This window comes from Chitinimonas sp. BJYL2 (assembly GCF_027257935.1).
GTDB lineage: Bacteria > Pseudomonadota > Gammaproteobacteria > Burkholderiales > Chitinimonadaceae > Chitinimonas.
The window spans coordinates 165519-212545 of record NZ_JANZKW010000005.1 but is presented as its reverse complement, the minus strand read 5'-3'; the positions used below and the strand labels follow the sequence as shown (position 1 = coordinate 212545).

At 58.9% G+C, this 47027-nt stretch carries 43 protein-coding genes, 1 tRNA gene, 1 rRNA gene and 1 pseudogene; 22 read left to right on the top strand and 24 right to left on the bottom strand.

Features of this window, described 5'->3' with window-relative positions:
• Positions 1 to 4 precede the first annotated feature (4 nt).
• A 5S ribosomal RNA gene (rrf, locus tag O9X62_RS15030) occupies positions 5 to 117 on the top strand.
• Positions 118 to 303: 186 nt separating this feature from the next.
• Here rrf and O9X62_RS15025 read toward each other — a convergent pair.
• Complete coding sequence (locus O9X62_RS15025) at positions 304 to 1047, bottom strand: flagellar brake protein (protein ID WP_269533744.1); 744 nt, start codon at positions 1045 to 1047, stop codon at positions 304 to 306.
• A gap of 34 nt (positions 1048 to 1081) precedes the next feature.
• Positions 1082 to 3391, bottom strand: a complete 2310-nt coding sequence (locus O9X62_RS15020; protein WP_269533743.1) for a penicillin-binding protein 1A — start codon at positions 3389 to 3391, stop codon at positions 1082 to 1084.
• 162 nt (positions 3392 to 3553) lie between these two features.
• Here O9X62_RS15020 and O9X62_RS15015 point away from each other — a divergent pair, with 162 nt between their 5' ends.
• From O9X62_RS15015 to O9X62_RS14980, 8 genes are read left to right on the top strand one after another with little or no spacing between them, the layout of a single operon-like run.
• Positions 3554 to 4624: a pilus assembly protein PilM gene (locus tag O9X62_RS15015; protein WP_269533742.1), complete on the top strand. Its 1071-nt coding sequence runs from the start codon at positions 3554 to 3556 to the stop codon at positions 4622 to 4624.
• The gene (locus O9X62_RS15010; protein WP_269533741.1) at positions 4621 to 5247 is read left to right on the top strand and encodes a PilN domain-containing protein; all 627 of its coding nucleotides are present in this window, start codon (positions 4621 to 4623) and stop codon (positions 5245 to 5247) included. Before O9X62_RS15015 ends, O9X62_RS15010 begins: the two co-directional genes overlap by 4 nt.
• Positions 5244 to 5903 carry a type 4a pilus biogenesis protein PilO gene (locus tag O9X62_RS15005; RefSeq protein ID WP_269533740.1) on the top strand — a complete coding sequence of 220 codons (660 nt, stop codon included), beginning with the start codon at positions 5244 to 5246 and terminating at the stop codon, positions 5901 to 5903. Before O9X62_RS15010 ends, O9X62_RS15005 begins: the two co-directional genes overlap by 4 nt.
• 13 nt (positions 5904 to 5916) lie before the next feature.
• Entirely contained in the window at positions 5917 to 6459 is a 543-nt protein-coding gene (locus O9X62_RS15000; protein WP_269533739.1) for a pilus assembly protein PilP, read from the top strand.
• Positions 6456 to 8531: a type IV pilus secretin PilQ gene (locus O9X62_RS14995; protein ID WP_269533738.1), complete on the top strand. Its 2076-nt coding sequence runs from the start codon at positions 6456 to 6458 to the stop codon at positions 8529 to 8531. Before O9X62_RS15000 ends, O9X62_RS14995 begins: the two co-directional genes overlap by 4 nt.
• 19 nt (positions 8532 to 8550) lie before the next feature.
• The gene (aroK, locus tag O9X62_RS14990; RefSeq protein WP_308446494.1) at positions 8551 to 9096 is read left to right on the top strand and encodes a shikimate kinase AroK; all 546 of its coding nucleotides are present in this window, start codon (positions 8551 to 8553) and stop codon (positions 9094 to 9096) included.
• The gene (aroB, locus tag O9X62_RS14985; RefSeq protein ID WP_269533736.1) at positions 9077 to 10144 is read left to right on the top strand and encodes a 3-dehydroquinate synthase; all 1068 of its coding nucleotides are present in this window, start codon (positions 9077 to 9079) and stop codon (positions 10142 to 10144) included. Before aroK ends, aroB begins: the two co-directional genes overlap by 20 nt.
• Before the next feature lie 16 nt (positions 10145 to 10160).
• The gene (locus O9X62_RS14980) at positions 10161 to 10769 is read left to right on the top strand and encodes a sugar transferase (RefSeq protein ID WP_269533735.1); all 609 of its coding nucleotides are present in this window, start codon (positions 10161 to 10163) and stop codon (positions 10767 to 10769) included.
• Here O9X62_RS14980 and O9X62_RS14975 read toward each other — a convergent pair.
• The 8 genes from O9X62_RS14975 to O9X62_RS14940 all read right to left on the bottom strand — a co-directional run bounded on the left by O9X62_RS14975 (position 10763) and on the right by O9X62_RS14940 (position 18111).
• Positions 10763 to 11686 (bottom strand): glycosyltransferase family 2 protein, encoded by a 924-nt coding sequence (locus O9X62_RS14975; RefSeq protein WP_269533734.1) that lies wholly within the window; start codon positions 11684 to 11686, stop codon positions 10763 to 10765. The two genes, O9X62_RS14980 and O9X62_RS14975, sit on opposite strands and share 7 nt — an antisense overlap.
• Before the next feature lie 10 nt (positions 11687 to 11696).
• Complete coding sequence (gene rfbA, locus O9X62_RS14970) at positions 11697 to 12581, bottom strand: glucose-1-phosphate thymidylyltransferase RfbA (protein ID WP_269533733.1); 885 nt, start codon at positions 12579 to 12581, stop codon at positions 11697 to 11699.
• Positions 12578 to 13651: a dTDP-glucose 4,6-dehydratase gene (gene rfbB, locus O9X62_RS14965; protein ID WP_374708406.1), complete on the bottom strand. Its 1074-nt coding sequence runs from the start codon at positions 13649 to 13651 to the stop codon at positions 12578 to 12580. Before rfbB ends, rfbA begins: the two co-directional genes overlap by 4 nt.
• Before the next feature lie 26 nt (positions 13652 to 13677).
• A complete protein-coding gene (galE, locus tag O9X62_RS14960; RefSeq protein ID WP_269533731.1) occupies positions 13678 to 14694 on the bottom strand; it encodes a UDP-glucose 4-epimerase GalE in 1017 nt (338 codons plus the stop codon).
• A gap of 93 nt (positions 14695 to 14787) precedes the next feature.
• Positions 14788 to 15306: an RNA pyrophosphohydrolase gene (locus tag O9X62_RS14955; RefSeq protein WP_269533730.1), complete on the bottom strand. Its 519-nt coding sequence runs from the start codon at positions 15304 to 15306 to the stop codon at positions 14788 to 14790.
• Positions 15307 to 15413: 107 nt separating this feature from the next.
• Positions 15414 to 16199: a polyamine aminopropyltransferase gene (locus tag O9X62_RS14950; RefSeq protein ID WP_269533729.1), complete on the bottom strand. Its 786-nt coding sequence runs from the start codon at positions 16197 to 16199 to the stop codon at positions 15414 to 15416.
• Positions 16199 to 17155, bottom strand: a complete 957-nt coding sequence (gene ttcA, locus O9X62_RS14945) for a tRNA 2-thiocytidine(32) synthetase TtcA (protein ID WP_269533728.1) — start codon at positions 17153 to 17155, stop codon at positions 16199 to 16201. Before ttcA ends, O9X62_RS14950 begins: the two co-directional genes overlap by 1 nt.
• A 215-nt stretch (positions 17156 to 17370) precedes the next feature.
• Positions 17371 to 18111: a pteridine reductase gene (locus O9X62_RS14940; protein WP_269533727.1), complete on the bottom strand. Its 741-nt coding sequence runs from the start codon at positions 18109 to 18111 to the stop codon at positions 17371 to 17373.
• A 43-nt stretch (positions 18112 to 18154) separates the two neighbouring features.
• Between O9X62_RS14940 and O9X62_RS14935 the strand changes: the two genes are divergently transcribed.
• From O9X62_RS14935 to lnt, 8 genes are all read left to right on the top strand, one after another.
• The gene (locus O9X62_RS14935; protein ID WP_269533726.1) at positions 18155 to 19306 is read left to right on the top strand and encodes a class I SAM-dependent methyltransferase; all 1152 of its coding nucleotides are present in this window, start codon (positions 18155 to 18157) and stop codon (positions 19304 to 19306) included.
• A 49-nt stretch (positions 19307 to 19355) separates the two neighbouring features.
• Positions 19356 to 19432, top strand: a tRNA-Met gene (locus O9X62_RS14930).
• A gap of 102 nt (positions 19433 to 19534) precedes the next feature.
• Complete coding sequence (gene miaB, locus O9X62_RS14925) at positions 19535 to 20878, top strand: tRNA (N6-isopentenyl adenosine(37)-C2)-methylthiotransferase MiaB (protein WP_269533725.1); 1344 nt, start codon at positions 19535 to 19537, stop codon at positions 20876 to 20878.
• Positions 20878 to 21360, top strand: coding sequence for a GNAT family N-acetyltransferase (locus tag O9X62_RS14920; RefSeq protein WP_269533724.1), 483 nt, complete (start codon positions 20878 to 20880; stop codon positions 21358 to 21360). The genes miaB and O9X62_RS14920 overlap by 1 nt, the downstream gene beginning before the upstream one ends.
• The gene (locus O9X62_RS14915; protein ID WP_374708404.1) at positions 21357 to 22346 is read left to right on the top strand and encodes a PhoH family protein; all 990 of its coding nucleotides are present in this window, start codon (positions 21357 to 21359) and stop codon (positions 22344 to 22346) included. The genes O9X62_RS14920 and O9X62_RS14915 overlap by 4 nt, the downstream gene beginning before the upstream one ends.
• Before the next feature lie 214 nt (positions 22347 to 22560).
• Complete coding sequence (gene ybeY, locus O9X62_RS14910) at positions 22561 to 23079, top strand: rRNA maturation RNase YbeY (RefSeq protein ID WP_374708405.1); 519 nt, start codon at positions 22561 to 22563, stop codon at positions 23077 to 23079.
• Between the two features lie 136 nt (positions 23080 to 23215).
• A complete protein-coding gene (locus O9X62_RS14905) occupies positions 23216 to 24085 on the top strand; it encodes an HlyC/CorC family transporter (protein WP_269533722.1) in 870 nt (289 codons plus the stop codon).
• Positions 24082 to 25605 carry an apolipoprotein N-acyltransferase gene (gene lnt / locus O9X62_RS14900; RefSeq protein ID WP_269533721.1) on the top strand — a complete coding sequence of 508 codons (1524 nt, stop codon included), beginning with the start codon at positions 24082 to 24084 and terminating at the stop codon, positions 25603 to 25605. Before O9X62_RS14905 ends, lnt begins: the two co-directional genes overlap by 4 nt.
• Here the strand turns inward: lnt and O9X62_RS14895 are convergent.
• Genes O9X62_RS14895 through O9X62_RS14880 form a run of 4 tightly spaced genes read right to left on the bottom strand, consistent with a single transcriptional unit; the run spans position 25602 to position 27443 of the window.
• The gene (locus O9X62_RS14895; protein WP_269533720.1) at positions 25602 to 26099 is read right to left on the bottom strand and encodes an RDD family protein; all 498 of its coding nucleotides are present in this window, start codon (positions 26097 to 26099) and stop codon (positions 25602 to 25604) included. The two genes, lnt and O9X62_RS14895, sit on opposite strands and share 4 nt — an antisense overlap.
• 35 nt (positions 26100 to 26134) lie before the next feature.
• Positions 26135 to 26512: a DUF3106 domain-containing protein gene (locus tag O9X62_RS14890; RefSeq protein ID WP_269533719.1), complete on the bottom strand. Its 378-nt coding sequence runs from the start codon at positions 26510 to 26512 to the stop codon at positions 26135 to 26137.
• On the bottom strand, positions 26512 to 26883 hold the full coding sequence (locus tag O9X62_RS14885; protein ID WP_269533718.1) for a DUF3619 family protein: 372 nt from the start codon (positions 26881 to 26883) through the stop codon (positions 26512 to 26514). Before O9X62_RS14885 ends, O9X62_RS14890 begins: the two co-directional genes overlap by 1 nt.
• Positions 26880 to 27443 carry an RNA polymerase sigma factor gene (locus tag O9X62_RS14880; protein WP_269533717.1) on the bottom strand — a complete coding sequence of 188 codons (564 nt, stop codon included), beginning with the start codon at positions 27441 to 27443 and terminating at the stop codon, positions 26880 to 26882. The genes O9X62_RS14885 and O9X62_RS14880 overlap by 4 nt, the downstream gene beginning before the upstream one ends.
• Before the next feature lie 470 nt (positions 27444 to 27913).
• Here O9X62_RS14880 and O9X62_RS14875 point away from each other — a divergent pair, with 470 nt between their 5' ends.
• The 3 genes and pseudogenes from O9X62_RS14875 to ilvC all read left to right on the top strand — a co-directional run.
• Entirely contained in the window at positions 27914 to 29674 is a 1761-nt protein-coding gene (locus O9X62_RS14875) for an acetolactate synthase 3 catalytic subunit (protein WP_269533716.1), read from the top strand.
• A 13-nt stretch (positions 29675 to 29687) separates the two neighbouring features.
• The gene (gene ilvN, locus O9X62_RS14870) at positions 29688 to 30179 is read left to right on the top strand and encodes an acetolactate synthase small subunit (protein WP_269533715.1); all 492 of its coding nucleotides are present in this window, start codon (positions 29688 to 29690) and stop codon (positions 30177 to 30179) included.
• Between the two features lie 48 nt (positions 30180 to 30227).
• Positions 30228 to 31247: pseudogene (gene ilvC, locus O9X62_RS14865) on the top strand (ketol-acid reductoisomerase); the annotation flags it as partial.
• A 218-nt stretch (positions 31248 to 31465) separates the two neighbouring features.
• Here ilvC and asd read toward each other — a convergent pair.
• Complete coding sequence (gene asd / locus O9X62_RS14860; RefSeq protein ID WP_269533714.1) at positions 31466 to 32314, bottom strand: archaetidylserine decarboxylase; 849 nt, start codon at positions 32312 to 32314, stop codon at positions 31466 to 31468.
• A 160-nt stretch (positions 32315 to 32474) separates the two neighbouring features.
• Here asd and pssA point away from each other — a divergent pair, with 160 nt between their 5' ends.
• A complete protein-coding gene (gene pssA / locus O9X62_RS14855) occupies positions 32475 to 33245 on the top strand; it encodes a CDP-diacylglycerol--serine O-phosphatidyltransferase (protein ID WP_269533713.1) in 771 nt (256 codons plus the stop codon).
• 132 nt (positions 33246 to 33377) lie between these two features.
• Entirely contained in the window at positions 33378 to 35162 is a 1785-nt protein-coding gene (locus O9X62_RS14850; protein ID WP_308446491.1) for a 2-isopropylmalate synthase, read from the top strand.
• Between the two features lie 66 nt (positions 35163 to 35228).
• Here the strand turns inward: O9X62_RS14850 and O9X62_RS14845 are convergent, their stop codons facing one another.
• The 9 genes from O9X62_RS14845 to groES form a co-directional block, all read right to left on the bottom strand.
• Entirely contained in the window at positions 35229 to 39101 is a 3873-nt protein-coding gene (locus O9X62_RS14845; RefSeq protein WP_269533712.1) for a pilus assembly protein, read from the bottom strand.
• A gap of 68 nt (positions 39102 to 39169) precedes the next feature.
• Entirely contained in the window at positions 39170 to 39784 is a 615-nt protein-coding gene (locus O9X62_RS14840; protein ID WP_269533711.1) for a hypothetical protein, read from the bottom strand.
• Positions 39781 to 40851 carry a PilW family protein gene (locus tag O9X62_RS14835; RefSeq protein WP_269533710.1) on the bottom strand — a complete coding sequence of 357 codons (1071 nt, stop codon included), beginning with the start codon at positions 40849 to 40851 and terminating at the stop codon, positions 39781 to 39783. Before O9X62_RS14835 ends, O9X62_RS14840 begins: the two co-directional genes overlap by 4 nt.
• 9 nt (positions 40852 to 40860) lie before the next feature.
• The gene (locus O9X62_RS14830; RefSeq protein WP_269533709.1) at positions 40861 to 41289 is read right to left on the bottom strand and encodes a hypothetical protein; all 429 of its coding nucleotides are present in this window, start codon (positions 41287 to 41289) and stop codon (positions 40861 to 40863) included.
• Complete coding sequence (locus O9X62_RS14825) at positions 41286 to 41813, bottom strand: GspH/FimT family pseudopilin (protein ID WP_269533708.1); 528 nt, start codon at positions 41811 to 41813, stop codon at positions 41286 to 41288. The genes O9X62_RS14830 and O9X62_RS14825 overlap by 4 nt, the downstream gene beginning before the upstream one ends.
• Position 41814: 1 nt before the next feature.
• Positions 41815 to 42219: a type IV pilin protein gene (locus tag O9X62_RS14820; RefSeq protein WP_269533707.1), complete on the bottom strand. Its 405-nt coding sequence runs from the start codon at positions 42217 to 42219 to the stop codon at positions 41815 to 41817.
• 183 nt (positions 42220 to 42402) lie between these two features.
• Positions 42403 to 44697 carry a hypothetical protein gene (locus O9X62_RS14815; RefSeq protein ID WP_269533706.1) on the bottom strand — a complete coding sequence of 765 codons (2295 nt, stop codon included), beginning with the start codon at positions 44695 to 44697 and terminating at the stop codon, positions 42403 to 42405.
• A gap of 176 nt (positions 44698 to 44873) precedes the next feature.
• Entirely contained in the window at positions 44874 to 46514 is a 1641-nt protein-coding gene (gene groL / locus O9X62_RS14810) for a chaperonin GroEL (RefSeq protein WP_269533705.1), read from the bottom strand.
• Positions 46515 to 46645: 131 nt separating this feature from the next.
• Positions 46646 to 46936 (bottom strand): co-chaperone GroES, encoded by a 291-nt coding sequence (gene groES, locus O9X62_RS14805; RefSeq protein WP_269533704.1) that lies wholly within the window; start codon positions 46934 to 46936, stop codon positions 46646 to 46648.
• Between the last annotated feature and the right edge of the window lie 91 nt (positions 46937 to 47027).

Sequence of the window (47027 nt, the reverse complement as noted above, 5' to 3'; positions counted from 1 at the left end):
TTTGCTTGGCGGCCATAGCGCCTTGGACCCACGCCTTCCCATCTCGAACAGGACCGTGAAACGAGGCCGCGCCGATGATAGTGCGGATTCCCGTGTGAAAGTAGGTCACCGCCAGGCTACCCTTAAAACCCCCAGTCAGTATTCTGACTGGGGGTTTTGCTTTTGGGGACGTGGGATGTGAGATTGCGAGCGTTCGCGACTCTGCCGCCGCCCGTTGGCTTCTGGATATCACGTTAGGCACGGTGTATTGCCACAACTGCCAAGCATGCTGATGCCGGCGGTAGAGCCACAGTTGCCAAGTAGTTACGACTGCTGAGTGGCGACGCGGTTGATATAGCGCATCAGAGTCTGGGCATCTCTTGGCGAGAGTGCTTTGAATTGTGTACCTGTTCGAATGGTCTTGATGCCATTCTTGAGAAAGTAATCGGCTTGCGAGCGGACCTCCAGATCCACAATCAAGCAGTTGCCAGAGGATAGTTCGACCCGCGCCCCTTTGAGTATCAAGCCGGGCACTAGGGCCACACCCGGTATAACACCCAACAGGCCAACGCCACCCAGACTGACATCGGCAACCGAGATCTCGATCTCATCCCCTTTGACGGATAAAAAGCATGAAACAGGCCGGCGTGGTATCAGGTCAAGCCGGAATGCACCTCGGCGCTGCAGATATGAGAAACTGCACGGCATCTCAAGGCGAATGCATAACGATCCAGGTGCACTCTCGTCATATCCGATGAATCGTGTATCGAAACGGAGTTGTTGGCCCGAGAGCCTTGTCAGGCAATGTAGCGCTTGCTGATCAACCACATTGGGCAGTGCCATCTGGTCCAGTATTTCCAGGCTGAGAGATGCATCTCGAATGGTCTGGATCTGACCATAAATGGGCGCCATGCCCTCTGCGTAAAACAGGGCCAAGGTGGCGTCCATTGCTTTCAGTTGCTCAAGCACTGATAGAACATCTTGCTGATCCGCTGCTGATTCCGCGGCGGATATCGGAAAAACATCGGGCAATTCATCCGTAAGCATCGGCGGCATTGGCTGAGCCATGCATGACCCCATGAAATTGATGGCAAGCTACAGATTAGAACAGTAAGTCCTTTACGCCATCCTCAATGGACTGCAGAGGAGCAGACGCAGTGCTCTCCAGGGCCAACTCTGGATTGGTGTCTGGAAACTCGGCATAGAAGAACTCGTCGCGAGGCCCTTTGCTGCCCTCAATGGTCCGGACAATGACCCCCTCCGGGATCGCAACCCGATGTTCGGGAGCGTCCTTCAAGGCACTGGCCATATAGTTGATCCAGATGGGAAGCGCTGCCTGGCCACCGGTCTCCGCCCCGCCGAGCGAGCGCGGCTGATCAAAGCCAAGCCATGCCACGGAGACCAGCGTCCCCTGATAACCAGCAAACCATGCGTCGTGAGAGTCGTTGGTGGTGCCTGTCTTCCCGGCGATATCGTTGCGGTTCAAGACATTTGCTTTTGCCGCCGTACCAAAACGCGTTACATCCCGCATCATGCTGGTCATGATAAATGCGTTTCTGGCATCCAGTGTCCGGGGTGCATCCTTGCCTGCCACTTCTGGCTCGGTTCGGGCGAGGACGCGACCCTTGGTGTCTTCAATGCGATCAATGAAGTAGGAACGTATCCGATAGCCACCGTTGGCGAATACCGCATAACCCTCGGCCATTTGTAGGGGCGTCACGCTACCGGCACCTAATGCCATTGTTAGATAAGCGGGGTGGTGACGCGCTTCAAAACCGAACTTGCTGATATAGGCTTGCGCGTATTCAGGGCTGATGGCTTGCAAGATCCGGATCGATACCAGATTCTTCGATTTGGTCAGGGCGTTCCGGATTGTCATCGGGCCATCGAACTTGCCATCAAAGTTCTTGGGCTCCCACTGTTGCCCGCCTACCGAGGCGGGATCAATGACCAATGGTGCGTCGTTGATTACCGTCGCCGGCGTCAGACCCCGCTCAATCCCGGCGGAATAGACAAAGGGTTTGAAACTGGAACCAGGCTGCCGCCAAGCCTGGGTTACGCGATTGAAATTATTGCGGCTGAAGTCGAAACCTCCCACCAGTGCCTGTATGGCACCGCTGCTGGGGTCGAGGGACACCAGGGCAACCTCGACTTGCGGCAGTTGACCGATATGCCACTCGCCGTTAACGGGATAGGCGCGGATGACTGCACCAGCTCGCAACTGCTGGTTTGGCGAAAGCTTTTTACTGAGTGCGCGCGAGGCGAACTGCAAGGCTTTGCCTTTGATCTCGCTGCGGATACCGCCCTTGATATACACCTTGAGTGCGCCGTTGCCCGTGCTCAGGACGACCGCAGGACGAAGGTCACCTGCGTCGCGAATCTCGCTGAGCTGTTCATCCAGCCAATCCGTGTCGCGCTCCCTGCCATCCTTCAGGTCCAGAAATCCTTCAGGCCCCCGGTAGCCATGACGACGATCATAATCAAGCACCCCCTTACGCGCAGCAGCATATGCAGCGTGCTGACGCGAGGCGACGAGCGTTGTGTAAACGTTGAAGCCCTGTGTATACGCCGCATCCCGATACTTTTCTACGACAACCTGCCGCGCCATTTCCGCGACATAATCGGCAGCAACGCTAAAGGCCTCGCTGGCCTTCCGAATGCTGAGTACTTCCTTTGTGGCGGCTTGGTACTGCGCGGGATCCAGGAATTTCAATTCCCGCATTCGACGTAAAACATATTGCTGGCGGAGTTTGGCTCTGGCCGGATTGACGACCGGGTTGTAGCTGGATGGGGCTTTGGGCAGACCGGCGAGCATGGCCATTTCAGCCGGGCTAAGTTGCTCCAGCGTTTTGCCAAAGTAAACTTGTGCCGCAGAAGAGAAGCCGTAGGCGCGCTGTCCTAGATATATCTGATTGAAATACAACTCCAGGATCTGATCCTTGGAGAGATTGTGTTCGATTTTGAATGAAAGCAATGCTTCATTGAATTTTCTGGAGAAAGTCTTTTCGCTACTCAGAAAGAAATTCCGCGCCACCTGCATGGTGATTGTGCTGGCGCCGGATTGCGCATGTCCTTGAATCAGGTTGGAAAGTGCGGCTCTGGCCACGCCGATATAGTCCACGCCACCATGCTGATAAAAACGTTCGTCCTCCGCAGCGAGAATGGCCTGCTTCATTAGCAGCGGCACTTTGGAAATGGCAACAAAATCGCGCTTTTCCTCGCCAAACTCCCCAATCTGCACACCGTCTTGCGTGTAGACCCGAAGCGGAATTTTGGGTCTATAGTCTGTAAGTGTTTCCAGAGAAGGAAGGCGGGGATAGACCGTGGCCACCGCCAAGGCGATCGCACCGCCTGCGCCAACGACAAGAGTAGAAGCAATGCCTGCAGCTAAGAGTATCCAGCGATGTTTCATCAGGGATGCGGTGTCCAAATGGAAGTGTGGGAATTTCAGGCGCAGTAAGCAGAATACGATAAATGCATAATTCGCCTTTACACCCAATGGGGGCGCTGCTAGGATTTAAAGTGAATTCGTATATAACTCGCGTACGCGACTAATTTGTAAAGGAAATTCAAGTTGAATCTCGATTTCCTGAAGCCTAAGACGCCACCGTTGATCGGTGTGGACATCAGCACGTCTGCGGTAAAGATGGTAGAGCTCACGGATACCGGTAAACATCTTACCGTAGAGCGCTACGTCATTGAGCCGCTGCCCAAGGACGCCGTGGTAGACGGCAACATCGCCAATCTAGAGGCGGTGGGTGAGGCCGTCAAGCGAGCGTGGCGAGTCATGGGGACGCGCGTGCGAAATGCGGCGCTGGCGCTTCCCGCCGCAGCGGTGATAACGAAGAAAATCACCGTCCCTGCCGGCCAGACTGAGGCCGAGCTTGAAATGCAGGTTGAGACAGAGGCCAACCAGTACATCCCCTTTGCACTGGATGAAGTGAATCTTGATTTCCAGGTGCTGGGCCCCTCTGCGGCAACGCCGGATGAGGTCGAGGTGCTGATCGCGGCATCTCGCAAGGAGAAGGTTGAAGACCGAGTGGCTGCCATTGAGTCCGCCGGGCTGAAAGCTTTGGTGATGGACGTGGAGTCTTTCGCCACCCAGGCGGCCTTTGAGCTGATTGCACGCCAGCTACCCGATAGCGGGCAGGGGCAGACGGTTGCGGTGGTGGACATCGGTGCCGCCATGATGCACATCAATGTGTTGCGCGACGGACAGCAGGTCTATTCGCGTGAGCAGGCCTTCGGTGGTAACCAGCTCACCCAGGATATCCAGCGGAAATTCAACCTGTCTGCGGATGAGGCGGAGGCTGCAAAGCGGAATGGCGGTTTGCCTGACAATTACGAGCCGGAGGTGTTGCAGCCTTTCATGGACTCGCTTGCCATGGAAGTATCGCGTGCCCTGCAGTTTTTCTTTACGTCGACACAGTTCAATAGTGTCGATCACGTTCTGCTGGCTGGCGGTTGCAGTGTCATTCCGGGGTTGGACGAAGTGGTTGCCAGTCGCACCCAGATCAGTACGATGATAGCCAATCCGTTCCTCAATATGACCCAGTCAAGCCGCATCAAGACTCGGCAGCTACTCTTGGATGCGCCCTCCCTGCTCATTGCGTGCGGCTTGGCCTTGCGGAGGTTTGACGCATGATCCGGATCAACCTTCTCCCGCATCGGGAACAAAAGCGCAAGGCGCGTGCAACTCGGTTTGCCATTCTGTCGGTAGTGGCCGTAGCAGTCGGGCTGGGGCTGGTCGGTGTTGCTTACGCAATGGTTAGTGCGCAAATCGCCAATCAGGAAGAGCGCAATGCATTCCTTGAGGAAGAGAATGCGAAGCTGGAGAAACAAATTGCCGAGATTGAAACGCTCAAGAAAGAGCGGCAACTACTGCTTGATCGCAAAAAGGTAGTTGAAAGGCTTCAATCCAACCGGGCTGAATCTGTACAGATTTTCGATCAGATCGTACGTCAGATGCCGGAGGGTATGTACCTTAGAGAGTTTAAGCAGTCTACGGATTCCGTAACCCTGATTGGATACACGCAGTCGAGTGCGAGGGTATCAACGCTGATGCGGAGTCTGAATGACTCTCCCATATTTGAGCAGCCCAATCTTGTTCAGATTGAAGTGGTTCAAAATAAGGAGCGGGATGCCAAGCAGTCGGCCATTTCGCAGCGGCTCAGTGAGTTCACCCTCACCGTGCGCATTACGCGTGAAGAACCGGAGCCGGATCCATCCACGCGCAAGGGCGGCAAGGCAAAGGAGGCGGGTAAGTGAACATTAGCCTGGAAGAACTCAAGCGTCTTGATCCGAAAGACATCGCCAACTGGCCGGCACCAGTCCAACTGGCGGTGTTGTGCCTTACTACGTTGCTCGTGGTCGTTCTTGGATACTTTTTGCTGGTTTCAGGCCAGCAGGACGTACTTGCCCAAGGTCGCGCCAGAGAGGCTGATTTGAAGCAGGCTTATCTGGACAAGAAGAGTAAGGCTATCAATCTGGAGGCTTATCGACAGCAACTTGCTGAGATTCAGGAATCATTTGGTGCCCTGCTCAAGCAATTGCCCAGCAAGGCGGAGATGGAAACGCTGATTACCGAGATCAATCAGTCCGGTGTTGGGCGTGGTTTGCAGTTTGATCTGTTCAAGCCAACGCCGAGCGAGGTTAAAACGACCGAATTTGCAGAGCGGCCGATTGATCTGAAAATCAACGGGAACTATCACGATCTTGCCGCCTTTGCGAGCGACATTGCGCAGCTTTCCCGGATTGTTACCTTGACCAACATTCAGGTATCGATGCCGCCACCAAACTCTGCTGACAATGGGGGGCTGCTAACCATGCAAGCAGTTGCCCGCACATACAGAGCTCTGGATGGTGAGGAGGCAGTAGAGGTACGCAAGGCGGAAGCTGATGCCAAGGCAAAGAACAAAAAGTAAGGAAGGGACTGCCATGAAGCCTGTCGTATTCCTGGCGATGAGCGCCTTGACCGTGACCATGTTATCCGGTTGCATCGAAGAGGAGTTCAGTGACCTTAAGTCGTGGATGGCAGAGAGCGAGAGCGAACTGAAACTGAAGAGCCGCATCGATCCGTTGCCGGAAGTGAAGCCCTACCAGCCGCTCGTCTACAATGCCTTTGATCTTGTTGAGCCCTTCAATCGCAGCAAGATGGAGGTAGCAAAGAAGGGCGGGGGCGGAGGCGGATTGGCACCGAACCTGAATCGTCCCCGCGAGACGCTGGAATCATACGATCTCGAAAAGCTGCGTATGGTAGGCACCCTGCAGAAAGATAAGGACATCAACGCCCTTATTCGCACGCCGGATGGAAATCTCTATCGGGTGAAAGTTGGTAGCTATATGGGCCAAAACTTTGGCATGGCCACGTCCATTACCGAGACAGAAGTCACGCTGAAAGAAATTGTCGAAGATAGCAGCGGCGACTGGATTGAAAGAACAAGTGTCCTGACGCTTGATGAGACGGAGCAGAGAAAATGATAAAGCGCCAAGTATGGGTATGGGCGGCCTACGTTGCCATGGCAATGGCTGCTTGCGTTGGCCGGGCGAGCGAGGGTAATGCAATCAAGGCCATCGAGGTAAGGGCAGAGTCTGCTGATCGCCAAGAGGTGTTGATTACATTGCAACGGGCGCCCCAGGTTCCTCCGAGCTTTGTTGTTAACACGCCGCCGCGCATCGCATTTGATTTCGTGAACACGATCAATGACAGCGGGAAGTCCAGCATTCCCGTAAGCGGTGGAAATCTGCGCTTGGTTAATATTGCTGAGGCAGGCGGCAGAACTCGTCTGGTTTTGGGCTTGTCGAGGGCGGCCAGTTACGAAACCAAGGTGGAGGGCAATGTATTGCGCATTGCAGTCGCTGCAAACTCGCAGGCTCAGCAAGCCAGTAATGCGACGACTTTGTTTGCCGCCTCCGAAGGGGTCAAAAAGGAGTCGCTCCGCAATGTGGATTTCAGGCGCGGTCAGAATGGGGAGGGCCGCGTTTCCGTGGAGCTATCCAGCGCCTCGATGGGTATTGACATTCGACAGCAAGGCAAAAGCCTGATCTTGGAGTTTGCGAAAGCAGGGTTGCCGCGTCAGTTTGAACGGCGAATGGATGTAACCGATTTTGGTACCCCGGTGCAGACCATTGATACCTACGCCCAAGGCGATACCGTGAAGATGGTTATTGAGCCGAAAGGAAACTGGGAGTACTCGGCCTACCAGACGGAAAACCGCTTTTTTGTCGAAGTGAAGAGTATTGATGAGCAGGCAAAGCGGATTGCGCAGCTGGATAAGCCCACCTACAAAGGCGACAAGCTATCGCTGAATTTTCAGAACGTCGAGGTACGCACGGTTCTTCAGGTGATTGCGGAATTTACCGGCAAGAACATTATTACAAGCGATACGGTAATCGGTAGCCTCACCTTGCGCCTCAAGGATGTTCCTTGGGATCAGGCTCTGGACCTGATTTTGCAAAGCAAGGGCCTGGACAAGCGAGACAACGGTAATGTCATGTGGGTTGCACCGCGTGAAGAAATTGCACTGCGGGAAACACAAATCGCCGAAAGTAAAAAGAAGCTCGCAGAAGTCGAGCCTACTCGATCGGAATCCTTCCAACTGAATTATCAGAAGGCAGAGGATGTTCGGTCGATGCTGATGAGTGACAAGCAGCCGTTTTTGAGTAAGCAAGGGACGGCCATTGTTGAGTCCCGTACCAATACGCTCATTGTCAGCGACATTCCATCCAAGCTGGATGAGGTTCGCGCCCTGCTGTTACGTACTGATGTGGCTGCGAGGCAAGTCATGATTGAGGCTCGAATTGTTGTCGCTGATGACACTTTCAGTCGAAACTTGGGGGTGCGTCTGGGCTTGCGCGGCGATCGCACAGCGGGAAGCAACACTCGCGTTGGCATCAGCAACGACATCAATTCATCAATTGATGTGCTCAACAACGGTGTGGGTGGCAGCGCAAGCACGCAAGGCACCGTGGTCAATCTGCCTGCCGGCGTGTCGTCTGGCGCGAGTCTCGGCGTGACCTTGGTCAATGCAGCCCAGGGCGCCTTGGTGTCTCTTGAGTTGCAGGCACTGGAGGCCGAGGGCCGTGGGCGTACCGTGTCCAGCCCAAGGGTGATCACGGCAGATCAGCAGAAGGCAACCATTTCTCAAGGCCGTCGTTACTACATCATTGTGCCTGGAGGTTCCGGTGCCAGTGCCGCACCGCAGGAAAAAGAGGCCGCACTTAAACTTGAGGTTACGCCGCGCATTACGCCCGACCGACGTGTCTTCATGGAGCTGAAGGTCAGCAATGATGTCCTGACGCAAACAGGACAGTTCCCGGTGGTGGAGACCAAGGTTGTCGAAACCAACGTGCTGGTCGGTAGTGGCGACACGGCTGTCTTGGGTGGTGTCTATGAGATGCAAGAGAGCGATGGCGAGAGCAAGGTGCCATGGCTGGGGGATATCCCTGTTGTTGGCAATCTCTTCAAGGCAAAAACCAAGGCCGCTGCCAAGAAAGAACTCTTGATATTCATTACCCCACGTATTCTGGATGACGCACTCAACCTACGTTGACCCGTCGCCATCCGTTACAATGCCCGGCATGAATTTGCCGGGCAATTTTTTTCTGGTGGGCTTGATGGGTGCGGGCAAGACGACCATTGGTCGTGCTTTGGCCCGTATTACCAACAAGACTTTTTATGACGCCGATCATGAGATCGAAGCGCGTACGGGCGTGCGTGTGTCGCTGATCTTCGAGATTGAAGGTGAGCCGGGATTCCGGGCGCGAGAAACTGAAGTCATTGATGTACTCAGCGCCATGAACGGGATTGTGCTGGCTACAGGCGGTGGGGCAGTGCTGGACCCTGTTAACCGCACCAATCTTGCAAGTCGCGGGTTCGTGATTTACCTGCGTGCCTCGGTGGATGAACTCTACCAGCGGACACGGCATGATAAGAACCGGCCGTTATTGCAAACAGAGGACCCCAGAGCAAAACTGCAGGCCCTGTTTGAGCAGCGAGATCCCTATTACCGCGAGATTGCCGACATGGTGGTAGACACCAGCAGGCAGAGCGTGAACCAGCTCGCGCTCAAGATCGTTGAAGAGTTGCAAAGTATTCATGCGCACAGTAAAGCTTGATCTACCCCAATCCCCCTACCAGATACTGATCGGCCAAGGCCTGCTTGATGCGATAGCGCCCATTCTGGCCGTGCTGCCTCAGAAGCGTGTCGTGATCGTGTCAAATACCACGGTGGCCCCGCTCTACATGAATCGCCTTTGCGCCACCCTGGGGGCAGCGGGGGTGCGCTATGCCACGGTCTTGTTGCCGGATGGTGAGCAATACAAGACATTTGATAGCCTCCAATTGATCCTCGAATCCCTCTTGAGAGAACGTTGCGAGCGCAAGACCACGCTGATCGCACTGGGCGGTGGTGTGGTTGGCGACATTACCGGACTCGCGGCCTCTCTGTATCAACGAGGTATGCCGTTCATCCAGATCCCGACAACCTTGCTGGCACAGGTCGATTCCTCCGTTGGCGGCAAGACGGCTATCAATCACCCCTTGGGCAAGAACATGATTGGTGCCTTCCATCAGCCCAGCTTGGTACTGGCTGATCTGGATGTGCTCAAGACCCTGCCCGACCGGGAGTATTCGGCGGGACTGGCCGAAGTAATCAAGTATGGGTTGATTGATGATCTGCCCTTTCTTGAGTGGCTTGAGGCGAACATGCCGGCGCTGGTGCGGCGCGATCCGAGTGCGCTGGAGTACGCTGTCGAGCGCTCCTGCCAGAACAAGGCCCGGATTGTCGCGATGGATGAGCGGGAGGAGGGAGTGCGTGCACTGCTGAATCTGGGTCATACCTTCGGCCACGCCATTGAGGCAGGGCTGGGGTACGGCGTATGGCTCCATGGCGAGGCCGTGGGCGCGGGTATGTGGCTCGCTGCCCACGCATCTGCCGCGCTGGGCAATCTAAGTGAGTCGGATGTTGACCGTATAGCGCGACTACTCCGCGCGGCCGGGTTGCCTGCCGAGGCTCCCGCTTTGGGTTTTGAGCGCTGGATGTCCTTGATGGCCCAGGACAAGAAGGTTGTTGAAGGGCGAATCCGCTTCGTGCTGCTGAAACAGCTGGGCTTGTCGTATATCGACTATCTCAGCGAGGCGCAACTGCGTCCCTTGCTACCCTGAAGGCCGGGTGGAATCGATGGCGCGCATGCTCAAGCGCAGTCTGGATATCTTTGCCAGTCTGATACTGATGATGTTACTGGCCTTGCCGCTGCTGATGATAGCCGTGGTGCTTCGCATGCAGGGCGGCCCTGTTTTGTTTGCCCACTGGCGAATTGGTCGGGGCGGGCGGCGTTTCCCCTGCTACAAGCTCAGGACGATGCTGCCCGATGCGGAGCAGCGGCTTGCGGCGCTCTTGGCAGAAAGTGCTGACGCCAGACAGGAGTGGGCGCGTGATTTCAAGTTGCGCAAGGACCCACGTGTTACGCCTTTGGGCGAGTTCTTGCGCAAAACCAGTATCGACGAACTGCCGCAACTCTGGAACGTACTGATCGGTGATATGAGTCTGGTGGGGCCTCGCCCCATTGTGGCCGAGGAGCTGGCGAGATATGGGCCGCATGCGCCGTCCTATCTGTCCGTCAGGCCGGGGATTACAGGGCTTTGGCAGGTAAGCGGGCGCAATGACACCAGTTATGAACACCGGGTTTCACTGGATGTGCACTATGTGCAGAACTGGAGCCTAGGGATGGATTGCCGCATCCTTGTACGCACCATCGGCGTGGTGCTGGGCCGTACGGGAGCTTATTGATGTCCCGGCTTATTCCACCAACCTGGATGCAGGCTGAAACGTGGACGAATCGCCCGCGGTAGCCATCTGTAGTGCCGGCCGAGCTGGTAGCCAAACCATTTGGCAGCGTTGCTTGCGCAGGCCCTGACCTTCCAGCGACATCCATAGCTGCTGAGCCAGCGCCACTCGGATGCGACATACCTGCGCCCTTCGCCTCCGGGCGTCCCGAAAGCCTGGATCAGCCACGGCGTCATCGTGTGCATGGCGCCGGTATCAAAATAGCGCCGGAACTCCTCAATCACACGATAGTTGTGTGAATGCCGTACTTGAGCGTGTGCGGCGTAAATGACGGTGTGGCCGGCCATCAAGAGCCGGGCACAGGTCTGCATGTCTTCGCCGAACAAGGTGCCCTGCGCGAATCCGCCGATCTCCAGCAAAGCGCTGCGCCGCCACGCGGCAAAGGAATTCGAGCAGAAGGCGGTCCGGATACCTGATTGCACCCGATCTTCAAACCGGTTGGCTTTGGGTATTGCGGGATAGTTGAAATGGCGTGCGTGCGCTGCAATCGGCGTGGCCTCATCATGGGGCAGTTGACGACCATACGCGACGGCAACACGGGGGGCGGTGAAGGCAGTGATCAGCGCCGCTAGCGCATGCTCATTGTCGAGCAGCGCATCCTGCGTGAGGCATACGATGATGTCGCAGTCCTGCAGTAGGCGGACACCAAGCTGGCGCGTGCCGCCGTGATCGAAATCTGTCCGGCTGATGAGGTGTGTCTCGTAGCCTGCCGCACGTGCCAGCGTGAGGGTGTTGTCAGTGGAGGCCGAGTCAATGACAAGTACGCGATCGGGTTGTCGCGTCTGAATGGAGAGCGCATGAATCCACGCGGGCCAGCGGCTCCCCGCGTTCAGCGTCGGGACCAGCAGACCAACGCGCATGGGCTTGGTGCTATCGGAAAGGACGCTGTTCACTCAGCAGGCTGAACAGATATTGGCCATAGCTGTTCTTGGCCATGGGCGTGGCCAGTCGCTCAAGCTGGGCAGCGTCGATATAGCCTTGGCGGAAGGCTACCTCTTCCGGACTGGCGATCTTTTGCCCTTGGCGCTTTTCCAGCGTCTGGATAAAGAGTGAGGCTTCCAGCATGGACTCATGGGTGCCCGTGTCGAGCCATGCATAGCCGCGCCCCATGATCTCTACACGTAGCTTGGCGGCATCGAGATAGTGGGCGTTGACATCGGTGATTTCCAGCTCGCCTCTGGGTGATGGGCGAATGGATTTGGCAATATCGACGACATCATTGTCATAGAAATACAGGCCTGTGACGGCATAGCGCGACTTGGGCTGCGCCGGCTTTTCCTGCAGGCTGATGGCCTTGCCCTGCGCATCAAATTCAACAACGCCGTAACGCTCAGGATCTTGCACGGCATACGCAAAGACGGTTGCGCCTGCTTCAGCCCCCGATGCTCGCTGCAGCAGAGTCTGGAAGTCATGGCCGTAGAAGATATTGTCGCCGAGAACCAGCGACACGCTGTCGCGGCCGATGAATTCTTCGCCCAGGATGAAGGCTTGCGCCAGGCCGTCCGGGCTGGGTTGAACCTTGTATTCGAGGCAAATCCCCCACTGGCTGCCATCACCAAGCAACTGCTGGAAGCGCGGCGTGTCTTGTGGGGTAGAGATCACCAGGATGTCGCGTATCCCTGCCAGCATCAGCGTGGTCAGGGGGTAGTAAATCATGGGTTTGTCATACAGCGGCAGGAGCTGCTTGCTCACGGCCAGTGTCGCTGGATAGAGGCGGGTACCGGAGCCACCGGCGAGAATGATGCCCTTTCTCATGCCTGACTCCGTTCGGCGTAATTGGTTTGCGGCCACTCGCGGTAAGCCCCGCTGGTAATGCGCGCCACCCAGTCCGGGTTATCCAGATACCATTGAATAGTCTTCTGAATGCCGGTTTCGAAGGTCTCGGCAGGTCGCCAGCCCAGCTCCTGCTCCATCTTGCTCGCATCGATGGCGTAGCGGCGGTCGTGGCCCGGGCGGTCGGTGACGTAGCGGATCTGGGTTCGGTAAGACAGGCCGTCCTCACGGGGGCGGGCCTTGTCGAGCATATCGCAGATGAGATGGACGATTTCCAGATTGGGCTTCTCGTTCCAGCCGCCAATATTGTAGGTTTCCCCGCATCGACCCGATTCAAGGACGCGCCGGATGGCAGTGCAATGATCCCCGACATACAACCAGTCGCGCACGTTCAAGCCATCACCGTAAATGGGCAGGTCCTTGCCGGACAAGGCATTGCTGATCATCAGGGGGATCAGCTTTTCCGGGAACTGATAGGGGCCGTAGTTGTTGGAACAATTGGTCGTGAGTACGGGTAGACCATAGGTATGGTGCCAAGCGCGGACCAGATGATCCGAGGCCGCCTTGGATGCCGAATACGGGCTGTTGGGCTGGTAGCTGTGGCTTTCAGTGAAAGCGGCGTCTTGCGGGGCCAGTGAACCATAGACCTCATCGGTCGAGATGTGCAGAAAGCGGAATGCGCTGCGCGCAGGCTCAGGCAGGTCTGACCAGTATTGACGAGCGCACTCCAGCAGACTGAAGGTGCCGAGAATATTGGTGTCGATAAATGCCCGTGGACCGTGAATGGATCGATCGACGTGCGACTCGGCAGCAAAATGAACGATGGCTCGAGGTTGGTGCTGATCGAGCAGGCGAGTCACCAATTCGGCGTCGCCGATATTGCCAACGATGAGCTGGTGCCGCTCATCGCGCTCCAGGCTCGCGAGATTGTCCCGGTTGCCGGCATAGGTGAGTTGATCCAGCGTGATGACCGGCTCATCGCTTGATGCCAGCCAATCGAGAACGAAGTTGCTGCCGATGAAACCGGCGCCGCCAGTAACGAGGATCAAGATGTACTCCGGTAAGCGGGGTGCGCGACTTAGATGTAGCCGTCGGGATTGTTGGATTGCCAGCGCCAGGCGTCTGCACACATCTCGGACAGATCGCGTTTGGCATGCCAGCCCAGCACCGACGAGGCGCGCGTTGCATCGGCATAGTAGCTGGCGAGGTCGCCTTGGCGGCGAGGCACATAGCGGGACGGGACGCGTTTGCCCGAGGCACGCTCGAAGGCACGCACGACTTCCAGTACGCTGTAACCGCGGCCGGTGCCAAGGTTAAGGGTAAGCAAACCACTCTCGGTAGCAAGATACTGCAGGGTCTTGACGTGACCTTCGGCTACATCCATGACATGCAGGTAGTCACGAACACCAGTACCATCGGGTGTCGGGTAGTCGTGCCCGAAGATGGGTAGTTCGGCGCGCTTGCCGATGGCGACCTGGCAGAGATGGGGCATCAGATTGTTGACTGACCCGCGTGCGTCTTCCCCGATCAGTCCGGAGGGATGTGCGCCCACCGGGTTGAAGTAACGCAAGATGCCGATATGCCAACTGGGGTCGGACTGCACCAGATCATGCAGTACATCTTCCACCATCATTTTGCTGCGCCCGTAAACCGTATTGGGTGCTAGCGGGGCTTCCTCGCGATAGGGTACGCGAGCGCCTTCGCCGTAGACGGTAGCCGATGAGCTGAACACCATCCGCCGCACATCATGGGCGGCCATGGCATCCAGCAGCGTGAGGCTGGCTTCAAGATTGTGCTGGTAATAGCGCAAGGGTTCACGTTGCGCCTCGGCAATCGCCTTGAGTCCGGCGCAATGCAGAACGCCGGCAAAGGCATACTGCGAAAACACGCGCTGCAGCAGCGCGCGGTCACGCAGATCACCCTCGTGCCACAGCACCGAACGGCCCGAAATCTGGGCAATGCGGTCCAGGGCGGCTGGTTTGCTGTTGGAGAAATTGTCGACTACGACAACGTCATAGTCCGCGGCTAGCAGTTCCACACAGGTGTGGCTGCCGATATAGCCGGCTCCTCCTGTTACGAGTATTTTTTGTCGCATGCTCTCATGCTAGCGTTATTGTGCAGTGCAACCAAGTAACTAGTTGCGCCAAGTCAGCAATGTAAGCCAGCCAGATGAATCGTGGCTGAACGGCTACTGCGGTGACGCAGACTGCATCTGGCGGTGTCTGGGGCGCGGTTGTGGCGTCAGGAAACGGGACAATTCAGACAGCGCCTGTTCATACACGCCGCGCTTGAATTCGATCACCGCGTCCAGTGGCGACCAGTATTCGTTCCAGCGCCATGCATCAAACTCCGGGTGATGTGATGCGCGAAGACACACGTCACACTCCCGGCCGACCAGCCGAAGCAGGAACCAGATCTGTTTCTGGCCCTTGTAAGTACCACGCCACTCGCGACGCACCCATTGAACGGGCACGTCGTAACGCAGCCAGTCCCGCGTGCGACCCAGTATCCGTACGTGCTCGGGCTTGAGCCCGGTCTCTTCCATCAGTTCGCGAAACATGGCCTGCTCCGGCGTCTCGCCGGATTTGATGCCCCCTTGGGGGAACTGCCATGAGTGCTCGCGAACCCGCTTGCCCCAGAAAACCTGATTCTTGTCGTTGCAAATAATGATGCCGACGTTGGGGCGATAGCCGTCTCGATCGAGCATGGTTATCACCGTGGAAATCGTTAAATTAACGAGATTTTTTCACATCGGGGCGGGGTTGGAAAGCAATCATGCGCCCAGACGACCAGAGGGTTGCGCTGTCGGCCCACTCACACCAGCAGGCGGCGGTCATTGTGGGGGTTCATGCGCCGCAAATCGGTGACGAATTCAGCAAACTCCAGCGGGTAGCGCGCCTCCAGTACCTTGGCCCGATCTTTCAGTGCGTCCCAGGTCGGGCTGTTGCAGCCGCGCTTGAAGCACAGTGCCGTGATATTGCCGCGCTGACGTGCGGGCAGGCAGAGCACAAGCCCGTCAAAGGCACGCGAAAGGCGGTCAATATAGATCTGGAAGCGTGGATCGGAGCCCCACAGGTTGACCAGCAAGACGCCATCGTCATTCAGTTGTGCGCGGCACTGGGCAAAGAATGACTCTGTCGAGAGTGCCTCTGCAATGCCGGTGGGGCCGAAAGCATCAAGCAGGATTACATCCGTGGGCTTCTTCATGCCCGCGATGTACTCCGCCCCATCGCCGACGCGCACTTCGAGTCGCTCGTCATCGGGCGGCAGATGGAACATGGAGCGCGCCACGCCAACAATCTGCGGCAGCAGCTCGATCACCACACTGCGGGTTTGTGGCATGTGGTGGTGGACAAACTTGCTGATCGAGCCGCCGCCCAGCCCCACCATCACCATATGCTGGGGCTCATCGCGAAACAGCAGGAACGCAAACATGCAGCGACTGTAGGCCAGTACCAGTTCAACCGGGTCGCGAACACGCATCGAGCTCTGGATGGCTTCCGAGCCCAGGTGCAGGGAGCGTATGCCGTCTTTCTCGCTGACATCCACGGCGGCTTCTGCAAACGAATTGCCACCACTCTTGCGGCTGAAGCGGCGCATCAGTGGCAGCCCTCGCCATCGCGGCGGCTGTCGAGAATGCTGAAAGTGCCAAGTGGGCTGGCGGGCTTGGGCAGCTCGACGGCGTCGAAGGCCGTGTCACCATCCGCGTAGGGGGTGTTTTGCGTCTGCAAGCCCTTGAAATCAAAGCGTGTCGTGTCGGCAAGGTGCGATGGGACGACATTCTGGAGCGAGCGAAACATGCTCTCGATACGCCCCGGGAACTGCTTGTCCCACTCCTTGAGCATCTTGCCGATCACGTCTCGCTGCAGATTGGGCTGCGAGCCGCAAAGATTGCACGGGATGATCGGGAACTCGCGGATCGTGGCGTAACGCTCGATATCCTTCTCGCGGCAGTAGGCGAGCGGGCGGATCACCATGTGCTTGCCGTCGTCGCTGACCAGCTTGGGCGGCATGGCCTTGAGCTTGCCGCCGTAGAACATGTTCAGGAACAGCGTCTCCAGAATGTCTTCGCGATGATGACCCAGGGCGATCTTGGTACAGCCCAGCTCATCGGCCACGCGATACAGAATGCCCCGGCGCAGGCGCGAACACAGACCACAGGTCGTCTTACCCTCTTCCACCACGCGTTTGACGATGGAGTAGGTGTCTTCCTCGACAATCTTGAACGGCACGCCCAGTGCGCTCAAGTATTCAGGCAGCACATGCTCAGGGAAGCCCGGCTGCTTCTGATCCAGGTTCACGGCAATCAGCTCGAAATCGATGGGTGCGCTGCGCTGCAGGCTCATCAGTATATCGAGCATGGTGTAGCTGTCTTTGCCGCCCGACAGGCAGACCATGATGCGATCGCCCTGCTCGATCATGTTGAAGTCGTTGATGGCGTCACCCACGGCATGGCGCAGGCGCTTGGTCAGCTTGTCGGCGTTGTACTTGGCCTTTTGCTCGACGGCCTTGTGATCGGGGTGGGTGCTGCTGGCAGGCACTGCTGCGGTCTCCATGGAGACGCTCCGGAATGCGAAAAGGGCGTGATTTTACAGGGTTTTTTTGTGTGGCGCTCGCTGTCGGGGTTGGTCACGAGCGACGGCGAGGCTCCCTCGCGGCGGCGAGGGCGGGGGGAGTGGATTCAATCAGCGGGCACGCAGAGTGATCCCTATTGGTTTCGCGCCCGGGTTTCCCGGGCGTGGGGATGCGCGCAACACCTCCGATGGCGTGTTTACAGGAACACGCTGCGGCCACCATCTACATTGATGATCTGGCCGGTGATGTACGGCGCGTCATCGATCAGGAACTGGATGGTCCGCGCCAAGTCGTCCGGCTCGCCCACGCGTTGCAGCGGAATGGTGCGGGTGATGCGCTGGCGAGTGAGGTCATCAAATACCGAGTCGGTATCGGGCCAGACATTGGCACCGGGGGCGACGGCGTTCACGCGCACGTCGGGGGCCAGGTCGCGGGCCAGTGCGCGCGTCATTGCCACCAGCCCGGCCTTGCCTATGGTGTAGACGACGTGGTCGCGCATGGGGCGATCTACATGGATATCCGCAATACTGACGATGCAGCCGCGGGTTTTGCGCAGCTCGGCCGCGGCGGCCTGGGCGAGAAAGAGCGGGCCTTTGACGTTGCTGCCGATCAGGTCATCCCAGTTGGCGTCGTTGATCTCGCCGACCGGCGTCGGGAAGAAGCTCGATGCATTGTTGACCAGTGCATCCAGCTGGCCGAATTGCTGCACGGTTTGCTGGATCAGCGCCGGCAGTGCGGCGGTATTGAGCAGATCGGCCTGCACCAGGGCGACCGACCCTGCTCGTTGCAGATTGAGTTCGGCGGCCAGTGCGCGTGCTTCGGTCTGTGAGCTGCGGTAGTGCAGCATGATGCGCCAACCGGCGCCGTGCAGCCGCCGCACAATGGCCGCGCCCACGCGCTTTGCCCCGCCGGTGACCAGTACGACTTTGCCTTGCATGATTTGCCCTCGTTAAACTGGCGTTTTATTCAAGGCCAAGTATATGCCCACGCTCCCCGTGCCGGATGCTGACCAACTCGCGGCGAGCCAGACGCTGTTGGCGGCGATCCATGCCGATATCGCGCTGGCCGGCGGCTGGATCGGCTTCGATCGCTACATGCGCATGGCCCTGTATGCGCCTGGCTTGGGTTACTACAGTGGCGGTAGCCGCAAGTTCGGCGCGGCGGGCGATTTTGTGACGGCGCCGGAGCTATCGCCCCTGTTTGGCCGAACACTGGCGCGACCGGTGGCGCAGGTGCTGGCGGCCTGTGGTGGCGATCTGCTGGAGGTGGGTGCGGGTACCGGCAGGCTGGCGGCAGACCTGCTTGGCGAGCTGGATCGGCTTGGGCAGTTGCCGATGCGCTACCGGATACTGGAGCTATCGGGCGAGCTGGCGGCAAGGCAGCGCGAAACACTGGCCGCTGCTTTGCCTGAATTACTTGGCCGGGTGGAGTGGTTGGATCAGTTACCCGAGGAATTTGTCGGCTGCATTGTCGGCAATGAAGTACTCGATGCCATGCCCTGCAAGCTGTTGCATTACAAGAGTGGCGCCTGGCACGAGCGCGGCGTGGGTTGGGACGATGGTCTGATCTGGGTTGATAAGCCTTTGGCCGATGCGGAGGTGCCGGATTGTCTGCGCGACGCCGATCTGCCCGACGGCTACCTGACCGAAATCCAGCCCGAGGCGCAGGCCTTTGTGGCGAGTCTGGCGGGCTGTGTGCGGGCCGGGGCGTTGATCCTGCCGGATTATGGTTTTGCACAGGCCGAGTACTACCACCCACAGCGGCATCGCGGCACGTTGATGTGCCACTACCGCCACCATGCGCACGACGATCCGTTCTATCTGCCGGGCTTGCAGGACATCACCACGCATGTGGATTTTTCGGCGATTTACCGCGCTGCCGAGGCGGCGGGTTGGCAGCTGGAGGGCTATACCTCGCAGGCCTCATGCCTGATCGATGCGGGCATATTGGAGCTGGTCAGCGCGCTGGATACAGGCGATGCGCGCCATTTCCAGGCGGTGGCGGCTGTTCAGAAATTGCTGCAACCCGCCGAGATGGGCGAACTTTTTAAAGTAATCGCATTCTCCAAGAGCCTGCCGCTGACAGGTTTGCTGGCCGGCTTTGGCCGGGACGATCGTTCGGGTTTGCTCTAACAGGGGCTTGACGAACCCCGAGCGATTCCAAGATAATCGCCGGCTCTTTGGCTATGTAGCTCAGCTGGTTAGAGCACAGCACTCATAATGCTGGGGTCACTGGTTCAAGTCCAGTCATAGCCACCAGGACAATAAAAGCCCGTCGCCGCAAGGTGGCGGGCTTTTGCGTTATGCTCCGCCATCCCGGTGGATGTACCATAACGGCTTGATTTGACGGTGGTTTGTATCGTGAGCAAGAAAGTCTTCATCAAAACCTTCGGTTGCCAGATGAACGAGTACGACTCGGACAAGATGGCCGACGTGCTCAACGAATCCGAGGGCGTTACCAAGACCGATGATCCGGCCGAGGCCGATATCATTCTGTTCAACACCTGCTCGGTGCGCGAAAAGGCGCAAGAAAAGGTGTTCTCCGATCTGGGCCGCATCAAGGAACTCAAGCTGCTCAAGCCCGATCTGGTGATCGGCGTGGGCGGCTGTGTGGCTTCGCAAGAGGGCGAGGCCATCGTCAAGCGCGCGCCCTATGTGGATGTGGTCTTCGGCCCGCAAACCCTGCACCGCCTCCCCGAGCTGCTGGCCAAGCGCCGGGAGAGTGGCGCGTCGCAGGTGGATATCTCCTTCCCCGAAATCGAAAAGTTCGACCACCTGCCGCCTGCGCGCGTCGAGGGTGGTTCGGCCTTCGTCTCGATCATGGAAGGCTGTTCCAAGTTCTGTTCCTTCTGCGTGGTGCCGTACACGCGCGGTCAGGAAGTCAGCCGGCCATTTGAAGATGTGCTGATCGAAGTTGCCGGCTTGGCGCAACAGGGCGTCAAGGAAGTGACGCTGCTAGGCCAGAACGTGAATGCCTATCTGGGCAAGATGGAAGACGGCGAGATTGCCGACTTTGCGCTGCTGCTCGAATACATCCACGAAATCCCCGGCATCGAGCGCATCCGTTACACGACCAGTCACCCCAAGGAAATGACCCAGCGGCTGATCGATTGCTACCGCAATCTGCCCAAGCTGGTCTCGCACCTGCATCTGCCCGTGCAGGCGGGTTCCGACCGTGTGCTGATGAACATGAAGCGCGGCTACACCGGGCTGGAGTTCAAGGCCATCATCCGCAAGCTGCGCGAGGCGCGGCCGGATATCTGTATTTCCAGCGATTTCATCGTCGGCTTCCCCGGTGAAACCGATGAGGATTTCGAAAAGACCATGAAGCTGATCGAAGACGTGCGCTTCGATGCCAGCTTCAGCTTCATCTACAGCCGCCGCCCAGGCACGCCTGCCGCGGATATCGCTGACGATGTAGCGCACGAAGACAAGGTCAAGCGCCTGATGCGCCTGCAAGCGCGCATCGAAGAGTTTGCCCAAGAAGAAAACCGCCGCATGGTCGGCACCGTGCAGCGCGTGCTGGTCGAAGGTCGTGCGCGCAAGGATGAGAGCGAACTGGCTGGTCGTACCGACAATAACCGCATCGTCAACTTTGCCGGGCATGATCGGCTGATGAATCAGTTTGTCGATGTGCGCATCACCGAAGCCATGCCGCACAGCCTGCGCGGCGAGATCGTGACCCGCGAAACGGTGGCGGCCTGATGGGCGACCGCCTGCTCGATGATCAACTGGGCACTACCGCGCTGCCGAGTATCGAAGCCATTACCGAATTGCCCGAAGGCGTGGAAGCGCTGAACACGCTGGCCGAGGCCGAGGGCTTCCGCTTCCTGCGCCGCTTGATTGACGACTGGCGCTGCGGCGACAACCGATTCGACCAGGAAGGCGAGGCCTTCTTTGCTGTGTGGCTAGATGGCCAGTTGGTGGGCCTGGGCGGGCTCAACCGTGATTGCGACGACGACACGTTGGGCCGCATCCGCCGTGTGTATGTGCACCCCGCCGCGCGCAGCCACGGCTTGGGGCAGGCGCTGATCGAGCGGCTTGAGCATCACGCCGCGCAAACCTTTCTCCGCGTCGTGCTCTACACCACGGCCATCCCGGCCATGCAGTTCTATGAAGGCCTGGGCTATCGCCGCATCCTTGGCCACCCGCAACGTAGCCACGAAAAGCGCCTTCAATCCGCATGATGACCAGCCGCCACGCCACGCGCGAACTCCGTTTCGAGCCGGCCGACAATGCCCGCCTCGCCAATCTGTGCGGGCCCATGGATGAAAACCTGCGCCAGCTGGAAACCGCGCTCGAAGTCGATATCGCCCGCCGTGGCGAGGCTTTCAGCATCAGCGGCCGCACGGCGCAGACCAAGATTGCCGCGGAATTGCTCGAACACTTTTACGGCCTGTCGCGGCGCGCGATTGAAGTCGAAGAAATCCAGCTGAGCCTGATCGAGCTGACGCGCACCGATGCCGGCCTGAGCGACGACATGCCGGCGCTGCACACCAAGCGCAGCGATCTGCGCGCTCGCACGCCGCGCCAGTTGCAATATCTGAAGGCGATTCAGGAGCACGATGTCACCTTCGGCATCGGTCCGGCCGGCACCGGCAAGACCTATCTGGCCGTGGCCTGCGCCGTGGATGCGCTGGAGCGCGACGTGGTCAAGCGCCTGGTGCTGGTGCGCCCGGCGGTGGAGGCCGGCGAGCGTCTGGGCTTTCTGCCCGGCGATCTGGTGCAGAAGGTCGATCCGTATCTGCGCCCACTGTACGACGCGCTGTATGACCTGATGGGCTTTGACCGTGTTACCAAGCTGTTCGAGCGCGGCATCATCGAAGTCGCTCCGCTGGCCTTCATGCGCGGCCGCACGCTGAACCACGCCTTCGTGATTCTGGACGAGGCGCAGAACACCACGCCCGAACAGATGAAGATGTTCCTTACGCGCATCGGCTTTGGCTCGCGCGCGGTCATTACCGGTGACGTGACCCAGATCGACCTGGCCAAGCATCAGAAATCCGGTCTGATTGATGCCCAGCACGTGCTGCAAGGCGTGCGCGGTATTTCGCTGCATTACTTCAAGAATGACGATGTGGTGCGCCACCCGCTGGTGCAGAAGATCGTCGATGCCTACGACCGCCGCGATGCCGCAGCTGCCAAGGAGAAAAAGCCCCATGACCACGCTTGAGATCTACGCGGTTGATGCCGCAGGCAAACAAAAGAAAATCAAGGCCGAAGCCCTGCGCGTGGTGCTGCCCGATGGCGCCGAGCTGCAAATCCTGCCCGATGCCGAAGGCCTGCTGATCGCCACGCCTGCCGAGGATTTCGACCCGGCACGACTGGTGCTCAAGCCCGGCGCCGCCAATGCGGTGCGGGTGGCGGTGGAGCGCGATGGCGAGGCGCTGACCGAGCTGCCCGAATTCAATGAGATCCGCGACGGCGAGCTGGACTTGGCCGTCCAGTATGTGAGCAAGCCCAAGGGCACGCCTGCCAAGAAATTGCTGAAGCGCTGGGTCAAGGCTGCGCTGGAAGCAGGGGTTGATGCCTCTATCACCCTGCGCATCGTGGACGAAGACGAAGGCCGCGCGCTGAACCGCGATTATCGCGGCAAGGACTATGCGACCAATGTGCTGAGCTTTGCCTTCAACGAGGGCGAACCCGTGCCCGGCATGGAAGGCGTGGTCATGGGCGATCTGGTGCTGTGCGCACCGGTGGTCGCGCGCGAAGCCGATGAGCAGGACAAGGCACTGGAAGCGCACTGGGCCCATCTGGTGATCCATGGCGTGCTGCATCTTCAAGCCTACGATCATCTCGATGATGTTGAGGCCGAGGCGATGGAGGCGTTGGAAACCGCCATCCTCCAGAGTCTGGGCTACCCGGATCCGTACTTGTCCGAACGTGATGGCGCGATTGATGGTTGATTGTCGGGTCTTGCGGTAACAACTTCAGCTGCGAACAAGCAGGTTTCGCGGCTGAGATCGATGCTGCATTGAAATCGTCATCATCTGGTCATCGCCGCCGCTATAATCCTTTCGTCGTCGTTTTTACTTATCCCTCATGGACTTACCCTCTAGTCGCTCGTCCGACACTGCTGACACCCACAAACCCTCCTGGCTCGAAAGGCTGACCGCCTATCTGCTGCGCGAGCCAGAAGACCGCGACGAGCTGGTCGAATTCCTCCACTCCGCTTTCGAGCGCCACCTGCTCGACGCCGATGCGCTCGCCATGATCGAAGGCGTGCTTCAGGTCGGCGAAATGCAGGTGCGCGATGTGATGGTGCCGCGCGCCCAGATGGACGCGATCGACATCAACGCCGCCCCCGGCGACTTCATTCCCTACGTGATCGAGACTGCCCACTCGCGCTTTCCGGTGTATGACGGCAGCAAGGACAATATCGTCGGCATCCTGCTGGCCAAGGATCTGCTGCGTTACTACGTAAGCCAGCAGTTCGATCTGCGCAAGATGCTGCGCCCGGCCGTGTTCATCCCAGAATCCAAGCGTCTCAACGTGCTGCTCAAGGAGTTCCGCGTCAACCGCAACCATATGGCGCTGGTCGTCGATGAGTACGGTGGCGTGGCGGGTCTGGTGACGATTGAAGACGTGGTCGAGCAGATTGTTGGCGATATCGAGGATGAATACGATTTCGACGACAGCGGCGACAATATGCTGCCCGATCGCCAGGGCCGCTGGCGCGTAAAGGCGACGACGCCGATTGCCGATTTCAACACTCAGTTCGGCACCGATTACAGCGAGGCCGATCTCGACACCGTGGGTGGCCTGGTTGTGGCCGAGTTCGGTCGTGTGCCCAAGCGCGGCGATGCGATCAGCTTTGGCGGTTACCACTTCCTGGTGGTGCGCGCCGATAGCCGCCGTCTGCACACCTTGTTGGTCGAGCGCGATACCGTCGCGCCGGCAGACGCGACGTGATCAAACCCGCCGCCTTGCTGCGGCGTTGCCTGCAAGCCGTACCGCCCATCCTGATCGGTGCGATGGCGGTGTTCGGCTTTGCGCCGTTCCACTTCTGGCCGCTGGTGCTGGTCTCGCTGGTGCTGCTGTTCGGCCTCATCGATATCGCCCCCAGCCCGCGCCGCGCTGCGCTGATCGCCTGGCTATGGGGCCTGGGTTACTTTGCCGGCACCATCCACTGGATTTTCATCAGCCTGCACACCTTTGGCGGTATGCCTGCGCCACTGGCGGTGCTGGCTGTGGGCGGTCTGGCGGCTTTCCTCGGCCTGTACCCGGCTTTGATCGCGTATGCCGCAAGACGAGTGGCGGGTAACTCGCGAGCCATATTGCTTTTGCTGGCCTTGCCGGCCTTGTGGTTGCTGGGCGAATGGCTGCGCGGTTGGTTGTTTACCGGTTTTCCGTGGGCGGCCGTCGGCTACAGCCAGATTCCCGGCGGGCCGCTGGCAGGCTTTGCGCCTTTGCTGGGCATTTATGGTGTGAGCGGTCTGCTGGCGGGTCTGGCGGGTCTGGTGACCTGGCTGATGGGGCGGCGTCTGGATCGACTGGATCTGGCTGCCGTGCTGGCCGCCGTCGTGCTGTGTACCGTGGGCTACGGCTTGCGCCATGTGGTCTGGACTGCTCCAGAGGGCAAGCCGCTGAAAGTGGCCTTGCTGCAGGGCGCAATTCCGCAGAACCGCAAATGGGGCATCGACGACCTCATCTACAACCTGCGTACCTATTACAAGCTGGTTTATGAGGCCAAGGCCGACCTGCTGGTGCTGCCCGAAACCGCGTTCCCGATCTTCCTGCACGATGTGCCCGAGGACTATCTCGACAGCTTGCTGGCGCTGGCCCGCCAGCAGCAGGCCGATCTGATTACCGGCGTGCCCCGGCTCGACGCCGAAAGCCAGCGCTACTACAACGGCGCGGTGCTGCTGACCGACCCGCGTCGTCCCGCCAACTACAAGGCGCATCTGGTGCCGTTCGGCGAATACGTGCCACTCAGGCCGCTGGTGCAGTGGGTGTACGACAACATCCTCAACATGCCGCTGGCTGACTTCAGCCCCGGTGCTGAAGTCCAGAAGCCATTGCGTGTACGCGATCAGCGCATCGCCGCCAACATCTGTTACGAGGATTTGTTTGGTGAGGAGCTGCTACCGAACGCCCGACAAGCCACGTTGCTGCTGAACCTGTCGAATCTGGCCTGGTTTGATGGCTCGGTGGCGCTGGCCCAGCACGGCCAGATCAGCCAGGCACGCGCGCTTGAAACCGGTCGGCCCATGCTCAGGGCCACCAATAGCGGTACCACCGCGGTGATTGATGCGCACGGCAACTATCTGGCGCGATTGCCCGAGCGCGAGGTGGGCATCCTGTACGCTACCGTGCAGGGACGCAGCGGTGAAACGCCGTATCTGCGCTTTGGCAATGTGCCTGCCTTGCTGGCTGCGCTGCTGATGCTGATCGGTGCCCGCGCGTGGCACCGGCGTCAGCGACGGACCTAGTCGGCGCGATTGATCGGCAACAGTACGATGTGCAGGCCAGCCAGCCGATCGTGCAGCAGCTGCTTGTCACGATCGACCAGGGACCAGAGCCAGGGTAGGGCGGCCCATATCAGGCTGGCCCACAATACCCACTTCATATCCGGGTTGTAACGGGCATAAATCCAGGCCGGCGCTATCGGCAGATAGACAAGTACACCCAGTGCAAAGCGCACGCCCATCGCCCGCCAGCTGGCCAGCTGATTGTCTGCGGCGCGTAATTGCAGCCGCCATGTCTTCATGGCCAGCGTCTGGCCCGATCGACGCCAGCACCAGGCGAAGTAGCCAAACCAGCAGGCGAGCAAAAACATGAACTCGACCGGTGTGCCGGCAAATCGAGACAGCAGCATCTGCGACAGCATGCCGGCTGCGAGCGAAATCGCCAGCAGTAGCAGGCTTTCGTAAACAAGGGCAACAAGACGGCGGCGCCGGCTGGCGAGAGGGTGGTTCTGGGACATGGCTGACTCGGTGGGTGGCTCAAAGGCCGGTGTTATCAGGGTGTGGCCACAGGCGCACTGGCCTGTGCCTGTTTGAGCTTTTCCTTGGCGGCAACGCGCTGTTCAGGCGGCAGTTTCTGCACCTTTCGGTAGTTCTGCCGGGCCTGATCCCGCTCGGCCTTGCTGAGGCTGGCCCAATGCTTGAGCCGCGCATCCACGCGTTGCTGCTCGACCAGGCTCAGTTTGGGGTAGCGATCCGCCAAGGCCAGCATATGCGTGCGCTTGCTAGGCGAATAGTCCTTCCAATCCGTGGCGAGGGGTGCCAGCACCTTGCGCTGCATCGGACTAAGGCGATCCCAGTCGCTAGCGGGCGGCGGCGCCGCCCACAGGCTGGCGCTCAGCCATAGCGCAAGCAATCGGTATCCGCCCCGCATCAGGAGCGCTCTCCACCCAGCGCACTGGCTTGGTCAGACAGCCATGCGTCGACAGGCACTTCATCAGCCAGCAACTGGGCATCCACCTCGTCATCGATATAGCTGGAGGGGTGCGATTGCCATAGGGCCAAACCGGCGCAAAGCACTAACAGCGCCAGCGCTGACTGGGCCAGCCGCCGCTCCGCTGCGGGGTGCGAAAAGCACCAGGCGCGCAGGCTGGCGAGTCGGCCGGTGCGTCCCGGACGGACACGTTCGAGCGCGTTCGTTCTGATGGCGTGGAGGCGTTGTTGCTGCCTGGGGCTGGTCGGTATCGCGTCGATGTCGCGCCCCAGCCGTGTGCCCATGGCGTCGTAGTGATCATTCATGCTCATGGCCTGATTCCTTTTTCCTCCAGCCACGCCGCCAGGGTATGGCAAGCGCGGGAGCAGTGCGTCTTGACGCTGCCTTCGGAGCAGCCCATCACGGCTGCCGTCTGCGCGACATCAAGCTCCTCAAGGTAACGCAGCAGGAACGCCTGGCGTTGACGCAATGGCAGGCGTGCGATCGCGGTGTCGATGATGGCCCGCGTCTGCCGGCGTCCGGTTTCGTCGTCTGGCGCGGCAAAGGCGGGTTCGCCAGTGGTTGCCAGGCTGTCCAGCAGATTGGCTTCGTCATCATCGCGTTGCGGCACCAGTGCCGACAACAGGCTGATCCACATCGAGCGAACCCGACTTCGCCGGTGATGATCGCGAATCACGTTTTGCAGGATGCGCTGGAACAACAACGGCCATTCGTCGGCTGGCCGCTGTGCATAATGCTCGGCCAGCTTCAGCATGGCTTCCTGCACTATGTCCAGTGCCGCCTCCTGATTCTGGGTCGCGAACATGGCTTGCCGAAAGGCGCGGCGCTCGATGCCGGCAAGAAACGCGGACAGGTTTTCAGTGGGTTCCAAGAGCAGCCCAAGGGCAGGATGGCGCGCGGATGATAGCAAAGTTGCTGCGTCGCAGCACTTGACCGCGCTCTGGTCAGTCGGCTATGGTTCCGCAATCCTCCCCGCCACCGTCGGTATCCGGACCAGACTCGATCCGTTTACCCCATCGGCAGCAAGTTCGATGTTCACCGACACGCCACAAGCGAAACCACGGTGAAAACACGGTTGGCACTCGCGTCATTCTGACGCATTCTTAAAGTCCTACAGGCTTTTGCTGCATTGGTTGCAGTCTGCGCTTGTCGTTGCAAGTTGGCTTGAGTGCTCAGGCACTCGCGACCCCTCCGGTAACGGTGCGTTGGCTTGGCTTCCTTTTCCAAGGAGCCCGGTGCGCGTATCCACCCCTGCAGCAGCAGGGTGTTGCTTCCGGTTCATGGTCGTTCCGCCACGCGATGACGTGGGCTGTGTGTGTCCCCTTTACCAAGGAAGACATCATGGAAATCTCCGGTGCGGAAATCGTTATCCGCTGTTTGCAGGAAGAGGGCGTTGAATTCGTCTTCGGTTACCCTGGCGGCGCGGTTCTCGAAATCTACGACGCAATTTTCAAGCAAGACAAATTCAAGCACGTGCTGGTCCGGCATGAGCAGGCGGCCGTGCATGCAGCCGACGCTTACTCGCGTTCCAGCCACAAGGTGGGCGTTGCCCTCGTGACCTCTGGCCCCGGCGCCACCAACGCGGTCACCGGCATTGCCACGGCTTATATGGATTCCATCCCGATGGTGGTGATTTCCGGCCAGGTGCCGACACCCGCCATTGGCCTCGACGCCTTCCAGGAAGTCGATATGGTCGGCATCACGCGCCCCTGCGTGAAGCACAACATCCTCGTGAAGGATGTGCGCGACATTGCGGCCGCAATGAAGAAGGCGTTCTACATTGCCACCACTGGCCGTCCCGGCCCGGTGATTGTCGATATCCCCAAGGATGTCACGCTGGCCCGTGCGGAGTTCCAGTATCCGCAATCGGTCAGCCTGCGTTCCTACAATCCGCCCACCAAGGGTCACCCAGGCCAGATCAAGAAGGCCGTGAACCTGTTGGCCGACGCCAAGCGTCCGCTGATTTATGTGGGTGGTGGTGCAGTGTTGTCCAATGCCTCGGCGCAAGTCACCGAGCTGGTTCGCTCGCTCGGTGTGCCGGTGGTGAACACGCTGATGGGCCTGGGTGCCTATCCGGGCGACGACCGCCAGAACCTCGGCATGCTGGGCATGCACGGTCTGTACGAAGCCAATATGGCCATGCAGCACTGCGATGTGCTGATCGCCATTGGCGCGCGTTTCGACGACCGCGTGATCTCGGTGCCCTCGCATTTCCTCAGCTCGCCCAAGAAGATCGTCCATATCGATATCGACCCTTCGTCCATCGCCAAGCGCGTGAAGGTGGATATCCCCATCGTCGGCAATGTCCGTGATGTACTCGACGAGATGCTGGGCCTGCTGCGCCAGACGGGCGTGCGCCCGGCCGCCGAGCCGCTGGCCGCGTGGTGGAAGCAGCTGGAGGAATGGCGCAGCCACAACTGCCTCAAGTTCGACCTTGAGAGCGACATCATCAAGCCGCAGTTCGTGGTGCAGAAGCTGTACGAAGTCACTGGCGGCGAAGCCTTTGTGACCTCGGACGTGGGTCAGCACCAGATGTGGGCCGCGCAGTACTACAAGTTCAACAAGCCGCGCCGCTGGATCAACTCCGGCGGTCTGGGCACGATGGGTTTCGGTCTGCCTGCCGCGATGGGCGCACAGCTGGCCAACCCCGATGCTACGGTGGCCTGTATCACCGGCGAAGCCTCGATCCAGATGAACATCCAGGAACTCTCGACCTGCAAGCAGTACCACGTGCCGGTCAAGATCGTGAACCTGAACAACCGTTATCTGGGCATGGTCCGCCAGTGGCAGGAATTCTTCTATGGCAACCGCTACGCCGAATCCTATATGGATGCGCTGCCCGATTTCGTGAAGCTGGCCGAGGCCTATGGCCACGTGGGCATGAAGATCGAGCGCCCGGCCGATGTGGAGCCGGCACTGCGCGAGGCGATGAAGCTCAAGGAGCGCTTGGTGTTCCTCGATTTCATCACCGACCAGAAGGAAAACGTCTTCCCCATGGTGCAGAACGGCAAGGGTCTGAACCAGATGGATCTGCCGCCGCATATGCGGCATCTCGTCGGTGGCGCTGCGCCGCGCGAGCGCGACTACGGCAACCTGAGCTAAGGAGGGAAACGACATGCGACATATCCTTTCCATCCTGCTGGAAAACGAAGCCGGCGCGCTCTCGCGCGTGGTGGGCCTGTTCTCGGCCCGTGCCTACAACATCGACTCGCTGACCGTGTCGACAACCGAAGATCCGACCCTGAGCCGGATGACGGTGGTCACCACGGGTTCGGACGATGTGATCGAACAGATCACCAAGCAGCTCAACAAGCTGATCGAGGTGGTCAAGGTCATCGACCTGAACGAATCCGACCATGTCGAGCGCGAAATGATGTTGATCAAGGTCCGCGCCACGGGCAAGGACCGCGATGAAATGAAGCGGATGAGCGACATTTTCCGCGGCCGCATCATCGATGTGACCGAGAAGACCTACACGATCGAACTGACGGGCGAGAGCAGCAAGCTTGATGCCTTCATCGAAGGCGTAGACCGCACCCTGATTCTCGAAACCGTGCGTACCGGTGCCTCGGGCATCGGCCGCGGCGAGCGCATCCTCAAGATCTGATTTTGACGGCCGGTTCGCCGGCCCACCCAAGCACATACAAAGGACACCCAAATGAAAGTTTTCTACGACAAAGACGCCGACCTCTCCCTGATCAAAGGCAAGCAGGTCACCATCGTTGGCTATGGTTCGCAAGGCCACGCCCATGCCCTGAACCTGAAGGATTCGGGCGTGAACGTGACCATCGGCCTGCGCAAGGGCGGTGCTTCGTGGAGCAAGGCAGAAGCTGCCGGCCTGCCGGTACGTGAAGTGGCCGAAGCCGTGAAGGCCGCCGATGTGGTCATGATCCTGCTGCCCGACGAGAGCCAGCCGGCCGTGTACGAGCGCGACATCGCCCCGAACATCAAGCAAGGCGCCACGCTGGCCTTTGCCCACGGTTTCAACATCCATTACAACCAGATCATCCCGCGTACTGATCTGGACGTGATCATGGTTGCCCCCAAGGGCCCCGGCCACACGGTGCGTTCGGAATACAAGCGTGGCGGCGGCGTGCCTTCGCTGATCGCTGTTTACCAGGACAAGAGCGGCAAGGCCCGTGACATTGCTCTGTCGTACGCGGCGGCCAATGGCGGCACCAAGGGTGGTGTGATCGAAACCAACTTCCGCGAAGAAACCGAAACCGACCTGTTCGGCGAACAAGCCGTGCTGTGCGGTGGTGCGGTCGAACTGGTGAAGATGGGCTTCGAGACGCTGACCGAAGCCGGTTACGCCCCGGAAATGGCCTACTTCGAGTGTCTGCACGAACTGAAGCTGATCGTCGACCTGATGTACGAAGGCGGCATCGCCAACATGAACTACTCGATCTCGAACAACGCCGAGTACGGCGAGTACGTGACTGGCACCGAAGTCATCAACGAAAAGTCGCGCGAAGCCATGCGCAACGCGCTCAAGCGCATCCAGACCGGCGAATACGCCAAGATGTTCATCCTCGAAGGCAAGACCAACTACCCGAGCATGACCGCACGCCGTCGCCTGAACGCTGCGCACCCGATCGAAGTGGTCGGCGAGCAGCTCCGCGACATGATGCCGTGGATCAAGGCCAACAAGCTGGTCGATCAAAGCAAGAACTGATCGCCATTTGCCGTGCCCAACAAAAAGCCCACGCAGTGCGTGGGCTTTTTGTTGGTGCTGCGAGCGGTGTACCAACTCAGTCGTGCAGGGTGCAATCAGCGCAGCGCATTGCACCGCTGTGCCTGTTGGCAAGTGAGATGCGGTGCGCTCGCTTACTGCACACACGGATTCCCTGATTGGTACGGAACCGCCAAGCCTGCCATCCCGCTCGCAATCACTCAGGCAGCGTAATCCGCCATCGCCTCGCCCAGCCGCACCGGCTTGGCCTCGACCCAGTCGGCATTGAACTTGAGCGCCGGCTTGGGAAACAGCATCACCACGGTGGAGCCCAGCAGGAAGCGCCCCATCTCTTCACCACGCTTGAGCACGGGGCCGCTGTCGCCATACTGCCAAGTGCGCACGGTCTTGCTGCGCGGCGGATTGACGACGCCATGCCACACCGTAGCCATGCTACCCACGATAGTGGCACCGACCAGCGTCAGCACAAACGGGCCTTGCTCGGATTCGAAGACGCACACTACGCGCTCGTTGCGCGCGAACAGGCCGGGTACACCCCGCGCGGTGGCCGGATTCACCGAGTACAGATCGCCGGGTACATGAATCATCTGTTTCAGGCGGCCATCGCAAGGCATATGGATGCGATGGTAGTCGCGCGGACTCAGGTAGATCGTGGCGAAGCTGCCATCGTCGAACTGCTTGGCCAGCACTTCATCGCCGCCCACCAGCGCGGCGGTCGAGTACTGATGCCCCTTGGCCTGGAAGATCTGATCCTTGGCAATCGGGCCGATCTGGCTGATTGCCCCGTCCACGGGGCAGATCAGCGGCGCATCGGCCAACGGGCGCACGCCCGGCTTGAGTGCGCGGGTGAAGAATTCGTTGAAGCTGGCGTAGCTGCCGATATCCGGGTTGGCGGCTTCGTCCATGTTCACGTTATAGCGACGGATGAAGTTGGCAATGATGGCGCGCGTGATGGCACCGCCGCGTGTGCCTGCCACGACGCCGGCAAAACGGGTGAGCGCCAGCTTGGGCATGAGGTGCTGGGACAGCACGAACAGTCGTTCTGACAAGTGAAGCTCCGACGCGGCAATATGAATGGGGGCGATTTTACCGCAGCCGGGAGACGGCCGCCGGAGGGTCGTGTCAAAGACAGCGCAACATGCCGCGGTTACAATTGCGGCCTACTCAGCCCATGCCGCGCGATCCCTCGCCGGCACACGAGGTGTACCCATGCATTCACTTCCCAAGCGCGCCATGAATCTGCGCCGCCAGAGCATCTATCTACTGCCTAATCTGTTCACGCTGGGCGCGCTGTTCTGTGGTTTCTACGCGATTGTCGCCGCCATGAACGAGCGCTTCGAGCCTGCTGCGCTGGCGATCTTCTTTGCCATGGTACTCGACGGTCTCGATGGCCGCGTCGCCCGCATGACGCACACCTCGTCCGAATTCGGCGCCCAGTTCGACTCATTGTCTGACATGGTCAGTTTCGGCGTTGCACCGGCGCTGGTCGTTTACGAGTGGGGCCTGCGTGGATTCGGCAAGTTGGGCTGGATGGTCGCTTTCATCTACTGTGCCTGTGCGGCACTACGCTTGGCGCGCTTCAATACCAATATCGAGTTAGTCGACAAGCGTTGGTTCCAGGGTCTGCCCAGCCCGTCCGCGGCGGCGCTGGTTGCGGGGCTGGTGTGGATTTGCCTGGAGTACAAGGTGGAGCTGTCCGAACTGGCGCTGGCTCGCTGGATTCCGCATGTGGCGCTGGCGTTCACGCTCTATGCGGGGCTGACCATGGTGTCCAATGCGCCGTTCTGGAGCTTCAAGGAATTCAATATGCGCAAGACCGTGCCCTTCGTGGTCATGCTACTTGCCGTGCTGGTGCTGCTGATCGGCGTATCCCACCCGCCGATGATGCTGTTCTCCTTCTTTATCTGCTATGCCGCATCGGGCTATCTGATGCTGATCTGGCGTTATTTCAAATCCCGGAAAGACGAGACACCCAAGTAAATCGGACAATATGTCTAATTTCTTGCTGAGATACTACAAAAATACCCGCGCCAAGCGGGTATTTTTGTATCCATATTGGACATTCTGGCGCAATGTGCGACTATCGGGTGGCATTCCATTGAGATCGCCACCATGCAATTGGACATTGAACATCTGATCAACGCTTTGGGCGGCCCTGGTGCCGTCGCACAGGCGCTCAGTGCAGCGTTTCCTGATGAGCCTGTCAGTCGCGCGGCCGTATACAAGTGGCGTGAACGAGGCAGCCTACCGCTCGTCCAGCTCGAAAAGCTGGCCGAGCTGGCCCGACGCCAACAGCGCAGCGATCTGATCCAAACCATGTTTACCGTACCCGATACCGCATCCGATTCAGAGAAGGCCGCCACCATGACCGACAAGCTCATCATTTTTGACACCACCTTGCGCGACGGCGAGCAATCGCCCGGCGCGGCCATGACCAAGGAAGAGAAGATCCGCATCGCCAAGCAGCTCGAACGTCTGGGGGTCGATGTGATCGAGGCCGGCTTTGCTGCCGCTAGCCCCGGCGATGCCGAGGCTATCCATGCAATTGCCGAAGTCATCAAGGAATCCACCGTTTGTTCGCTGGCGCGTGCTAACGAACGCGATATCCGTGCCGCAGGTGAAGCGATCAAACCGGCAGCGCGTGGCCGTATCCATACTTTCATCGCGACCAGCCCGATCCATATGGAGAAAAAGCTGCGCATGACCCCAGATCAGGTGGTTGATGCCGCGGTGGCTGCAGTGAAGCTCGCCCGTGAGTACACCGATGATGTGGAATTTTCGGCCGAAGACGCACTGCGTTCAGAGCCGGAGTTCCTTTGCCGTATCTTCGATGCGGTCATCAAGGCGGGGGCCAGAACGATCAATGTGCCCGACACGGTGGGCTATTCAATGCCGCATATGACCGAGGCCTTGTTCCGCAGGATCATCGCAGGCACACCAAACTCGGACAAAGTGATCTGGTCTGCTCATTGCCATAACGATCTCGGCATGGCCGTGGCGAATTCACTGGCCGCCGTCATGGGTGGCGCACGCCAGGTAGAGTGCACGATCAACGGTCTGGGCGAGCGTGCAGGCAATGCCGCGCTCGAAGAAATCGTCATGGCCGTTCGCACCCGCCGTGACCTGTTCAATCTGGACACCAATATCGACACCACCCAGATCGTGCCCGCTTCCAAGCTGGTGTCCACGATCACCGGCTACCCGGTACAGCCCAACAAGGCAGTGGTAGGCGCGAACGCTTTTGCCCATGAATCCGGCATTCACCAAGATGGCGTGCTCAAGCATCGTGAAACTTACGAGATCATGTCAGCCGAGTCGGTGGGCTGGACCAATAACAAGCTCACGCTGGGCAAGCTTTCGGGCCGCAATGCCTTCCGTACCCGGCTGCAAGAACTGGGCATCCTGCCGGACAGCGAAGAATCCCTGAATGCAGCCTTTTCCCGCTTCAAGGAACTGGCCGACAAGAAGCGCGAGATTTTTGATGAGGACCTGCGTGCCTTGGTTGGCGATGCCGGACAGGACGCGAGCGAGCGCTATCGGTTGGTTGCACTCAAGGTGGTGTCCGAAACCGGTGAGCAGCCACAAGCGCAGCTGGTGCTGACGGACAACGGGGTAGAGCGCAAGGTCAGCAGCCCCGGTGCCGGCCCCGTGGATGCTGTATTCAAGGCGATTGAGCAGGTTGCCGACAGCGGCGCTGATCTGCTCCTGTATTCCGTGAACGCCGTAACGGCAGGTACCGATTCTCAGGCAGAGGTAACCGTGCGCCTGTCCAAAGATGGCCACGCGGTAAATGGCCAGGGCGCGGATATCGATGTCCTTGTTGCCTCTACACAGGCTTATGTTTCGGCCTTGAACCGCTTGAGCGATGCCGGAGGCCGGGCCCACCCGCAGGGCTGATGCTTGATGCACCTGGGAAAAGAAAACGGCCCGTACCGGGCCGTTTTCTTTGGGAGCGTGGAATGCTTAATCCCGAATCAACTCACGCCAGGAAACGCGGCGCTCGGTGGGCAGTGAGCCCGAATTCCCCAAGCCCATGGTCTGGTTCTGGTTGTCCGAGGTCCGTGTCAGAACCACTGTCTTCATGCCCGGTAGCCGAACGATATTGATACCCACGGCTAGCGCGTTGGCGATCTTGGTGGCGGCATAGGTAGTTATGCCATCCTGCAGCAAGCCAGCCTGTTGGCAGTTCTGATAGTCAATCTGATACAGCCAGCTCTCCCCGCCCGAGGTACAGGCAGAGCTCTCAGGCTTGTTACTGGCCAGCACAAACACACCGAGTTGCAGCTTGGGGTCAATGTTGATGCGTTCGCCGGGTTCAGGCAGGTCGACATAGCAACCGCGCTTGGTGTCCAGATCTACTGCATTGGAAGAGGCAACACGGATGGTCTTGCCTGCATCGACACCTGTCGCTACCACTTGGTTTGTCAGCGTTTGTTGGACCAATGGGCTACCCGCGGCCCGTGGTGTGGTGAGCGTTTCGTGGGCCAGCCCGAAAGTACCATTCCCCTTATCACTTACTGAGTAGATGGTTTGTTGGTCCGTATTGCTTCGGTCAGAGAGACCCAGCAGCCGCCCTGTGCCGAACAGCACCATACGCAGGCCACCCGCACTCTCGCCTAGTTCAACCTTGGTGGTAATGGGTTGGCCGGTTTCAACCACCTTGAAGGCCTCGCGTCCAGCGGGGTCGATCGTGTTGTTGATATCGAACCGCCATACATTGCCGAGATTGTCACCGCCATAAACCCACTTGGTGGTGTTGTCGCGAACGGCATCCTCAACCCAGCCGTTGATCTTGCCCAAGCCACTTGGGGTGGTGGTGGAGCCCACACCGGTCGAGATGTCGAACTCTTTAACCCCGGTCACGGCATTGATGGCGTAAAGACGTCCCTGACCATCACCGGAACCTGTGACATTGTTGTAGCCCGAGGACACCAGTACAACCCACTTGCCATCGGCAAGCTTGGTAATCAGCGGATTGCCGAAGGCAAGCCCCATATGGGTGTCTGTGAATTCCCAGAGCATCTTGGGGTTGGTTGGCGAGGTAACGTCCAGCGCGAAGAAGCTACGACCACCGGCACCGAGACCGCCCACCAGAATCGTCCGCCAAGCCGAGCCGTCGTAGACGTCGCCAACGGTCAGGTGCCCGTCTACGTAATAGCGATGGTTGTTTTCATAGTTGGTGTCCGCCAGCTTGTGCAGATTGGGTAGAACCTCGGTAGGGACATAGGCCCACAACTCATTGCCGCCGGTGCTGTCCTTGGTTGCATCGAAGGCATGCAACATGCCGTCATTGGCGGCGACATACAAAACGGGCGACCGTGTCTCATGTGTTGTCTTGAAGCTGCTGTAACCGGCATCGGCATAGCTGAACTTGGGTGCGCCGACGAAGACGGGTTGCGTATTCACCACGTCCCCTAAGACATGGTCCCGCGCACGTAGTTTGGTACTGGTATCGCCCGCACCTTTGATCAGGAAGTTGTAAAGGTACTCGCTGTTGACGCCGGTGCAGCCAGTGGTGCATTGGGAGAGTTGAGTCGGGTTGAAGTAGGCTTGTTCAGCCGCCGTCAGGTTAGCCCAAGTGAACGGCTCCCGGTTATTGGTAGCGCCCGAGTCAAACTTGTAAATGGTACGCGTGCCGGCCACGGCCTTTGCATCCAGCAAGGGCTGCGTTTCCCATGTTGGCGTCTCCGCCAGCGTGCCACGAATCAAGTCAATCTCCAGGGCTTGCACATTGCCGACCCAAGTCTTGGTCTCGTAGCTGGCCACGTAAGCAAAGTTATCCCCGGCAACAGGCTCCAGGTTACTGGTGGCCGCAGCGGATGCCGCGCCGACCTTCGCTTCGAGCTGGCTTAGCGCTTTGGACAAGGAGGTGGCGACTGTGTCGGGATCTTTGGCGCTGAAGTAGGTGCCACGACCATTGACGGCTGCATGCCAGAGGTCATCAATCCGCTGCTCGGCGGCGTTGGCAATCGGGTTGGGCCATGACAGCGTGCCGTTGAGAATCTTGTTGTAGTCAATGGAGCCACCCGACTGGTACGCATCGCTGTACTTGAGGATACCGTCGACACCTAGACCCAAGGTGAAGGTCACCATGTTCTGCCTGCCGGGCATGGTGGCTTCACCCCGCAGATCGTTGGTGTAATAGTGCATTGCTACGTCTGCCAGCGTATTGCTGTAGCCGGTGCCGGCGAAGGTGTCCTGGAATGGCGCACCTTTACCGCTGTCTGCGTCACCTACTTCGGCGCCGCTGGCGTCATACGGACCAAAGGTAGGCAGTTCCGCGTTCGTGTTCCAGTAGCCGTCAGTTGTCAGCAGCGTAAAGTTCTGCTGGCAGCTGTACTGGATGGGGTCGGTGCCCCACTTGCCAGCATAAAGTTGCCCTGCGCGCGACAGTGCTCCGCGCAGTGGTGTGTAAGAGTGTGCGCGCGCGGAGAGCAAACGCGCGAACCAAGTTGCCTTGTGCGTCGTATCAAAATCCGAAATTGCCAGATCGTCCACGGTATTGGTGGCCGATTCATCACCCGAGCCTTTGGAGATGACCGAGAAGCCCACACGGAACTGGTCAGAAAGGTTATAGAAGGCTGCGGAGGCCGACGATTTCATGGACAGCATGCGGGTGCGGTAGTACTGGTACCAGTTGGCGAAGTTCTGCAGCTCCTCGGCATAGGTACACGAACTACCCGCACAGTCAGTGCGCTTGGTGTACTTGGTGTAGCTGGTTGTGGCCGGCACGATATCGACTCGCTGGAATACTGCACCGGTGGTGGACACCTCGGCAACGCCGCCGCTGAACTTGCTCGAATCGATATTGGAATCAGCGCCCGCGCCGTTATTGATGGCGGGGGTTACATTATTGATATCGGCCGAGAAGTTGGGGCCAGTGATAGTGATCCTGGCGCTACCCGTGCCAGAGGCGGTTGTGGTTTGTGCTGCGGTAAAACCAGTCCCACTCGCATTGATTCTGGTGACCAGCAACTGCGCAAATGCATTGCGCGACGCTGCATTGCTGCCGCTCTCAGTTGCCGCTGCGCCGGAGAAGATTTCAATGGCCCCTACTTTGATGCTGCCAACATCCATCGTATCCAGGCGCTCGATGGTGACTACGGCCGTGGGCTTGACACCCGACTGACTCAGACTCTGATAGCTAGGGTATCTAAAGACCGCCGTGCGGCTGGCCTGGCAGATGGTTTTGGCTGTATCGCTACACCAGATCGGCGGGGTCGTCGTCAAGAAATAGTATGGGCTATTCTCTGCGGTGCGGGAGTAATAGTCGCCATTGGTGTAATTGATGAGGCGGGCATAAAAGTAGGTACTGTTTGGATAGGTATATCCCGTCAGATTGCGCCGGCATTTATTGCTGTCGGTTGGGTCTGGTTCGCTGCAATACTCAACTTCCGGGTAGTTCTTGAGCAGGTTGATGGTTCCACCAGTCGCAAAGCGATCCGAGGAGGTGTTAACCGCTTCTGCGTTGGCGTTGGGAAAACTGGTTCCATCCGCTTTTTTTGGCGGCGCATAGCGCAACTCAGGGTTGTAGTACTGAGAATTGAAGCCCGATGCCATATAGGGGACTTCGCCAAGCCGGCATCCCGTGCGCCAGCTATCGATATCGTAGTGCGCGTTGCAATGGTAATTGCTCACGACGTAGTCCGGCGTGTAGTCCTGCCCCATGCTCCCGGAGTCATCAAGAATGAACAGCAGATTGGGCTTGACTGGTGGGGTGACATCAATCCCCAGCGGGTAATTTGCAATCTCGGTGAGCGCTGCATTGGCAGGCAGCAACTGGCCGAGGCATAACAATCCAACCAGTAGTTGCTGAAGTCGGTTACGCGTAGTCATTTTCTATCTCCTGCGAGCCCGGTGGGATCGCGTGGCACGGCACTTGATCGAATGAAGAAAGCCGGAAATCAGAGGCGAAGTACGGTCTGCGTGAAGCTCTCGGCATCCCGTGGGCCGACAATGCGGGTGGTGATGCGGTAATAGACCGCCGCAGAGCTGCCCAAGGCAAAGTTGCCGTAAGCCGCTTCTCCTTTGCTGCTGAACGACTTGTTGCCAGAGCCCGCGAGCGCACAATCATTCCCGCTGGCGTTAAAGTCACCCACCACCCGACAGAGGCGATGGATTACGTAGGCGTAGCGATTGCCATTTCCATCCGCTACCAAAGTACTGGGCTTGTAAGGGGCCGTTGCCTGGTTGGCGTACCAGTCGATGTTGTCTGTCAATACCGTGGTGCGATCACCTAAGGCATCTGTTCCACTATCCGGGACGGCGGCGTAGTAGCCGCTGGCTGTCTGGTTCTGGCTGAGCAGGCTGCGGTTAGCCCTCATCCATGCCACGGCGGCATTGGTGGCAACCTCTGCCGTTTGCAGCGCGGACTGCCTGAAGGCAATATTGTTGGACACCGCATTGCTGCTATCGACTGCGCGCAGCACGGCAATGCCGGCAATGGACATCAAGACCATCAGAACCAGCGTGATGAATAGGACGAAGCCAGTTTCACGAGAGGAGTGGAGCGTTTTCATGACGGGTTGGCCCAGAAAAGATTGCGCAACGGCACCGTGGTTTGATACACGCGGTACCGATAACGACGCTCAGCATCCGAGAGCGTAATGGTGGGGGCGCCTGTGCCAGACCAGAGCGGCAAGGTCGCCGGAGTGACCAGTGTGTTTTCCTGTGCTTGACCACGAATGACCGTGGCAAAACGTAAGGTGCGGATCTGGCGCCAGCCGGCGGGCGTGGTCGGGGTAACCTTATCGAAGGTATCGACCACCCCATCGTTATTCGTGTCTTTGCCGAACCAGCCTTTCAGATTGACCACGTTCTCCGCGATGGGTGTGTTATTCAAGGTCAGTGCAGCATTCTGAATGGCGTAGGTATTGGTGATGGGCAGCGCACCCAGATTGTAGAGGCTGGTGCCGACGCCGAAATTGGTATCCGTGGCGGCGGGCGGAAAGGTCACGCCACCAGGGGGGTTGTACTGATCGTCGACCTTCGGGCCGGCGCCGCAGTCGGAATCGTAGTTGCCGGGGTTGTGGATGATATTGTCGGTCTGGCCAGGCGTACCCGGGATGCCCGTGACCTGCGCAATCACACAGTACGGATTACCCTCTTCTGCCAGCAGCGTCACATCACCGGGACAGAAGCCTGCGCGGCTATTCACCTTGTAGTTGGCGTTGTTGCCGTTATTCGGCGAGGTCAGCTGGGCTGGAATCAACCGGGATTCACTGGTGCTATAACTGACGCGAATCGTGTCAGGCGCAGAGCCCGCCCCGGCGATGATGCGAACTGGTGCCAGATCAATCTGCATTGTCGTGGTGGCATCCACCGCCTTGTCCACGGCCAAGGCGGTGCAGCCCAAAATCGGGCCGTCGGTAATACCATAACCCGCCTGACGAATATCACGTTCCAGTATGAACGTGGAGAGCACCCCGGTCGTTTGGGAGTCGGCACCTGAACTGGTACGGCGCTTTTGGCCATCGGCAATCACGAACGCCTGGCTGACAACCAGCAACCCGATCGCGCCAATGGCCAAGCCAACGAGTAGCTCAATCAGGCTGAACCCGGATTCAATTGCACGAGATCTGTTCACGGTGCGGCCTCAGTTGTAGTTGACTTGTGTTGTCATGCTGTATTGGTGGGCCTGAGCCTCATTGGGGGCGCGCCAACCGATCGCAATGGTGACCTGAGTGCCATTGACTTCAATACTGCCGGTGCCGTTAGGGAGTTTGTCCTCGACCTCGGCAATCCATTCATCCCGCTTTTCTTCGGTTGAGCCGCTATCGTCGTCGAACGCGGATGCGCGGTTCTGGTCCGCCAGCATGATGCCGACAATCTGGTTAGCCAGAAAACTGGCGTCGGCACGATACTTTGCCTGCTCTGACAGGTTCACGGCGCGTGCCTGGATGCCCATCAGGCCGATCAATGCGACCGAGAACAGAACAATCGCGATGAGCGCCTCCAGCATGATCACACCCGACTGGGTGCCGATGGCCTGTTGCCGGTTACGGTGGTGACAGGTGTATCTCATGGACATTTTCTGGGATCTCCCGCGGTCGCGACAGCAGGGTCGCAGAGCTTGTTCTGGCCGCCTGCCGTGATGGCAATGGCGTACTCCTGATCAATGCTGGAAAGCGTGCTGGACGCGGTCAGCAGTTGCATCGGGGCCGAGGTATCGGCGTTGGTTGCGCGTCGAGTGCCTATGCCGGTAAAGGTGAGAATGCTGGTGCCAGTAGGGTTGACCGTGATGCTGGTGCTATTGCCCGCCCGGTAAACTTCGCGACTGCGGATGGTGGCGGGACAGGTGGTGGTGACCGCCGCACAGCCTATTGCCCATGTGCGGGTGGCGCTATCGTAACGAAACTCGACGCCGGCATTGCGGGTGAGGGCCTCCTGGCGCGCGAGCCGAACGCCGTCCAGTAGCGCTTCCGCCGCTGCGCGGGTCTTGCGTATCTCGAGCCAGCTGCGCATCTCGGGCACGGCGATGCCCAGCGCGATGGTCAGCAGGGCAATCGTGACCATCATCTCGATCAGGGTGAACCCGCGGCTTGACATGTCAGCAGCTGCCTTTCTTGCTGCTCAGCCAGCAGTTGTGCGTCGTGCTATCGATCACGGTGCGGCGATCATCATTCTGATTGATGGTGAAAGATACGCCGCTCAATCCTTCATTGGCCAAGCCGGTCGCGACAATGGTAAATGCGGAGGCCGTCGCAGCGGGGCTGCAGGCATAGGTAAAGTATTTGGGTGCGGCACCTGTGCAAGGACCGCCCACATAGGTGCGGTTATCCGCAAAGTACTGCTCCATGCGAGTCCGTGCAGTACTCAGCTCGCCATGTGCTTCGGATATTTTGCCGCGCAGCACGTAGTCGTTGTATTGCGGTACAGCAATCGCAGCGAGGATGCCGATGATGGCGACCACAATCATGAGTTCAATAAGGGTGAAGCCTTGGTGCTTGTTCATGTCGAGCATCCTCTGATGACGTTGGTATTGTCGTCGGTAAATTTACAAGAAGGAAATGACCTGGATTGATGGCAATTTTGGACGGATGAGCGGCGCACAGGCTCGGGCGGCTGCTTCATTCTAGGAGCATCAAACAATAAAAGCCCCGCGAGGGGCTTTTATTGTTTGCATGATGCGCGTGAGTCAGTCTTTGTTGGTACACACCGCGGAGGCTCCGAAGGGGCTGCCGGGCACACCACGAACAGTGGAGGTGGTGTAGCTGACGTCGATCTTCTGTGTCCGCTCGGTAATGCAGTAACCGAAGCTCGAATCACCCGCCAAACAGGCTGCTGCGGTACGCGACAGCACATAGTTTGCCGAGCTGGCCAAGCCTGGTGCAGTAACCTCGTTGGTCGACGTCGTTGGACCTTCGATCACCTGCGGGATGCTGGCCTTGATGGCACCTTGAACCCAGTTGCCGGCGTCGGAGATCACGCATGCCGTTGTGTCAAAGCCGTAAGGTGCGGCTTGGCTTACGGCAATATCGCAACCCGACTTTGGTGTTGCACTGTAGGTCGTGGTCGTGTTGGTCGTTGTCGTCAGCTTCTGGTTGAGCGTACGCACCACGTCTTGAGACGGCGGGGTGATCTTGATGTCGTTGTAATCCGCAGCCAAGCCGGGCAGATAGAACGCGGGGATGTAGGCGCGGCTCTCTGTACCGCTCACCTGAACGGTGGCCTCCACGATCCCTTCGACCCACAGTGCGTACACTTTGGGGTAGGTCAGTTTCGCGATGGCAACACCCGAAGCATCCGTGGTCTTGTTCTGTTCAATGTTGGCTACCAGACCCGGAGTCAAGACGCCATCACCGTTCACATCCTCGCTCGGGTCGAGTACGCCGTTGAGCGGGTCCTTGTCTTCGCTTAGACAAACTTTGGACTCCACGTTGAACCAGCTTTCTGCACCCGCCACAAAGTAGCCCTTGCTGAACTGCGTGGGGCGCCAGCGGAACTGCACCGAAACATCTTTCACCGGATTGCCGGCAGCATCGGTGACGATGGCGGTAATGTCCTTGACGTTGAGGTTGGTATCGCCGGAGACGCGGTTGGTCTGACCAAGGCGGATGAACAAGGCTTGTCCGCCCACGGTTAGCTGGATAGAGGCGGATGTATTGGACGCGCCGCTGACGGGTACGCCATTGACATCCTTCATGGTCGCGGTCACCACAACGCCATTTTGCTGGCTGTTGCTGCTACCGGCCGTGTAGGTTACGGAGGCGACGCCATCATCGTTGGTCACGCTCTGCGGTACGTTCAGCGAACCACGGGTTACGTCCTGAAGACCGAACTCGACACGGGCGCCCTTGACGAGGTTGTTGTTCGAGTCGCGGACGGTTGCGCGAATGGTGGCAAGGCTGTCGGCGGAGTTGGCCTTGAATACGGCAACAGTCGTCTTGTCTGCCTGCAGATCGACGCGATAGCCGGAGATGGCAACAAAGGAAATATTCCGGGTGGTGACGGGCGAGCCGCTCTCTGCGCTCACCTGGATGATGGCGTTACCTGCAAGGCTGGACTGGATGGTGGTTTTTGCAATGCCGCCGGCATCCGTTGTGACCGAGCCCTGAGCGAGCGTGCCGCGGGTGGCCGAGAAGTTCAGCTTGCGACCTGCAACGGCAACGCCGTTTTCTTGCCAGAGTGCGCTGACCTCGACAGTCTGACCTACTGGGAACGCAGCACCATCAGCGGGGGAGGTGATCTGCAAGTTTGCGCTGTTGACGTTCAGGGTGACCGCAGCAGACGCACCCATGGATTCCAGGCGGATCGTGTCATTGCCTGGCTTGGTGCCGGTGATTTGCAGGCTGACAGAGCCAGTGGCATCTGTCGTCGCGCTCAAAGTGCCATCAGCAGACTGGCTGGCAGCCGTGATCTTGTTGCCTGCCGACGAGGTAATCTTCACCGTCTTGTTGGCAATTGCCTTGCCGGCCGAGTCCACCACCTTTGCCGAGAAGCCAACATTTTGATTGAAAATGGTGGCTGCGCTTTCGGTAGATGGAATGACTTGTGTACCCGCGACGGCGACCGTTAATTCATCACGTACCGCACCAGAAACCGCCACCACTTTAATGTTGCGATTGGACGGATCACCTGCCGTTTGCAAATTAACCGTAGCAACGCCATTGGTGTTGGTTTTCAGTTCGCCACCGGGGGCAATAAGGCCGGAGTCTGCGGTCACGCTGACGGCTTGATCGGCCAGTGCCTGATTGTCTTTATTCTTGACCAGAATTGACAATGCAACTGGCGTGGTGCCATCGGAATTGAGAGTCGTGCTGCTGGCGACGATGGTCACACTGGCTGGGGTCGGAGACGGCGGCGGGGTTGTGCCGGTGTTGTTGTCTTGACTCGCTCCACCAGGGCCGCCGCAGGAACTCAGCAGCAATGACGCCGCCAATAACCATGCCTTGAGTCCCATGGGTGCAATCATATCGCTCGTCGCACGCATATCGGTTTCCTCTGAATAATTTGCTGACAATCGCAGGAACGGTATTGAAACCGTTTAATGCCAGAATAAATTACATCAATGACATTTTTAGCATGTTGGCATGAATCTTTGCAATTTGGCAAAAAGAAGCCCCGCATTTGCGGGGCTTCTTTGCTTTGGCTGTTGTAGAGCCGGGATTACATATCCATCCCGCCCATACCACCCATACCGCCCATGCCACCACCTGCCGGTGCATCATCCTTCGGCAGTTCGGCGATCATGCAGTCGGTGGTCAGCAGCAGGCCGGCAACCGAAGCGGCGTGTTGCAGGGCCGAGCGTGTGACCTTGGCCGGATCCAGAACGCCTTGTTCGACCATGTCGCCGTACTCACCGGTGGCGGCGTTGTAGCCGAAGTTGGCAGCGCCTTCGAGCACCTTGTTGATGACCACGCTCGGCTCGTCGCCGGCGTTGGCCACGATCTGGCGCAGCGGGGCTTCGATGGCCTTCAGCACGATCTTCACGCCTTGTTCCTGATCGTGGTTCAGGGTGTCGATCTTGCCCAGGTTGGCACGGGCGCGCAGCAGGGCAACGCCACCGCCGGCCACGATGCCTTCTTCAACGGCGGCGCGGGTAGCGTGCAGCGCATCTTCGACGCGAGCTTTCTTTTCCTTCATTTCGACTTCGGTGGCGGCGCCAACCTTGATCACGGCAACACCGCCGGCCAGCTTGGCCTTGCGCTCTTGCAGCTTTTCGCGGTCGTAGTCGCTGGTCGACTCTTCGATCTGCTTGTTGATCTGGGCGACACGGGCCTGGATCAGTTCAGCCTTGCCAACACCGTCGATGATGGTGGTGTTTTCCTTGCCGATCTCGACGCGCTTGGCTTGGCCCAGTTCGGCCAGGGTGGCCTTTTCGAGCGTCAGGCCGACTTCTTCGGCGATCACGGTACCGCCGGTCAGGATGGCGATGTCTTCCAGCATGGCTTTGCGGCGGTCGCCAAAGCCAGGGGCCTTCACAGCCACGACCTTGAGGATGCCGCGGATGGTGTTGACCACCAGGGTAGCCAGGGCTTCGCCTTCGACGTCTTCAGCAATGATCAGCAGCGGACGACCCGACTTGGCCACTTGCTCCAGCACCGGCAGCAGGTCGCGGATGTTGCTGATCTTCTTGTCGAACAGCAGCACGAAGGGGTTTTCCAGCGAAGCGATCTGCTTGTCCGGATTGTTGATGAAGTAGGGGCTCAGGTAGCCGCGGTCGAACTGCATGCCTTCCACGGTTTCGAGCTGGTTTTCCAGGCTGGAGCCATCTTCAACGGTGATGACGCCTTCCTTGCCGACCTTGTCCATCGCGTTGGCGATGATCTGGCCGATGTCTTCATCGGAGTTGGCCGAGATCGAACCGACCTGGGCGATTTCCTTGGAGGTGGTGGTGGGCTTGGCGATCTTCTTCAGCTCGGCAACCAGGCCAACCACGGCCTTGTCGATACCGCGCTTCAGGTCCGTCGGGTTGAAACCGGCGGCGACGTACTTCATGCCTTCGGCGACGATGGCTTGAGCCAGCACCGTGGCGGTGGTGGTGCCGTCACCGGCGATATCGGAAGTCTTGGAAGCGACTTCCTTGACCAGCTGGGCGCCCATGTTTTCGAACTTGTCCTTCAGTTCGATTTCCTTGGCAACAGACACGCCGTCCTTGGTGATGGTCGGGGCGCCGAACGAGCGCTCCAGCACGACGTTGCGACCCTTGGGGCCCAGGGTGACCTTGACGGCATCGGCCAGCACATTGACGCCGGCGACCATTTTGGCGCGGGCGGAATCACCGAATTTGACTTCTTTAGCTGCCATTTCAATTTCTCCAATTCGCTATCTAAAACGTGCCTTTGGGCACGCTTCCCATTTCCCTTCAAGGGGAAAGGGCCGGGGTGTGGGGTGGTCTATCGCGCGCCGCAAGGCGCGGGGCGAATGGCCGCAGAGCCTCAGGCTTCTACCACGCCCATGATGTCTTCTTCGCGCATGACCAGCAGTTCGTTGCCATCTACCTTCACGGTCTGGCCGCTGTACTTGCCGAAGATCACCTTGTCGCCAGCCTTGACCTGCAGGGCGCGGACCGAGCCGTTTTCAAGGATCTTGCCGGTACCGACCGATACCACTTCGCCCATGTCGGGCTTTTCAGCAGCATTGCCTGGCAGAACGATGCCCGAGGCGGTCTTTTCTTCGGCTTCGACGCGCTTGATGACAACGCGGTCGTGCAGGGGACGAATCTTCATGGTGTGCTCCTGATGGAAAACGTGTGAATGCCATAACAGGCAAAAATCAAAGGGTTCGATATCTGCTGTTAGCACTCATTGCTAACGAGTG

Bases quoted from the DNA above. Each gene is read 5' to 3' on its own strand.
- O9X62_RS14895 (WP_269533720.1), bottom strand. From the start codon at position 26,099: ATGTCCCAGAACCACCCTCTCGCCAGCCGGCGCCGCCGTCTTGTTGCC.
- O9X62_RS14905 (WP_269533722.1), top strand. From the start codon at position 23,216: ATGGACTTACCCTCTAGTCGCTCGTCCGACACTGCTGACACCCACAAA.
- O9X62_RS14955 (WP_269533730.1), bottom strand. From the start codon at position 15,306: ATGCTCGATCGAGACGGCTATCGCCCCAACGTCGGCATCATTATTTGC.
- O9X62_RS14850 (WP_308446491.1), top strand. From the start codon at position 33,378: ATGCAATTGGACATTGAACATCTGATCAACGCTTTGGGCGGCCCTGGT.
- O9X62_RS14940 (WP_269533727.1), bottom strand. From the start codon at position 18,111: ATGCAAGGCAAAGTCGTACTGGTCACCGGCGGGGCAAAGCGCGTGGGC.
- O9X62_RS14830 (WP_269533709.1), bottom strand. From the start codon at position 41,289: ATGAGATACACCTGTCACCACCGTAACCGGCAACAGGCCATCGGCACC.
- O9X62_RS14885 (WP_269533718.1), bottom strand. From the start codon at position 26,883: ATGAGCATGAATGATCACTACGACGCCATGGGCACACGGCTGGGGCGC.
- aroK (WP_308446494.1), top strand. From the start codon at position 8,551: ATGCCCGGCATGAATTTGCCGGGCAATTTTTTTCTGGTGGGCTTGATG.
- O9X62_RS14820 (WP_269533707.1), bottom strand. From the start codon at position 42,219: ATGAACAAGCACCAAGGCTTCACCCTTATTGAACTCATGATTGTGGTC.
- O9X62_RS14915 (WP_374708404.1), top strand. From the start codon at position 21,357: ATGATGACCAGCCGCCACGCCACGCGCGAACTCCGTTTCGAGCCGGCC.
- O9X62_RS14975 (WP_269533734.1), bottom strand. From the start codon at position 11,686: ATGCGCGTTGGTCTGCTGGTCCCGACGCTGAACGCGGGGAGCCGCTGG.
- O9X62_RS14920 (WP_269533724.1), top strand. From the start codon at position 20,878: ATGGGCGACCGCCTGCTCGATGATCAACTGGGCACTACCGCGCTGCCG.
- O9X62_RS15010 (WP_269533741.1), top strand. From the start codon at position 4,621: ATGATCCGGATCAACCTTCTCCCGCATCGGGAACAAAAGCGCAAGGCG.
- O9X62_RS14875 (WP_269533716.1), top strand. From the start codon at position 27,914: ATGGAAATCTCCGGTGCGGAAATCGTTATCCGCTGTTTGCAGGAAGAG.
- O9X62_RS14995 (WP_269533738.1), top strand. From the start codon at position 6,456: ATGATAAAGCGCCAAGTATGGGTATGGGCGGCCTACGTTGCCATGGCA.
- pssA (WP_269533713.1), top strand. From the start codon at position 32,475: ATGCATTCACTTCCCAAGCGCGCCATGAATCTGCGCCGCCAGAGCATC.
- O9X62_RS15025 (WP_269533744.1), bottom strand. From the start codon at position 1,047: ATGGCTCAGCCAATGCCGCCGATGCTTACGGATGAATTGCCCGATGTT.
- aroB (WP_269533736.1), top strand. From the start codon at position 9,077: ATGCGCACAGTAAAGCTTGATCTACCCCAATCCCCCTACCAGATACTG.
- O9X62_RS14845 (WP_269533712.1), bottom strand. From the start codon at position 39,101: ATGACTACGCGTAACCGACTTCAGCAACTACTGGTTGGATTGTTATGC.
- groL (WP_269533705.1), bottom strand. From the start codon at position 46,514: ATGGCAGCTAAAGAAGTCAAATTCGGTGATTCCGCCCGCGCCAAAATG.
- O9X62_RS14815 (WP_269533706.1), bottom strand. From the start codon at position 44,697: ATGCGTGCGACGAGCGATATGATTGCACCCATGGGACTCAAGGCATGG.
- O9X62_RS15020 (WP_269533743.1), bottom strand. From the start codon at position 3,391: ATGAAACATCGCTGGATACTCTTAGCTGCAGGCATTGCTTCTACTCTT.
- O9X62_RS14935 (WP_269533726.1), top strand. From the start codon at position 18,155: ATGCCCACGCTCCCCGTGCCGGATGCTGACCAACTCGCGGCGAGCCAG.
- O9X62_RS14890 (WP_269533719.1), bottom strand. From the start codon at position 26,512: ATGCGGGGCGGATACCGATTGCTTGCGCTATGGCTGAGCGCCAGCCTG.
- O9X62_RS14980 (WP_269533735.1), top strand. From the start codon at position 10,161: ATGGCGCGCATGCTCAAGCGCAGTCTGGATATCTTTGCCAGTCTGATA.
- O9X62_RS14825 (WP_269533708.1), bottom strand. From the start codon at position 41,813: ATGTCAAGCCGCGGGTTCACCCTGATCGAGATGATGGTCACGATTGCC.
- O9X62_RS14950 (WP_269533729.1), bottom strand. From the start codon at position 16,199: ATGCGCCGCTTCAGCCGCAAGAGTGGTGGCAATTCGTTTGCAGAAGCC.
- O9X62_RS15000 (WP_269533739.1), top strand. From the start codon at position 5,917: ATGAAGCCTGTCGTATTCCTGGCGATGAGCGCCTTGACCGTGACCATG.
- galE (WP_269533731.1), bottom strand. From the start codon at position 14,694: ATGCGACAAAAAATACTCGTAACAGGAGGAGCCGGCTATATCGGCAGC.
- O9X62_RS14840 (WP_269533711.1), bottom strand. From the start codon at position 39,784: ATGAAAACGCTCCACTCCTCTCGTGAAACTGGCTTCGTCCTATTCATC.
- groES (WP_269533704.1), bottom strand. From the start codon at position 46,936: ATGAAGATTCGTCCCCTGCACGACCGCGTTGTCATCAAGCGCGTCGAA.
- ilvN (WP_269533715.1), top strand. From the start codon at position 29,688: ATGCGACATATCCTTTCCATCCTGCTGGAAAACGAAGCCGGCGCGCTC.
- rfbA (WP_269533733.1), bottom strand. From the start codon at position 12,581: ATGAGAAAGGGCATCATTCTCGCCGGTGGCTCCGGTACCCGCCTCTAT.
- ttcA (WP_269533728.1), bottom strand. From the start codon at position 17,155: ATGGAGACCGCAGCAGTGCCTGCCAGCAGCACCCACCCCGATCACAAG.